The 57,671-nt window shown below is 63.4% G+C and carries 51 protein-coding genes and 1 pseudogene (1 of these 52 running past the window's edge); 37 read left to right on the top strand and 15 right to left on the bottom strand.

Annotated features, from left to right (window positions below; all coding sequences use genetic code 11):
• Positions 1-880: the 3' portion of a pyruvate carboxylase gene (locus tag OCL88_RS11910; protein WP_021473390.1), read on the top strand. 2,516 nt of this gene lie to the left of the window's left edge; the window shows 880 of its 3,396 coding nt (coding positions 2,517-3,396); its start codon lies off the left edge, out of view; the stop codon is at positions 878-880.
• A 115-nt stretch (positions 881-995) separates the two neighbouring features.
• Here OCL88_RS11910 and OCL88_RS11905 read toward each other — a convergent pair whose 3' ends face one another.
• The gene (locus OCL88_RS11905; RefSeq protein ID WP_264962645.1) at positions 996-2,807 is read right to left on the bottom strand and encodes an AMP-dependent synthetase/ligase; all 1,812 of its coding nucleotides are present in this window, start codon (positions 2,805-2,807) and stop codon (positions 996-998) included.
• 197 nt (positions 2,808-3,004) lie between these two features.
• Between OCL88_RS11905 and OCL88_RS11900 the strand changes: the two genes are divergently transcribed.
• Entirely contained in the window at positions 3,005-4,063 is a 1,059-nt protein-coding gene (locus OCL88_RS11900; RefSeq protein ID WP_264962644.1) for an ROK family protein, read from the top strand.
• Between the two features lie 76 nt (positions 4,064-4,139).
• Here OCL88_RS11900 and OCL88_RS11895 read toward each other — a convergent pair whose 3' ends face one another.
• Genes OCL88_RS11895 through OCL88_RS11885 form a run of 3 tightly spaced genes read right to left on the bottom strand, consistent with a single transcriptional unit; the run spans position 4,140 to position 6,269 of the window.
• Positions 4,140-4,694, bottom strand: coding sequence for a hypothetical protein (locus OCL88_RS11895; RefSeq protein WP_264962643.1), 555 nt, complete (start codon positions 4,692-4,694; stop codon positions 4,140-4,142).
• Entirely contained in the window at positions 4,681-5,484 is an 804-nt protein-coding gene (locus OCL88_RS11890; protein ID WP_021473386.1) for an alpha/beta hydrolase, read from the bottom strand. The genes OCL88_RS11895 and OCL88_RS11890 overlap by 14 nt, the downstream gene beginning before the upstream one ends.
• Positions 5,481-6,269: an alpha/beta hydrolase gene (locus OCL88_RS11885; protein ID WP_264962642.1), complete on the bottom strand. Its 789-nt coding sequence runs from the start codon at positions 6,267-6,269 to the stop codon at positions 5,481-5,483. Before OCL88_RS11885 ends, OCL88_RS11890 begins: the two co-directional genes overlap by 4 nt.
• A gap of 111 nt (positions 6,270-6,380) precedes the next feature.
• On the opposite strand from OCL88_RS11885, the gene OCL88_RS11880 reads away from it, so the two are divergent.
• Positions 6,381-7,184: a lysophospholipid acyltransferase family protein gene (locus OCL88_RS11880; protein WP_264962668.1), complete on the top strand. Its 804-nt coding sequence runs from the start codon at positions 6,381-6,383 to the stop codon at positions 7,182-7,184.
• Between the two features lie 66 nt (positions 7,185-7,250).
• Positions 7,251-8,654, top strand: a complete 1,404-nt coding sequence (locus OCL88_RS11875) for a class II 3-deoxy-7-phosphoheptulonate synthase (protein WP_021473383.1) — start codon at positions 7,251-7,253, stop codon at positions 8,652-8,654.
• 68 nt (positions 8,655-8,722) lie between these two features.
• Here OCL88_RS11875 and pknB read toward each other — a convergent pair whose 3' ends face one another.
• Both pknB and OCL88_RS11865 read right to left on the bottom strand, forming a co-directional pair.
• Entirely contained in the window at positions 8,723-10,774 is a 2,052-nt protein-coding gene (gene pknB, locus OCL88_RS11870) for a Stk1 family PASTA domain-containing Ser/Thr kinase (RefSeq protein ID WP_264962641.1), read from the bottom strand.
• 78 nt (positions 10,775-10,852) lie between these two features.
• Positions 10,853-12,202 carry a lytic transglycosylase domain-containing protein gene (locus OCL88_RS11865; protein WP_264962640.1) on the bottom strand — a complete coding sequence of 450 codons (1,350 nt, stop codon included), beginning with the start codon at positions 12,200-12,202 and terminating at the stop codon, positions 10,853-10,855.
• 257 nt (positions 12,203-12,459) lie between these two features.
• Between OCL88_RS11865 and OCL88_RS11860 the strand changes: the two genes are divergently transcribed.
• Positions 12,460-12,813 carry an Rv2175c family DNA-binding protein gene (locus OCL88_RS11860; protein WP_031216816.1) on the top strand — a complete coding sequence of 118 codons (354 nt, stop codon included), beginning with the start codon at positions 12,460-12,462 and terminating at the stop codon, positions 12,811-12,813.
• A 93-nt stretch (positions 12,814-12,906) separates the two neighbouring features.
• Here OCL88_RS11860 and OCL88_RS11855 read toward each other — a convergent pair whose 3' ends face one another.
• A complete protein-coding gene (locus OCL88_RS11855; RefSeq protein ID WP_264962639.1) occupies positions 12,907-14,001 on the bottom strand; it encodes a polyprenyl synthetase family protein in 1,095 nt (364 codons plus the stop codon).
• Entirely contained in the window at positions 13,998-14,564 is a 567-nt protein-coding gene (locus OCL88_RS11850) for a hypothetical protein (RefSeq protein ID WP_031216814.1), read from the bottom strand. Before OCL88_RS11850 ends, OCL88_RS11855 begins: the two co-directional genes overlap by 4 nt.
• A 174-nt stretch (positions 14,565-14,738) precedes the next feature.
• On the opposite strand from OCL88_RS11850, the gene dinB reads away from it, so the two are divergent.
• The 23 genes from dinB to dnaE all read left to right on the top strand — a co-directional run bounded on the left by dinB (position 14,739) and on the right by dnaE (position 42,010).
• Positions 14,739-15,923: a DNA polymerase IV gene (gene dinB, locus OCL88_RS11845; RefSeq protein WP_264962667.1), complete on the top strand. Its 1,185-nt coding sequence runs from the start codon at positions 14,739-14,741 to the stop codon at positions 15,921-15,923.
• A gap of 253 nt (positions 15,924-16,176) precedes the next feature.
• On the top strand, positions 16,177-16,545 hold the full coding sequence (locus OCL88_RS11840; RefSeq protein WP_264962638.1) for a DUF3040 domain-containing protein: 369 nt from the start codon (positions 16,177-16,179) through the stop codon (positions 16,543-16,545).
• A gap of 723 nt (positions 16,546-17,268) precedes the next feature.
• A complete protein-coding gene (gene mraZ, locus OCL88_RS11835; protein ID WP_264962637.1) occupies positions 17,269-17,700 on the top strand; it encodes a division/cell wall cluster transcriptional repressor MraZ in 432 nt (143 codons plus the stop codon).
• A 164-nt stretch (positions 17,701-17,864) separates the two neighbouring features.
• Positions 17,865-18,863, top strand: coding sequence for a 16S rRNA (cytosine(1402)-N(4))-methyltransferase RsmH (rsmH, locus tag OCL88_RS11830; protein ID WP_193591586.1), 999 nt, complete (start codon positions 17,865-17,867; stop codon positions 18,861-18,863).
• Complete coding sequence (locus OCL88_RS11825) at positions 18,860-19,513, top strand: hypothetical protein (RefSeq protein WP_264962636.1); 654 nt, start codon at positions 18,860-18,862, stop codon at positions 19,511-19,513. Before rsmH ends, OCL88_RS11825 begins: the two co-directional genes overlap by 4 nt.
• Before the next feature lie 41 nt (positions 19,514-19,554).
• Positions 19,555-21,351 (top strand): peptidoglycan D,D-transpeptidase FtsI family protein, encoded by a 1,797-nt coding sequence (locus OCL88_RS11820; RefSeq protein WP_062096112.1) that lies wholly within the window; start codon positions 19,555-19,557, stop codon positions 21,349-21,351.
• Between the two features lie 102 nt (positions 21,352-21,453).
• The gene (locus OCL88_RS11815; RefSeq protein ID WP_264962635.1) at positions 21,454-23,091 is read left to right on the top strand and encodes a UDP-N-acetylmuramoyl-L-alanyl-D-glutamate--2,6-diaminopimelate ligase; all 1,638 of its coding nucleotides are present in this window, start codon (positions 21,454-21,456) and stop codon (positions 23,089-23,091) included.
• A 6-nt stretch (positions 23,092-23,097) separates the two neighbouring features.
• Positions 23,098-24,588: a UDP-N-acetylmuramoyl-tripeptide--D-alanyl-D-alanine ligase gene (locus tag OCL88_RS11810; RefSeq protein ID WP_264962634.1), complete on the top strand. Its 1,491-nt coding sequence runs from the start codon at positions 23,098-23,100 to the stop codon at positions 24,586-24,588.
• Positions 24,585-25,694, top strand: a complete 1,110-nt coding sequence (gene mraY / locus OCL88_RS11805) for a phospho-N-acetylmuramoyl-pentapeptide-transferase (RefSeq protein ID WP_069695348.1) — start codon at positions 24,585-24,587, stop codon at positions 25,692-25,694. Before OCL88_RS11810 ends, mraY begins: the two co-directional genes overlap by 4 nt.
• Positions 25,676-27,247, top strand: coding sequence for a UDP-N-acetylmuramoyl-L-alanine--D-glutamate ligase (gene murD / locus OCL88_RS11800; RefSeq protein WP_264962633.1), 1,572 nt, complete (start codon positions 25,676-25,678; stop codon positions 27,245-27,247). The genes mraY and murD overlap by 19 nt, the downstream gene beginning before the upstream one ends.
• 2 nt (positions 27,248-27,249) lie before the next feature.
• A complete protein-coding gene (ftsW, locus tag OCL88_RS11795; protein WP_166184156.1) occupies positions 27,250-28,560 on the top strand; it encodes a putative lipid II flippase FtsW in 1,311 nt (436 codons plus the stop codon).
• Positions 28,557-29,675, top strand: a complete 1,119-nt coding sequence (gene murG, locus OCL88_RS11790; protein ID WP_264962632.1) for an undecaprenyldiphospho-muramoylpentapeptide beta-N-acetylglucosaminyltransferase — start codon at positions 28,557-28,559, stop codon at positions 29,673-29,675. The genes ftsW and murG overlap by 4 nt, the downstream gene beginning before the upstream one ends.
• The gene (gene murC / locus OCL88_RS11785; protein WP_264962631.1) at positions 29,672-31,060 is read left to right on the top strand and encodes a UDP-N-acetylmuramate--L-alanine ligase; all 1,389 of its coding nucleotides are present in this window, start codon (positions 29,672-29,674) and stop codon (positions 31,058-31,060) included. The genes murG and murC overlap by 4 nt, the downstream gene beginning before the upstream one ends.
• Positions 31,053-32,024 (top strand): FtsQ-type POTRA domain-containing protein, encoded by a 972-nt coding sequence (locus OCL88_RS11780; RefSeq protein ID WP_264962630.1) that lies wholly within the window; start codon positions 31,053-31,055, stop codon positions 32,022-32,024. The genes murC and OCL88_RS11780 overlap by 8 nt, the downstream gene beginning before the upstream one ends.
• Before the next feature lie 213 nt (positions 32,025-32,237).
• Positions 32,238-33,458, top strand: coding sequence for a cell division protein FtsZ (gene ftsZ / locus OCL88_RS11775; RefSeq protein ID WP_031216808.1), 1,221 nt, complete (start codon positions 32,238-32,240; stop codon positions 33,456-33,458).
• Between the two features lie 25 nt (positions 33,459-33,483).
• Complete coding sequence (locus tag OCL88_RS11770) at positions 33,484-34,197, top strand: polyphenol oxidase family protein (protein WP_264962629.1); 714 nt, start codon at positions 33,484-33,486, stop codon at positions 34,195-34,197.
• Positions 34,190-34,939: a YggS family pyridoxal phosphate-dependent enzyme gene (locus OCL88_RS11765; RefSeq protein ID WP_264962628.1), complete on the top strand. Its 750-nt coding sequence runs from the start codon at positions 34,190-34,192 to the stop codon at positions 34,937-34,939. Before OCL88_RS11770 ends, OCL88_RS11765 begins: the two co-directional genes overlap by 8 nt.
• Positions 34,940-35,024: 85 nt before the next feature.
• Complete coding sequence (locus OCL88_RS11760) at positions 35,025-35,558, top strand: cell division protein SepF (RefSeq protein ID WP_021473359.1); 534 nt, start codon at positions 35,025-35,027, stop codon at positions 35,556-35,558.
• Between the two features lie 109 nt (positions 35,559-35,667).
• A complete protein-coding gene (locus OCL88_RS11755) occupies positions 35,668-35,955 on the top strand; it encodes a YggT family protein (protein ID WP_021473358.1) in 288 nt (95 codons plus the stop codon).
• Positions 35,956-36,103: 148 nt separating this feature from the next.
• Entirely contained in the window at positions 36,104-36,790 is a 687-nt protein-coding gene (locus tag OCL88_RS11750; RefSeq protein ID WP_021473357.1) for a DivIVA domain-containing protein, read from the top strand.
• 96 nt (positions 36,791-36,886) lie between these two features.
• Positions 36,887-37,477: a signal peptidase II gene (gene lspA / locus OCL88_RS11745; protein ID WP_021473356.1), complete on the top strand. Its 591-nt coding sequence runs from the start codon at positions 36,887-36,889 to the stop codon at positions 37,475-37,477.
• Positions 37,470-38,396: an RluA family pseudouridine synthase gene (locus OCL88_RS11740; protein WP_021473355.1), complete on the top strand. Its 927-nt coding sequence runs from the start codon at positions 37,470-37,472 to the stop codon at positions 38,394-38,396. The genes lspA and OCL88_RS11740 overlap by 8 nt, the downstream gene beginning before the upstream one ends.
• A 56-nt stretch (positions 38,397-38,452) precedes the next feature.
• A complete protein-coding gene (dnaE, locus tag OCL88_RS11735) occupies positions 38,453-42,010 on the top strand; it encodes a DNA polymerase III subunit alpha (protein WP_264962627.1) in 3,558 nt (1,185 codons plus the stop codon).
• A 22-nt stretch (positions 42,011-42,032) separates the two neighbouring features.
• Here the strand turns inward: dnaE and OCL88_RS11730 are convergent, their stop codons facing one another.
• On the bottom strand, positions 42,033-42,491 hold the full coding sequence (locus OCL88_RS11730; protein WP_052474160.1) for a flavin reductase family protein: 459 nt from the start codon (positions 42,489-42,491) through the stop codon (positions 42,033-42,035).
• Between the two features lie 152 nt (positions 42,492-42,643).
• Between OCL88_RS11730 and OCL88_RS11725 the strand changes: the two genes are divergently transcribed.
• From OCL88_RS11725 to nrdR, 3 genes are all read left to right on the top strand, one after another.
• Positions 42,644-43,192, top strand: coding sequence for a hypothetical protein (locus OCL88_RS11725; protein WP_264962626.1), 549 nt, complete (start codon positions 42,644-42,646; stop codon positions 43,190-43,192).
• Between the two features lie 5 nt (positions 43,193-43,197).
• Positions 43,198-44,571 (top strand): histidinol dehydrogenase, encoded by a 1,374-nt coding sequence (gene hisD, locus OCL88_RS11720; RefSeq protein WP_264962625.1) that lies wholly within the window; start codon positions 43,198-43,200, stop codon positions 44,569-44,571.
• A 162-nt stretch (positions 44,572-44,733) separates the two neighbouring features.
• On the top strand, positions 44,734-45,240 hold the full coding sequence (gene nrdR, locus OCL88_RS11715; RefSeq protein ID WP_031216805.1) for a transcriptional regulator NrdR: 507 nt from the start codon (positions 44,734-44,736) through the stop codon (positions 45,238-45,240).
• 54 nt (positions 45,241-45,294) lie between these two features.
• Here nrdR and ppgK read toward each other — a convergent pair whose 3' ends face one another.
• Complete coding sequence (gene ppgK / locus OCL88_RS11710; protein ID WP_410868265.1) at positions 45,295-46,098, bottom strand: polyphosphate--glucose phosphotransferase; 804 nt, start codon at positions 46,096-46,098, stop codon at positions 45,295-45,297.
• A 72-nt stretch (positions 46,099-46,170) separates the two neighbouring features.
• Positions 46,171-47,049 (bottom strand): type I methionyl aminopeptidase, encoded by an 879-nt coding sequence (gene map, locus OCL88_RS11705; RefSeq protein WP_264962623.1) that lies wholly within the window; start codon positions 47,047-47,049, stop codon positions 46,171-46,173.
• 107 nt (positions 47,050-47,156) lie between these two features.
• Between map and OCL88_RS11700 the strand changes: the two genes are divergently transcribed.
• Positions 47,157-47,321: a hypothetical protein gene (locus tag OCL88_RS11700; protein ID WP_021473347.1), complete on the top strand. Its 165-nt coding sequence runs from the start codon at positions 47,157-47,159 to the stop codon at positions 47,319-47,321.
• Here the strand turns inward: OCL88_RS11700 and panB are convergent.
• The gene (panB, locus tag OCL88_RS11695) at positions 47,318-48,220 is read right to left on the bottom strand and encodes a 3-methyl-2-oxobutanoate hydroxymethyltransferase (RefSeq protein ID WP_264962622.1); all 903 of its coding nucleotides are present in this window, start codon (positions 48,218-48,220) and stop codon (positions 47,318-47,320) included. The genes OCL88_RS11700 and panB overlap by 4 nt on opposite strands.
• A gap of 186 nt (positions 48,221-48,406) precedes the next feature.
• Between panB and glnA (OCL88_RS11690) the strand changes: the two genes are divergently transcribed.
• The 4 genes from glnA (OCL88_RS11690) to OCL88_RS11675 all read left to right on the top strand — a co-directional run bounded on the left by glnA (OCL88_RS11690) (position 48,407) and on the right by OCL88_RS11675 (position 54,211).
• On the top strand, positions 48,407-49,747 hold the full coding sequence (gene glnA, locus OCL88_RS11690; RefSeq protein WP_021473345.1) for a type I glutamate--ammonia ligase: 1,341 nt from the start codon (positions 48,407-48,409) through the stop codon (positions 49,745-49,747).
• Positions 49,748-49,756: 9 nt separating this feature from the next.
• Positions 49,757-52,768, top strand: coding sequence for a bifunctional [glutamine synthetase] adenylyltransferase/[glutamine synthetase]-adenylyl-L-tyrosine phosphorylase (locus OCL88_RS11685; protein WP_264962621.1), 3,012 nt, complete (start codon positions 49,757-49,759; stop codon positions 52,766-52,768).
• On the top strand, positions 52,758-53,294 hold the full coding sequence (locus OCL88_RS11680) for a GNAT family N-acetyltransferase (protein ID WP_264962620.1): 537 nt from the start codon (positions 52,758-52,760) through the stop codon (positions 53,292-53,294). The genes OCL88_RS11685 and OCL88_RS11680 overlap by 11 nt, the downstream gene beginning before the upstream one ends.
• Positions 53,295-53,857: 563 nt before the next feature.
• Positions 53,858-54,211, top strand: a complete 354-nt coding sequence (locus tag OCL88_RS11675) for a hypothetical protein (protein WP_264962619.1) — start codon at positions 53,858-53,860, stop codon at positions 54,209-54,211.
• 80 nt (positions 54,212-54,291) lie between these two features.
• On the opposite strand, the gene glnA (OCL88_RS11670) is transcribed toward OCL88_RS11675, so the two are convergent.
• Positions 54,292-55,716 (bottom strand): type I glutamate--ammonia ligase, encoded by a 1,425-nt coding sequence (gene glnA / locus OCL88_RS11670; protein ID WP_021473341.1) that lies wholly within the window; start codon positions 55,714-55,716, stop codon positions 54,292-54,294.
• Between the two features lie 312 nt (positions 55,717-56,028).
• Between glnA (OCL88_RS11670) and OCL88_RS11665 the strand changes: the two genes are divergently transcribed.
• A complete protein-coding gene (locus tag OCL88_RS11665; RefSeq protein ID WP_021473340.1) occupies positions 56,029-56,466 on the top strand; it encodes an RDD family protein in 438 nt (145 codons plus the stop codon).
• A gap of 84 nt (positions 56,467-56,550) precedes the next feature.
• On the opposite strand, the gene OCL88_RS11660 is transcribed toward OCL88_RS11665, so the two are convergent.
• Entirely contained in the window at positions 56,551-57,312 is a 762-nt protein-coding gene (locus OCL88_RS11660; RefSeq protein ID WP_264962618.1) for a DUF4191 domain-containing protein, read from the bottom strand.
• Between the two features lie 138 nt (positions 57,313-57,450).
• Positions 57,451-57,671, bottom strand: a pseudogene (locus OCL88_RS11655) (lipoyl synthase); the annotation flags it as partial.

Here is a 57,671-nt window from a genome sequence, read left to right as displayed (position 1 = left end):
GCAGGCCATTGCCCTGGGGCTTGGGGAACAGTTCGAAGCCATTGAGGACATGTACACCGCCGCCGACCGGATCCTCGGGCGCCTGGTCAAGGTGACCCCGTCATCGAAGGTCGTCGGTGACCTCGCCCTCCACTTGGTGGGCCTGAACGCCGATCCTGCGGACTTCAACGAGAACCCGCAGAACTACGACATCCCCGATTCCGTGATCGGTTTCCTGTCCGGCGAGCTTGGAGATCCTCCCGGAGGCTGGCCTGAGCCGTTCCGCACCAAGGCCCTTCAGGGCAGGAGCGTCAAGGTACGCGATGTAGAGATCAGCGCCGAAGACAGTGCCGCCCTCAAAGCCGACTCGAAGACGCGCCAGCAGACGCTGAACCGCCTGCTTTTCGCCGGGCCCACCAAGGACTACCTCAAGAGCCTTGAAACCTATGGCAACGTCTCCGTCCTTGACACCCGCGACTACCTGTATGGCCTGCAGCGCGGCCAGGAGCACGTCATCGAGTTGGAAAAGGGTGTCCGCCTGATCGCCCAGCTCGAAGCCGTCTCCGACCCGGACGAGAAGGGCATGCGGACGGTGATGTGTACGCTCAACGGCCAGTCGCGTCCCGTGGTTGTCCGCGACCGCTCCGTCGTGAGCAACGTCAAGGCTGCAGAGAAAGCCGACCCCGCCCAGCCGGGCCAGGTTGCCGCACCGTTCGCCGGGGCGGTCACGGTCACGGTGAAGGAGGGTGACGAGGTCAAGGCCGGCGATACTGTAGCCACGATCGAGGCAATGAAGATGGAAGCGTCCATCACGACGCCGGTGGCCGGCAAGGTCTCGCGCTTGGCCATCTCCTCGGTCGAGCAGGTCCAGGGCGGGGACTTGCTCCTCGTAGTGGGCTAGCCCGACCGGACCCGGAAAACCAGGGAGCGCAAAGGAGCCCCGCCGGAACTGTTCAGAACAGTTCCGGCGGGGCTCCCGTGTATGTGCCGCCTTTCAGGGGTTGCGTATTTCTTGCTCAGCCTGCGCGGGGAGCGGAGTACATCTCTTCGATCACGGCGTCGAAATCCTTCATGACCTGGGCCCTCTTGACCTTGAGGGAAGGGGTGAGGTGGCCGGACGCTTCAGTGAAGTCGGAGGCGACAATCCGGAAAGCCTTGATGGCCTCGGCCTGGGACACGGACTGGTTGGCCTTGCTGATGAGGTCCTGCACGGCAGCTTTCACCACGGCGTGGTTGGCGGCTTCGTCCAGTGATGTCGTCGAGGGCAGGCCGTGGCGCTCCAACCATCCGGGCAGGGCTTCCTCGTCCAGGGTCACCAGCGCGCCGATGAACGGGCGGTTGTCGCCGACCACCAGCACCTGGGAGACGAGGGCGTCCGCCCGGATCTGGTCTTCGAGCAATGCCGGCACCACGTTCTTGCCGCCGGCAGTGACAATGATTTCCTTTTTGCGGCCGGTGATCTTCAGGAAGCCGTCGCTATCCAACTGTCCGATGTCGCCGGTACGGAACCACCCGTCGTCGAACGTTTCGGCTGTGAGGTCCTCTCGCCCGTGGTAGCCGCGCATCACGCACACTCCCTTGGCGAGAATCTCGCCGTCGTCGGCAATCTTCACCGAGTTGCCCGGCAGAGGGGCACCTACCGTACCGATCTTGATCCGGGACGGGCGGTTGACGGAGATGGGTGCTGTGGTCTCCGTAAGGCCGTACCCTTCCAGGATCTGCAGGCCGATCCCTTGGAAGAAGTGCCCCAGGCGCTCACCGAGCGGCCCTCCGCCGGAGACGGCATGGGACACCTGGCCGCCCATGGCGGCCCGCAGCTTGCCGTAGACCAGCTTGTCGAACAAGGCATGCTTGAGCTTGAGTCCCAGCCCCACGGATCCGGACTCCCGGGCCTTCGAGTAGGCAATCGCCGTGTCCGCAGCGCGGTGGAAGATGGCGCCCTTGCCGCCGTCTTCGGCTTTGGTGAGTGCGGAGTTGTAGACCTTTTCGAACACCCTGGGAACGGCGAGGATGAACGTTGGCTGGAAGCTTTGCAGGTCGGCCAGCAGGTTCTTGATGTCCGGTGTGTGCGCCACTTTGACTCCACCGGCCACGGCAAGCACGGAGATGAACCGGGCGAACACGTGGGCGAGGGGGAGGAACATGATGGTCTTGGCCGATTCCTTGACCACTTCCGGGATGGCAAGCCTGGCGTTCTCGGACAACTCGACGAAGTTGCCGTGGGTCAGTTCGCACCCCTTGGGGCGGCCGGTGGTGCCGGAGGTGTAGATGATCGTGGCCAGGTCATTGAGACCGGCTGCCGAACGGCGGGCTTCCAGTTGCTCGTCGGAGACTCCCGAACCGGCAGCACGCAGGACGTCGAGTCCTGCTCCGTCCAATTGCCAGACGTGTGCCACGGAACTGATGTCTTCCGCAGCTACGGCCTGGCGGATGACGCTCTCATGGTGGGCGCTTTCACCGAAGGCCGCCACTGCCGCGGAGTCGCCAAGATTCCATGCCACCTGCGAAGGAGACGATGTTTCGTAGATCGGCACCGAAACGGCTCCGGCAAACCAGATCGCGAAATCCACCAGCGACCACTCGTAGCGGGTGCGGGACATGATGCCAACGCGGTCTCCGGGTCCCACGCCGCTGGCGATGAGACCTTTGGCGAGGACCTTCACGTCGGCCAGGAACTCCGTTGCGAGGATGTCCTGCCACTGACCTGCACCGTCCAGCTTGGCGAAAAGCGCCGGATTGGACGCCTTTGCGGCCTCCCGGATAACAAGGTCCGTGATGTTGGTTTCAGGGGAAACATTAATAAGGGGAGGAACACTAAATTCGCGCACGGTAGCTCCTTTGATATCCACGGGCCGCGAGGGGCACTTTTCACTCTAGTATGCCGACTCGAGGAAGTGTGTCCGATTTCACCTACTGGCGAGTAACTTTACGGATTCGCTGCCGTTTTGGGCAACTTCACGCCATAAAGGGCCTTCCGGCGCTATCGGAGCGTTCCTCGCGGAGGCGCGCGGAATAGGATGATGGGATGCCCCAACACCGGTCCAGTTCGCGCCCCGGGCTCCGGCCCTCATTCGGATCCCGCAAAGATGTTCCCTGGGCACCCCGGCGGAACCATCTTGGCCGCAGGGGACTTGCCATCGGCATCGACATCGGCGGAACAAAAGTGGCAGCGGGCGTTGTGGACGCCGACGGCCGCGTCCTGGCCGAAGCCCGCCGGTCAACTCCGGGAGCGGACCCGCGCGCGGTGGAGCGCACCATCGTGGAACTCGTTGATGAGTTGAGCGCCGGGCATCGCATCTCTTCCGTCGGAATCGGTGCAGCCGGTTGGATGGACCTCGACGGCGGCACGGTGCTGTTCAGTCCCCATCTGGCCTGGCGCAACGAGCCACTGAGGGACAGCCTGCAGAACCTGCTGCGGCGCCCGGTTCTGCTGACGAACGACGCCGATGCTGCCGCCTGGGCGGAGTGGCGCTTCGGTGCGGGGCAGGGGGAGAGCCGGCTGGTCTGCATCACCTTGGGTACCGGAATCGGGGGCGCCATGGTGATGGACGGCCGCGTAGAGCGCGGCCGCTATGGCGTCGCCGGCGAATTCGGCCACCAGATCATCTTCCCCGGCGGACACCGCTGTGAATGCGGCAACCGTGGCTGCTGGGAACAGTACGCCTCAGGCAACGCCCTGGGGCGCGAGGCGCGGCAACTGGTGAAGACGAATTCCCCGGAAGGCCGCGCCCTCCTGGAGAAAGCCGGTGGTGACGCGGACAGCATCACCGGGGCAACCATCACGGCGCTGGCGCTGGCCGGCGACGCCACGTCCAGGGAACTCATCGCAGATCAGGGCGAGTGGCTGGGGCTGGGCCTGGCCAACCTCGCTGCCGCGCTGGATCCCGGCATGTTCGTCATCGGCGGCGGGTTGTGCGACGCCGGCGACCTCCTCGCCGATCCAGCCAGGGTGGCTTTTGCCAAAAACCTGACGGGCAGGGGCTTCAGGCCCATGGCCCGGATCGAGCTCGCGGCGCTTGGTCCGCGGGCGGGAATGATCGGCGCAGCGGATCTTTCCCGGGTCAGCGGACGGGCCTACAGCTAACGCCCCGGCCTCGACGTTCAACTCCGATGGTCAAAGCAGCGCCGCGCAGGCACTTGGATGCGGGCGCCGAGGCACTTTAGATACGGGCGCCGTCGTCGTACTCGTCTTTTTCATGCGGCAGCCGCATGATCAGGTACACCACCGAGGCCACGAACGCCGCAACAATCCCCAGGACGGCCGCCAGTGGGGCTGACCGCCAGAACATCGCAGTGAACAGGAGTGCGATGGGACCGCCCACCGCACCGAGCCAGGCCAGCATGGTCAATGGTTCGGTTCCGGCAAGGCTGGGCGGTTCTTCCGGGACGAAATCGCCGTCATCAGCGTCGTCGACCTCGTAATCCCGTGGCCCTCCAGGAGACTCTTCCTGGCCGTTGCGGCGCTCAGGGCGATCCTCGTTGGGGTCTTCTGCCGGCGTCGCAGACGTCGCCAACCCCAGGGGGTCGAACGCGCTGAAAGGCTTCCGCGCCGGCGGTAGACTGCCGGGTGCCCCGGGGTCCGGCCGCCCCTGCTCCTCCGCGGAATCCCCGGAGGAGGACGACGTAGACTCCAGCCGCGCCACCAAATCCAGCCAAACGGCGTCGTCGTCCTTATTGGCGCTCTGGTCGGCAGGGTCCGGATCAGGCCTGGTCATTGGCTTTGTCCCTATCCAGCGAGCGGTCCCCGGACGCGAGGTCGCCAAGCCGTTTGTTCATGAAGTCCACCGTGCCGGCAAAGATGGCCGGGGCGTCGTTGTCCAGCGTGGCCACGTGGTAGCTGTTGTCGAGGTAGCTGATTTCAACAGGAGCCTGGACCCGCGACTGCAGGAACTGCAGGCTGGCATTCGAGACGACCTTGTCCACCGTGGACCGGAACACTCTGACGGGAGCCGTTATGCGGGGGAGGATTCCCGCAGTGTCTTTATACATCTTCTTCAACTGGTGGGCTGCGGCTACGGGGGTCCGGGCGTAGGCGCCCTCGTCCTGGTCCGGCTTGAGGATATCGTTGGCAATCGCCGGAGTGCTTTTGACGACGTACTTCAGGGCCGCAACAACTGCGGCCCGCGGGTCATCGAGCACCATTCCCGGATTGACCACAATGGTTCCTGCCACGGGCCGGGTGGCAGCTATGCGCAAGGCCAGCGTGCCGCCCATCGACAAGCCGGCGGCGAAGACGTAATCGCATTCGGACGCCATTTCCAGGTAAGCATCGTCCACCGCCCTGTGCCATTCCCGCCACGACCGCGTGGCCATGTCCTGCCATGTGGTTCCGTGGCCGGGCAGCAACGGAAGGTTAACCGCAAAACCGGCCGCCGCCAGGTGCTCGGCCCAAGGCCGGACGCTGTGCGGGGAACCCGTGAACCCGTGGGACATGACGACGCCCACCCTTGGGCCGGTACCGGAGAAGGCGCTGCGGAAGGGCGAGAAATCGGGAAGCACTTTCATGATGTCTCCGAGGCTACTCTGTCCTTGGCATGTTGACGCAAAAACCGTGCTGATGCTTCGAAGATGGTCGGTGCATCGACGTCCAGGGTGGCCACATGTCCGCTTCTTGGCAGCGAGACCACCTTCAGCTGTTCCTGATCCATGTGCTTGGTGATGGCTTTGAGGGAGCTTGGCGGAATGACACCGTCCACGGCGGACTTGAAGACCAAAGCCGGCGCCTTCACATCGGGGAGGGCGCGTGTGGCCTGGCCGAAAAGCTTCTTGAGTTCGTGGACGGACGCCAACGGCGTCTTCGAGTAATCGCCGTCCTCAGTGACTGCGGCCGTTGGCGCTTCCTCTTCGATGGGCGTGGTGGTGCGCATGACGTATTTGAGGGCGCCTATGTAGCGGACCCTGCGATCGTAGAAGCTAAGGCCGGGGTTGACCAGGACCACGCCCGGCACCGGGTGCCTGGAAGCTGCACGCAGTGCCACGGCTCCACCCATGGACAGACCGGCAACGAAGCAAGCATCCGTCTTTGCTTCGAGGTCGAGGTAGCTGGATTCGAACGTCCGGTACCAGTCCTGCCATGTGGTGGTGGCCAGGTCACGCCAGTTTGTTCCATGCCCGGGAAGGAGGGGGACTGACACGGCGAAACCCTGCCCGGCGAGGTATTCGGCCCAAGGCAGGATGCTGAGGGGGCTGCCGGTGAATCCATGGCAGATGGCTACGCCCGTCGAAGCATTTTCACCATGCCCCGGGTGATGGAAAGCGAGCGGGGCGCCGGGTTGGTTGCGTTCCGTCATGGCACCATCGTGTCACTGTTCCACGCATTTCTCACTGGAGTAGGGTTGCTGTTGAATCCCGGCCGTGAAGCGGTCGGAAACAGCCAAGCCGGCGGTGGTGAGAGGACGAGCGTGTTCTATTGGGTCATGAAGAGGATCTTCCTGGGTCCCGTCCTGAAACTGTTGTTCAGGCCGTGGGTCAAGGGTTTGGACAACGTCCCCGAGGCAGGTGCCGCGATCCTCGCCTCCAACCACTTGTCCTTTTCGGACTCCATTTTCCTCCCGTTGATGGTTCACCGTCCCGTGATCTTCCTGGCCAAGTCGGAGTACTTCACGGGCAAGGGAATCAAGGGCCGGCTGACGGCGCTGTTCTTCAGGCTCAGCAACCAGCTGCCCATGGACCGCTCCGGGGGCGCTGCCTCCGAGATGTCCCTGCAAGCCGGAAAGGACGTGCTCAACTCCGGGGGCCTGCTGGGCATCTACCCGGAAGGGACCCGCAGTCCCGACGCCCGGTTGTACCGCGGCAAGGTGGGCGTAGCCAGGCTCGCCCTCCAGTCGCGGGTTCCCGTCATACCGGTGGCGATGATCGGCACCGAGAAGGTGCAGCCGATCGGCAAGCGACTGCCCAACATCCGCCGGATCGGGATCATCTTCGGGCAGCCCCTGGACTTCAGCCGCTACTACGGCATGGAAGATGACAGGGTCATCCAACGCGCTGTGACGGACCAGATCATGTACGAACTGATGCGGCTTTCCGGCCAGGAATATGTGGACGAATACGCTGCGGTGGTCAAAGCACGGCTGGCGGGCAAGGGGCCCGAGCCGGTGCACAAGGTTGAAGCCGCAGAGGAGTCGCCGAGTGATATTGCCGAAGACCGCGATGAGCCCGTAGCCGAGCCCGGCGATGACACTGCCGGGGGTTCCGGGAAACTGTGACGCCTTCCGTCGGGTGGGTTACGGCAGCAGTGCCCCAACCCCGGCGAAGGCTACTACTCTTGTAGGGTGACTGAGCTATCCGCGAACCCCGCACCATCAGCAGCAGATCCGCTTGCGAGCACCGCCCAGAGCGGCGCGGCGGACTACCCCGGGCTTGACGCCTGGCGGGACCTGCCCATTTCCCAGCAGCCTTCATGGGCAGACCAGGAAGTCTTCAAGGCCACGGTCAAGGAACTCTCGATCGTGCCGCCGCTGGTTTTTGCCGGCGAGGTGGACGTCCTGCGGGACCGCCTGGCTGCGGCAGCGCAGGGCAAGGCCTTCCTCTTGCAGGGCGGTGACTGCGCGGAGACTTTCGAGGCAGCCACGGCTGACAAAATCAGCGCCCGGGTCAAGACCATCCTGCAGATGGCCGTTGTCCTCACCTACGGTGCCGCCATGCCCGTCATCAAGATGGGCCGCATGGCCGGTCAGTTCGCCAAGCCCAGGTCCTCGAACGACGAGACCCGAAACGGCGTGACCCTCCCGGCTTACCGGGGAGACATCGTCAACGGCTACGACTTCACCCCTGAGTCACGCGCGCACGACGCCGGAAGGATGTTGCAGGCCTACCGCACGTCTGCTTCCACGCTCAACCTCATCCGTGCGTTCACGCAAGGCGGCTTTGCTGACCTTCGCCTGGTGCACCAGTGGAACAAGGGCTTCACCGAGAACCCTGCACACGCACGCTACGAGTCCCTGGCCCGCGACATCGACCGTGCCATCAAATTCATGGATTCCTGCGGGGCTGACTTCGAAGCCCTCAAACGGGTGGAGTTCTTCGCCAGCCACGAGGCCCTCCTGCTCGACTACGAGCGGGCCCTCACCCGCATCGACTCGCGCACCGGCCTGCCCTACGACACGTCGGCGCATTTCCTTTGGATCGGCGAGCGAACCCGCGAACTCGATCACGCCCACGTGGACTTCCTGTCCCGGGTCCGCAACCCCATCGGCGTCAAGCTTGGCCCCGGCACGTCCGGCGACGACGCCCTGCGGTTGATCGACAAGCTGGACCCGAACCGCGAACCCGGCCGCCTGACATTCATCACCCGCATGGGCGCCAAGAACATCCGCGAGAAGCTGCCCGCCGTCGTCGAACGCGTGACTGCCTCGGGCGCCCAGGTGCTCTGGGTGACTGATCCGATGCACGGCAATACCGTCACCTCGCCCAACGGCTACAAGACCCGTAACTTTGACGACGTCATTGATGAAGTCCGCGGCTTCTTCGAAGTGCACCACTCCCTCGGCACGGTCCCCGGCGGCCTGCACGTCGAGATGACCGGTGACGACGTTGCCGAGTGCCTGGGCGGCGCCGATCCGATCGACCAGGACGCTTTCCTGGACCGTTACGAATCCGTTTGCGATCCGCGTTTGAACCACATGCAGTCGCTGGAGATGGCATTCCTGGTGGCAGGGGCCCTCGCCAAGCGGTAGGTCCGCCGGCAGCAAACAGCCAAAGGCGCGGTCCGAATCCTCGGGCCGCGCCTTTCGTTTGTCCTCGGCTAGACCACCGTCAGGGTGACCGTCGACCCTTCGGGGACTTCGTTGTTGACGGGGTTCTGGTCGCGCACCGTCCCGAAGAAGCCTCCGAGAATCTTGTTGACGTCAACCTTGAAGCCCAGCTTCTTCAGTTCCCGCTCGGCGTCGTCGGCTTGCTTCCCGATGAAGTTAGGCACCTTCACCATTTTGGGACCCTTGGAAACCGTCAGCGTCACGGTGTCACCCTTGAAAAGGTTTCCGCTGGCGGGAGCCTGCGAGACGATTGCGCCCTTCGGCACCGTTTTGTCGTTGACCGTCTCCGGCGCGATAACAGCCTTCAGCCCGGCATCCTGAATAGCCTGGACAGCCGCGTCCTGCGGCTGGCCACGGACATCGGGTACCGGGATGGGCTGGGGTCCTTTGGAGACGACCAGCGCCACGGGGGCGCCGTGCCGCACCTCGGTGCCCTTCGCAGGGTCCTGGGAAAGTACGACGCCGGCCGGTACTTTGTCGTCGTAGGCTTCGGTGACGTTGCCCAGTGCCATTTCCGCAGCGTTGAGGGCAGCTTTGGCCTCGTCCATCGTCCCTCCCGTCAGGCCCGGCAACGCGAAGAGCTGGGCCCCCTTGGAGACAAAGAGCGTGATGGGCTGGAATTTCCGGACCTGGGACCCGGGCGGCGGTTCGGTTCCGACCGCCATGCCCGGCGGGATGTCGTCGTCGAAGACGTCCCGTGGTTCCGACTGGAACCCTGCAGTCCGCAGGAGCTGCTGTGCCTCCGCTACGGTCTTGCTCTTCACTTCGGGCACGGTCCCTGGTGAACCCGGGCCCATTCCGAAGAACCATCCGGCCGACGCGGCCAGGACGGCAAGGATCACCACCACAACCGTCCAGATGACTCCCCGCCTGCGCGGGTTGCCCTCGCGCAGCGGACGGACCGGAGTAGCTGCGGCCCGGGCGCGGTCCTTGACCTCTTGCCGTTGCATCCGTTTTAGCTCGCGCTTACCTGGCTGCGGGGTACTCGGATCCACCCCGGAGACTATCCCGCCCGGCCCGGGCCGGTGCGGGGCGGAAGCAGCCATCACAGTGGTGGGATTGCTCTGTTGTGCAATGAACTCGGTCGGGGCGGCGGTGGTGCGGATAGACTCCGTGCGCTGATCCATGGCGTCCCCGCGGCCCGGTACGGCGGGCATCGCGCCGGGTGTGGAGGAAGGCTGGCGGTGGTCGAGCTGTTCGTCGCTCAGCGTGGTTCGAATGTGCCGCAGCTCCGTGAGCAGGGCAGTACCGTCCACCGGCCTGTTCTCGGCATCCACCGCGGTGCACCATTGCACCAGTTCGTCGAGGTCCGGGGCCAGGCCCGGAGCAAGCTGCGAGGGTTTGCCCACGGACGAGTTGACGTGCTGGTAGGCCACCTGGATGGGGGAGTCCCCGGCGTAAGGCTGTTGTCCGGTGAGCATTTCGTAGAGCATGATGCCCGCGGAATAGATGTCACTGCGGGCATCGGCGGCCTGGCCCATCACCAGCTCCGGCGCAAGGTAGGCGACCGTGCCGATCAATGCCCCTGTACTGGTGGTGGCCGTGACAGCCCGGGACAGCCCAAAGTCGCCCACTTTGATGCGTCCGTCGTCGGCGATCAGCACGTTTTCCGGCTTCACGTCCCTGTGGATGAGGCCGGAGTTGTGCGCCGCAGCAAGCCCTTCGATGACAGGATCCAACAGTGCCAGCGCCAGGCGCGGGGGCAGGGCGCCCTGTTGGTTGAGGACGTCCCTGAGGGTGTGGCCTTGGACGTACTCCATCACCAGATAGGCAATGTGGCCGTCCTCCCCTTGGTCCAGGACACCCACCACGTGGGGGTGCGAGAGGCGCGCGGCCGACTTTGCCTCGCGGCTCAACCGTTCCAGGAACACCTGGTCGTTCGCCAGGTGGGGGTGGAGGACCTTGAGGGCGACGTCGCGTTCCAACCGCTGGTCCGTCGCCAAATAGACCGTGGACATTCCGCCGCTGGCCAGGCGTGAGCGTACCTGGTAGCGCCCGTCCACAGTTGTGCCGATCAGGTGGTCCTGCGTAGCTTCTTGCACCCTATGATCCTAATCGAGGCAAGGAAAAGGCCCGAATTCCTGCGGAATCCGGGCCCCGTCCATGATGCATGGCCAGGTCTAGCCAAACGTGCGTTGACGCGCCTTGATCGACTCGACGTAGCGCTTGGTGTCGTCGTACATGCCGTACTTGCTGACGGAGTACTGGCCCTGGTAGTAGCCTGCGATCGCAGTGTCCAGGTCCTTGCTGGTGGCGATGAGTGCACGGATGATGGCAACACCGGCCGTGGCATTGTCGTACGGATCCAGGAGGTTGAGCTTCCGGCCCACCAGGTCGGAAGCCCACTGTCCGGACGACGGAATCACCTGCATGGTGCCGATGGCATTGGCAGGGGAGACGGCGCGCTGGTCGAAGCCGGACTCCTGCTCGGCAAATGCCAGCGCCAAGGACGGGCTGACGCCCATGCGGCGGGCGGTATCGGCAACGATGGTCTTCATCTCGGCCCTGCTGGGCACCGGCGATGCATTCAACAGCGCCTTGTTTTCGTTCGCGGAGCTGACCACGGCCGGCGGGTACGTGAAGCCAAGGAAGGTGCTTGGGACCAGGGGCTTGGTGTCCCCGGCCGGCTGCAAGGCCCCGCTGCCCGGAACCGTCAGCTTCTGCCCGGGGTAGATCACGGTAGTGGCCGTGACGTTGTTCGCGCTCATGAGCGCGGACAGGGAGACTCCCAGGCGTGAGGCAATGGCACTCAGGGTGTCGCCTGCCTTGATCGTGTAGCTGCCGGTGTTGGCGAGGGCCGGCGACGGCGCAGCCGGCGTGGTGGGTGCCGGGGCCGACGGCGCAGAGGCAGTACCGCCCCCGCTGACCTTGATCTTTTGGCCGGGGTAGATGATGGAGCTTCCGCTCAGGTTGTTCCAGCTGAAGATGCTGGACAGGGGGACGCCGTGCTTGGCCGCGATGGCGCTGAGGGTGTCACCGGGAACCACGGTGTAGGTCGCGGCGGCGTTTGTTGCCGGTGCCGGGGCGGGCGGGGCAGGTGCCGGTTGCGCCGGCTTGGGGGCGCTGCCCGTGAGCTTGATGGTCTGCCCGGGGTAAATGATGGTGGTGGCGGTGAGGTTGTTCAGCCGCAGGAGATCGTTCGTATCCAGGTTGAACCGGTGCGCGATGGCACTGATGGTGTCGCCCCTGACGATCTTGTAGGTGTCCGGCGTCGAAGGGGCCATCGGTCGCAGCGCCGAAGGCAGCGTGGAGGCGACGGACTGCGCCGGAATGACGGCGGCCTTTTGTGCCGCTTGGGCCTGCATGGCCGCAGCGAGGGTAGCGGGGATCTTGCGCTGAAGCGGAGCCGGCGCTGCGGTGGCCGGCTGGGCCACGGCGAGCGAGGACAGGACCACGGCAGGAAGCGCAGCCGTGGTAGCCGCGATTACCGGCATGCTCATGGTTCGTTTCGTCGGGCGGGGCGTGGTCATGGATGGTGTCCTCGTCTAGGCAGCGGAGATGGTCAGTGTGACCGCTGTTACCAGTGTTGCCAATGTTACTAATGATGTACGTGATACGAATGTGATCAGTGTGAATCTCTCACACTTATTCCCGTGGCACAAGAAATCCGCTGGATTACGGAAAACAAAAAGTGAAATGCCCTCCCGCGATCCGGCCGCATGCTTTTCCTGCGGGGCCTTTTACTGTCGGCTAGGCGAGCGGCGGGTTGGCGTGGCAACCTTGTTCCGTGAGTAATGTAGAAAGCCTTGTTTCCGACTGGTTGCCTTTGCCTGATGTTGCCGAACTGCTTGATGTCAGCATCACCAAAGTGCACGGACTGCTTGATGAGCGGGCGCTGGTGGCCATCAAACGCGGTGAACGGAAAATTCGTTCCATCCCTGCTCTGTTCATCCAGGACGGGCATGTAGTTGACAGCCTTAAAGGCACAGTGGCCGTCCTGGGCGACGCCGGCTACAGCGACGAAGAACTGATTATCTGGCTGTTCACCCCGGACGAATCCCTGGGTGGCCGTCCCATCGACGCGCTGCGGGAAGGCCGTAAGACCGAAATCCGGCGGCGTGCACAGTCCCTGGCGTGGTAGCTGGCCCGTTCAAGGCCACAACTGAAGATGCACGACGGCGGCAAGCAGCCGCCGTCGTGCATCTTAAGTAAAGCGAAACCCGGGAAAGCTGCTTTAAGCAGCGCGGCTGACCGCGGCTTCCGCCAGGCGGCGGAGCGCCGTCAAGGGCAACTCTGCCAAGGGGAGTTGTTCCAGCGCCGCGAAAGCTGTGTTGCTAAGGTCCGCAATGAGGGACTCCGTGGCTTCCAGTGCACCGCATTCGACAACAATGTGACGGATCCGGTCAACTTCAGCCTGGTCCAGGTCGGGTTTTCCAAGCATTTGGTCTACGTAGGCGGCGTCATCCGCCGAAGCCATGTTGATGGCGAAACCAACCAATACAGTGCGCTTGCCCTCGCGGAGGTCATCCCCGGCTGGCTTTCCGGTGGTCTCCGGATCCCCAAAGACCCCCAGAACGTCGTCACGCATTTGGAAGGCCTCACCCAAGGGCAGCGAGAAGTCCGAGTAGCCCGCGAGCAGTTCCTTTGAGGCTCCCGCCAAGGCCCCGCCCAGCGCGAGTGGATGCTCAGTGGAGTATTTTGCCGATTTGTACCTGATGATCGCCTTGGCGCGCTCTACCGAGCCGGACCGGTCCCGGACGGGTCCGGCCACTTCTTCGAGGATGTCCAGGTATTGGCCTGCCATGACCTCGGCGCGCATCAGGTTGAAGATGCGGCGGGCTTCGGTGCCTGCGGCGGCCCGAAGTCCCACGCGCGTGAAGGCCTCTTCACTGAAGGACAGGCAAAGATCGCCGGTGAGTATTGCTGCCGCATGACCGAAGCGTTCAGCGTCCAGGGCCCAGCCGTTGTCCGAATGCAGCTGACTGAAGCGCTTGTGGACGCTGGGGCCGCCCCGCCGGGTGTCGGAGCGGTCAATGATGTCGTCGTGGATCAACGCGGCGGCCTGGAACAGTTCAAGGGCACAGCCGGCTGTGAGGATTTCGTCATCCCCGGCTGCGCCGCCGGCCCCCCGCCAGCCCCAATAACACATCAGGGCGCGCATCCGCTTGCCTCCGGACACGAGGTTGGAGATCGAGTCCAGCAGCGGGGCAACGTCCGGTGAAATGGGGGCCATAAGGTCCTGCTGGGAGGACAAGAAGGAAGTCAGTTCTCCCGAAACGCCTGCGATGAATGCTGACTGCTCTTCGGCTAGTTGTTCCACGGGACTCACTTAACGGAACCGGCCGCCACGTTGGCGCCAATGGTGAAGGTGGAAACGCCTTCCTTCTGCCGCACGGACAGGTTCACGGTTTCACCATCGCCCCTGATGAAGTCGATCGACGTGACGTTGCCCACCGCTTCAGGACCAGGAACCACCTTGAAGCCCTGGGCCTCCAAGGATGCCTTGTAGAACTCCACCACTCCCTCCGGCGGAGCCTTCACGGTGCCCACCAGTGCCACCGTGGCGGGGGAGGCTGCTTTATCGAAGCTGCTGGACCGGACCGAGGTCTTGGGCATGACGGGGATCAACTGCTGGGGGAAACCCTCAACCAGCGCTCCGACCGTAGCGGTTGCGCTCGGCGCCGGTGCCGGGGCCGTGCTGCTTCCGGAGGGCGTTGCAGTTGCAGAGGCACTGCCCGCAGAAGGTGACGCCGAAACGGGAGCACTGGATGACGTGCCGGAGGAGGGGGCGGCAGAACCGCCGGATGGCTGGGTGCAGGCCGAGGCCGTTATGGCAACGCCAACGGCGAGCAGGGCGAGCCCTCGCGTTCGGGGAGTTCCAGAGAGCTTCACGGGGATGTCCTTCCTTGGGGTGACACCGGGCTTGGCGTGGGCTGACGCCGGGCTGAGCCTCCAGTTTAGTCAGTGGCCGGGCATAGTATTGCCGTTGTGAGGCACGATGTACCGGGACCCGGCCCTGGAGATAGCCGGAAGTCCCACCGCACCCCGGAAGAATTGCTGCAGCAGATGCGCCGGACAAGCATTCTGCACGTGGACATGGATGCCTTCTTCGTATCCGTTGAATTGCGCAGCAGGCCTGACCTGCGGGGCAAGCCCGTGATCGTCGGCTTCCCGGCTGAGCGATCGGTGGTGCTCTCAGCGTCCTACGAAGCCAGGGCGACCGGCGTCAAGTCCGCCATGCCCATGGCCATTGCCATGCGGATGTGTCCGGCCGCCATCATCATCGAACCGAGGCACAAGCTCTACTACCAGGTCTCCGGGCAGATCATGAATATCTTCTCGTCCATCACGGACCTCGTGGAGCCACTGAGCGTGGATGAGGCGTTCCTTGATGTCAAGGGAGCCATCCGACGCCTGGGATCCCCCTTGGACATTGGTCACATGATCCGGGCCCGGGTTCAGTCCGAGCTTGGCATCACGGCCTCAGTGGGCATCGCCGGCACCAAGTTCGTGGCCAAAATAGCTTCCACGCGGTGTAAGCCGGACGGCATCCTGCAGATCGAGGCGGAAGATACCCTGTCCTATCTTCACAGTCTTCCGGTGAATGCCTTGTGGGGCGTGGGCGGCCGAACAGGCGAAGTCCTTGCCCGCCTCGGTATCAGGACCGTTGCCGACGTTGCAGCAACTCCCGTGGCGTCCTTGAAGAAGGTCCTCGGAGCCGCCGGCGAGCACGTGCACAGGCTCTCCCTGGGAATCGATCCCCGTCCCGTGACGCCCACCCGCTTGGAAAAGAGCATCGGAGCGGAGGAGACGTTCAGCACGGACACCACTGATCCCGCACTGCTCAACCGTGAGTTGCTGAGGCTTTCCCACCGCACCGCCACCCGGCTCCGCAGCTCGGACATGTTGGCCCGTACCATCGCCTTGAAGCTGCGGTATGCGGACTTCTCCACCGTTACCAGAAGCCGGACCCTGCACACGCCGGTTGACAGTGCCCAGTTGATCTATGAGGTGGCCGTTGGTTTGCTTGAGTCGCTGGGGCCGAGGGCCCAGAGCGTGCGCTTGGTAGGCGTCAGGGCAGAACAGTTGGAACCGGCCGCACGGACGTCCATGCAATTGAGCCTGGATGGCAGGGACGACAACTGGCGGGCTGCCGAGCAGGCCCTTGACCGGGTAGCTGAGCGTTTTGGTTCAAAGACACTCCTGCCGGCCGCTCTCTTGGAACGGGCGAGGCAGGCGGAAGACCAATGACTCCGGCCCCGGCATTGCCCGCAATGCCCCCGTCTGGTGTGCTCAGGCCGTCTTTCAGAACAGCGCTGGACAAACTATCCTAAGGAGTACAAATATCCAGATCGTCTGGACTGCTGATCGGAAAGTTCGGGTCCCGGGAAATCCGCCACGGCGGCGGTGATAACGGGGAACGAATTTTCAGGCTTGTTCGTTCTGAATCACAGACGCACAAGCCACGGTTTTTCCAGACGCCGGCTGACTTAAGGAGGTCGCGATGCCCCTGTCGGAGCACGAACAGAAGTTGCTCGAACAACTTGAGAAGCAGCTTCATGAGGACGATCCAAAGTTTGCCAACACCATGGGTTCGGATCCCATCCGCAGCTGGTCCACCAGGCACGTCATCATAGGTGTGCTGGGCGCCATTGCAGGCATCCTTCTGTTGCTCGTTGGAGTGTCACTCCAGCAAATCTTTGTGGGAGTTCTGGGTTTCATTGTCATGGGGGCCGGCGTGTACTTCGCCACACTCCGCGGTACGGCATTCGCCCAAGGGCGGAAGGGCAAGCCGGGCAAGGCCAAGTCCAAGAGTTCCTTTATGAGCAGCCTCGAAGAGCGCTGGGACGAACGCCGCCGGGACGACTCCTGACCGTTCGCCTTTTTGCCGACGCGCTGATGGATGCTGCCTGACAGCCTCCTCCAAGCCGACTTGCTTCCGGGCGACTTGTTCAGTCTGCGCGGCCAGCCAGCATTTTCAGTGAGCTTGTTCAGTCAGCCCCTAGGCGACTTCTTGAGTCAGCGACCTGCCGGTCCTTGATTCCTCCTACCTTGTAAGTCCTCGATTGATGCGTGGCGCCCTGGGGTATTGGAGCGCCCAACCTCCTGGAATCACAGCTTTGTTGAATCCGAGCATTCCCGAATCCGATCATTGCCGGGCCCGTTGCGGGGCCCTTTTTCTGTTTAATGGCCCGCTCTGCTTAACGGAACGCCCCGTATAAACGCCGGCTCTGTTGATGGCCCGCTCAGCGGTCCAGGCCCGCAGCCCGGTCCTGTGCCCCGCGGCGCCCTCCACTTTCATCCCCGGGGACGTTCTTACTCCACTTGTCCCCACTACGGTCCCGGCCAGGGCGGCAGGCGCTTGGTTCTGCGCTGCTCCCGCCCCCGGACAACGCGCCCGGGGGCGGGTCTGAGCCTCCACTTCGCCCCACCGCCGGGAATTCCGCGTCACGGCGCCGCTCTGGAAACCCAAAGTGGTGGAGAAACGCGTCCATCTGCGTTGACTGTGGTGCTTTGTGGAGTAAAGTGGAGCGCATAAGAGGGTAATGGCATAGCAGGGTATGAGCGGGCACCTTAATTGAGGGGCGGTGGGCCGGTGTTTCTTGGCACCCATTCGCCGCGTCTCGATGAGAAGGGCCGGATCATACTTCCCGCCAAGTTCCGTGAGGAGCTTGCGGCGGGCCTGGTCCTCACAAGGGGGCAGGAGCGATGCATTTACGTCTTCAGTCAGAAGGAATTCGAACGCATTCACGAATCGATGCGGGAGGCACCGCTGTCCTCCAAGCAGGCTCGTGATTACATTCGGGTCTTTCTGTCCGGGGCCTCTGACGAAGTACCTGACAAGCAGGGGCGCGTGACGATTCCGCCGGCGCTCCGGGCATACGCAGGGCTTGGCCGCGAACTGGCTGTTATTGGAGCCGGTACCCGGGCCGAGATCTGGGACGCCGATGCTTGGAATGAGTACCTCGCCGAGAAGGAAGCTGCCTTCTCAGAAACGGATGACGACCATCTTCCGGGCTTCTTTTAGCCGGTAGGGGGAGTCCTCCTGTTCTTGGATGGGATCTCCAGCCGCCCATCGATCTGCTTTCCTGGCTCAACTTCCCCGGAGCCAGGCCGGCGGGACGGTAGGCGCGGATGGGGATCCGATCCAAGAAAGATGCAAGCAGGGCTAGTGAGGAAAGAGGAGGCAGCGTGGAGGAGCAGGACGCGGCGAAGCCGACATCGGAACGCCACGTGCCCGTCTTGAAGGACCGCTGCATCAATCTCTTGGCTCCCGGTTTTGAAGCCGCACGGAAACGCGGGGAAACGCCGGTAGTCATCGATGCCACGCTTGGCATGGGCGGCCATTCCGAAGCCATGCTGCAGCGCTTCGGGGATCTGCATCTGGTGGGAATCGATCGCGACGAAGAGGCCTTGGCGCTTGCCGGTGCGCGACTTGAGCCCTTCAGCGCACGTACGGACCTGGTTCATGCCGTCTACGACGAGATAGCCGACGTCCTGGAGGATCTCGGCATTCCCGAAGTCCACGGCGTCCTCATGGACCTGGGTGTTTCCTCCCTGCAGCTTGACGAGCGGGAGCGGGGCTTCGCCTACTCCTATGATGCTCCGCTGGACATGCGCATGGACACCAGCCGGGGCCAGACAGCGGCAGACGTAGTCAATACGTACAGCGAAGAAGACCTGGTGCGTATTATCCGTAAGTGGGGCGAAGAGAAGTTCGCCGGAAGGATCGCCAACAGGATCGTTCGAGCCCGCGAACAGAAGCCGTTTGCGACCACCGGTGAGCTGGTCGAAGAGATCCGGGCCGTAGTCCCAGCCGCCGCCGCAAAGAGCGGTGGCCACCCGGCCAAGCGAACCTTCCAGGCCCTGCGCATTGAAGTCAACGAGGAACTGGACGTCCTGGAGCGGGCCGTTCCGGCAGCAGTTGCGGCAACGGCCTTGGGGGGCCGGGTCGTGGTGATGTCCTACCACTCCCTCGAAGACAAGATCGTGAAGTCCGTCTTCCAAGCAGGTTCCAAATCTTCGGCTCCCTTGGGTTTCCCCGTTGAACTGGAAGAGCACAAGCCGGAACTCAAGACCCTTACCAAAGGCACTGAGGTGCCTACCCCAGCGGAAATTGCCGAGAACCCACGCGCGGCGTCTGCCCGGTTGCGGGCCGTGGAGCGCATCAAACCGAGGAGAGTCGTATGAGCACCGCCGCAGCTAAGACAATGCCCTCGGTTGTGGGTAACACGGCGCGCGTCCTTCCCGCGGGCAAGCCGGACACCGCCCGGAAGCCGCGCACGCCGCTTTCCGTGGTGCACAGTGCACCCGGCAAACGCCGCACGCCCGTGGTTGTTTTGTGCGTCCTGGCGTTGGCTGCGGCACTGCTGACGGTACTGGTCCTCAATATCTCCGTGTCCACCGCGCAGTACCGCTTGGTGCAGCTCAAAGCTGAAGCGGCGACCCTCACCAAGGAGAACCAGGACCTGACACAGAAGAAGCAGAACTTCGAAGCTCCCCAGAACCTGGCTGCCAAGGCCGCAGAATTGGGAATGGTCCAGTCCACTGTCAAAGGCCAGATTGATGTGAACACCATGACGGTTACAGGCAAAGCCACTCCCGCGGTCAAGGGAGATAATCCCTCGGCCCTGATCGCACCCCCGGCGATCGCCGGCCAGCTTGATGTGGTTCCCTCCGTGACTACGAAGGAGCCGCTGGAGAACCTGAAACCGTCGGCGCCTGCGGCAAGCGCACCGGCAGCTACCCCGCCGGCCGCCTCAGCGGCTCCGGCCGCGCCGTCTGCTGAACTTCACGGCGGATCCGTGCCGGCTCCGCAGCAGAAGGCGCCCGGCCAGTAACCAACCGTCCACCGATTCAACGCCAGCAGCAAGGAACCAACGTGGCGCATAACTCCGGCAAAACCAAGAAGACGAAAGTGCCGGTGGCCAGGAAGCGCCTCCGGGTTGGTTTGGGGATCATGCTGACATTGCTGCTTGTGGTCGGCGGCAAGCTGTTCATGGTCCAGGGACTGGACATGGGCGGAATGGCAGAAGCTGCCCTGGCCAGCAGGCTCACACCCCAAGTGCTCCCGGCCGAGCGCGGCAAGATCGTCGACGCGAACGGAACAGTCCTGGCGAGCAGCGTGATCCGTTACAACATCGTGGTGGATCAGGTCCTCAATACCGCTACCTCCGACTTCAAGCGGTACAACCAGGACACTGAGACCGTTGAGACAATCACCAGGGACCAGGGCATCTCGGAACTGGCTACCCTTCTGGGTTCCGATGTAGCGAAGGTGCGGGACTCACTGACCGGCGACAAGAAGTACGCCGTAGTGGCCAAAGACATCAAGCCGGAGCTCGAAGACCGCATCACCAAGCTTCGGATCCCGGGAGTCTCGGCAGAGGGCGTGAGCAAGCGGGTCTATCCCAACGGCAGCGTGGCCGGGGGAGTTGTTGGCTTCCTGCAGGATGGAACTACGGGCCAAGCCGGAATCGAGCAAACCCAGGACGAGATCCTGCGTGGCACCGAAGGCAAGCGTGTCTTCGAGATCGGCGCCGATGGCCTGCGGATCCCGGTCGCCACCGACGAGCTGACTCCGGCAGTGGACGGCAGCGACGTTAAGCTGACCCTCAACACCGACATCCAGTATTTTGCCCAGCAGGCCATCCAAAGCCAGGTCAACAAGCTCAACGCCGAATGGGGCGTCATTGTGGTGATGGATGCCAAGACCGGCAACCTGATCGCTTTGGCCGATACGAATGCTCCGGACCCCAACGATCCCGGGAAGGTCGATGCCAAAGACCGCGGCGTGCGCGCAGTGACTGCCGCTTACGAGCCCGGTTCGGTGGAGAAGATGATCACGGCGGCAGCGGTCATCGAAGAAGGCAAGTCCAGCCCCCTGGACCATTTCACTATCCCGTCGTCCTACACGATCGATGGCCAGACCTTCACTGATGCTTTCGAGCACGGGACCGAGGAACGCACGCTGGCCGGCATCCTTGGCTGGTCGATGAACACCGGCACGGTCATGGCCGGCAGCAGGTTGAGTAAGGAACAGCGCTATGACTGGCTGAGGAAGTTCGGCATCGGCGAGAAAACCGAGGTGGGCCTCCCGGCCGAAGCCACGGGCATCCTCGCAAAACCGGAGCAGTGGGACGACCGCCAGCAGTACACGGTGCTGTTTGGGCAAGGTGTTTCGCAGTCGACGCTGCAGACGGTGCGCGCCTACCAAAGCATCGCCAATGACGGTGTCATGCTCCAGCCGAGGCTCATTGACAGTTACATCGATCCCGACGGCGTGGAACAGAAGGTGCCGGCCAAGGATCCCCGGCAGGTGGTCTCCAAGGAAACGGCGCAGCAAGTGCGGGATATCCTCGAAAGCGCCGTGACCGAAGGGCAGATCAAGGACGCTGCGATCGACGGCTACCGGGTAGGAGCGAAGACGGGGACGTCCCAGGCTCCCCGTGAAGACGGGCTCCCCGGTTTTGACGGCTACACGGCATCGATGGTCGGGATGGCACCCATGGACGATCCCAGGTTCATTGTGGAAGTCGTCCTGCAACGCCCGAAGGGAAGCATCTACGGCATCACCAACGGTCCCGTGTTCCGGTCCGTGATGTCCCAAGTGCTGCGGACCTATAACGTCCCGCCGTCCACCGGTACACCCGCGCGCTTGCCGCAGTTCGTCAAGTAAGCTTCTTGGGCGCCTGTTTCGGCCCAGGATCAGATCCCGCACACCGACCGGGCGCCGCTGGCCCCCAGCCGGTCGTTCCACTGAGCACCATTGGAGAACCACGTGTCAGAGCACCATCAGGCAGATTCCAGCGCCACGACGCCCGACGACGGGGAGCCCGGGTTCCGGCCCCGGTCGGTAGCGGCCGTGCCGTTGTCGGAGATCGCCGAAGTGCTCGGCGTCACCGTTCCGGAGCAGGATTCGGGCGGGGGAGTGACGGGTATTTCCCTTAATTCCCGGGCTGTTGAGCCAGGGGACCTCTACATGGCGTTGCCGGGAGCCTCGCGCCACGGGGCCGACTTCGTGCCCCAGGCAGTGGACTCCGGTGCCGTTGCGGTGGTGACGGACGACGCCGGTGCCCGCCAGCTTGCGTTGGCAGGCGAGCAGCCCGTTCCTGTCCTGATTGTCCAGGAGCCGCGTACCGCCGTCGGGCGTTTGTCCGCCCTTATCTACCGGAGCCAGCCCGCAGAAGGTGGCCACCCCACCCTTTTCGGCGTCACCGGAACCAACGGAAAGACAACCACCACCTACTTCATCAATTCCTTGCTGCGTGCGCTCGGCAAGACGCCCGGCCTCATCGGGACGATCGAGATCCTTGCCGGCGGCGATCCCATCCCGAGCCTGCTCACGACGCCCGAATCCACCGATGTCCACGGCCTCTTGGCGCTCATGCGCGAAAGGGGCCTGGAGGCGGCGTCGATGGAGGTCTCATCCCACGCCATTTCCTACCATCGCGTTGACGGAGTGATGTTCGACGTCGCGGGTTTCACCAACCTCACGCAGGATCACCTGGATCTCCACGGTGACATGGAAGAGTATTTCCGGACCAAGGCCGAGTTGTTCACGGCAGCGCGTGCCCGGCAGGCCGTGGTGACGGTCGATGACGGGTGGGGCCGCCAACTGGCACGCATGGCGGATATTCCGGTCACCACGCTGTCCACGACCCCTGATGACGTGGAGGCGGACTGGCACGTTGCCTCGGTTGCTTCCCGCGGACTGGGGACGGAATTTGAGCTCATGCATAAGGACGGCGGGTCGCTGCGCGTGCACACGGGCCTGCCCGGTGATTTCAACGTGGCCAACGCTGCTTTGGCGACTGCCATGGTGGCGGCTTCCGGTGTTGACCTTGAAGTGCTCCAAGCGGCACTTGACCATCACGATCCCTTCACGGTTTCCGTGCCGGGCCGCATGCAGCTGATCTCCACTGCGCCCGCGGCGGTGGTGGATTTTGCCCATAACCCCGATGCCCTTGCCCGCGCGTTGAAGGCTGTCCGCTCAGCCGAAGAGGGTTCACGGGTCATTGTGGTCTTCGGAGCCACCGGGCAGCGGGACCAAGGCAAGCGGCCCACCATGGGAGCGATCGCCGCGCGACTCGCGGACGTAGTCATCATCACTGACGATGACCCCCACGACGAAGACGCGGCCGCCATCCGTGCGGATGTCCTCGCGGGGGCACGTGCCGCCGTTGAAAAAGAAGGACTGGACAGCGAAATTGTCGAGTCCCACCCCCGTGACGAAGCCATCAGGCTTGCTGTGGAACTGGCCACTTCCAAGGACACCATCCTTGTGGCCGGCCGTGGCCACGAAGTGTGGCAGGAGGTCAAGGGCGTCAATCTGGCACTTGACGACAGGGTGGAACTGCGGGCCGCCTTGACATCCAAGGGATTCAGCGTTTCAACGGACCAGCGGATAGAGTCCTAAACCGAGATGATTGCATTTACTGCGGCTGAAATCGCCGACATTACCCATGGCCGCCTGACCGGCAGCGGGGAGCTCGTGCCCGCCTCCGTCGTCACCGATTCGCGGGAAGCGACCCCCGGCGCGCTGTACGTGGCCAAGCCCGGCGAACACGCCGACGGCCACGACTTTGTTGCCGCTGCCTTCGAACGCGGTGCCGTTTTGGCGCTGACCGAACGCGAAGTCGCCGATGCCGGCGGTACGCCGTACGCCGCCGTCGTCGTTGATGACGCAGTCCTGGCCATGGGCGAACTGGCTGCCGAGGCCGTACGCCGGATCCGGGCCAAGCGGGCCGGGCGGGGTGAAGACTTCACGGTGATCGGGATTACCGGTTCCGCGGGAAAGACCACCACCAAGGACCTCCTGGCGGGCATCTTGTCCCAGGCCGGACCCACGGTAGCGCCGCAGGGCTCCTACAACGGAGAGGTTGGCGTCCCGTTGACGGTCTTTGCCGCAACGGAAGACACCCGCTACCTGGTCATCGAGATGGGTGCGACGGGGATCGGCCACATCAAGTACCTCGCGGACATGGTCAAGCCGGACATCGGCGTGGTCCTGGTGGTCGGGACGGCGCATTCCGGTGAATTCGGCGGCGTCGAGAACATTGCCAAGGCCAAGGGCGAAATGGTGGAGGCGCTCAGCGAAGAGGGTACCGCTGTCATCAACCTCGACGACGGCAGGGTGGCCGCGATGCGGACCAGGACCAGGGCCAAGGTCCTTGGGTTTACGGCATCCCCGGCAACGAACGAAGAAGTGGAAGCCCGCAATGTGGTGGTGAACGCCCAGGGCCACCCGGATTTTGACCTGGTATTGCCCGACGGCGGGCCCTCCGTTGCGGTCCACAGCAAGCTCATCGGTGGTCATCACGTGACCAACCTGCTGGCAGCAGCCTCAGCGGCTTTCGCGGCAGGCATTCCCGCACCGGACATCGCGGCCTCGCTGAGCTCCCAATCGGCGGCCAGCCGCTGGCGGATGGAACGGACCGAACGGCCGGACGGCGTCACCATCATCAACGACGCGTACAACGCCAATCCCGAGTCGATGCGGGCCGCTTTGCGGACCCTTGCCGACCTCGGACAGGGACGCCGCACGTGGGCCGTGCTCGGTGCCATGCTGGAGCTCGGCGACGATTCAATCCGCGAGCACACGGCAGTGGGCACGCAGGTGGTCCGGCTCAACATCTCACGCCTCCTGGTGGTGGGCCGTGAAGCCCGTGCCATGTACGTATCCGCCATCCAAGAGGGCTCCTGGGGCGACGAGTGCCTATTCGCCGAGACGGTGGAAGAGGCCTATGAAATCCTGCAAAGCGAACTCCGGCCCGGCGACCTCGTCCTCTTCAAGTCCTCCAACGGTGTTGGGCTGCGGCATTTGGGCGATCGGATAGCATTACCCCCACGGGCCGAGCCCACCGGGGAAAGCGCGGCCAACGGCGCCGCAAGCGAAGGGAACGAGCTGCAGTGATTGCACTTTTGATCGGCGCAGGCGTCGCCCTCCTGGTGGCACTCATCGGGACCCCGTTGTTCATCCGGTTCCTGGTGGCCAAGAGCTACGGGCAATTCATCCGCGATGACGGACCCACCTCGCACCACACCAAACGGGGCACGCCAACCATGGGTGGAACCGTGGTGGTGGCGGCCGTGCTGCTCAGCTACTTCGTGACCCACCTCATCATGTGGCTGATGAATCCGCGGTCGCCCGGGCCATCGGCGTCCGGCCTCCTTTTGTTGTTCCTCATGGTGGGTATGGGCTTTGTAGGCTTCCTCGATGACTACATCAAGATTTCGAACAAACGGAGCCTGGGCCTCAACGCCAAGGCCAAACTGATACTCCAAGCCGCCGTGGGCATCATCTTCGCTGTCCTGGTCCTTCAGTTCCCCAACGAAGACGGACTGCGCCCTGCCTCCACGCAGATATCGCTGGTCCGTGACATCCCTTGGCTGGACCTGGCCTTCGGCGGGACCGTCCTGGGGGCAATCCTCTTTGTGCTGTGGTCCAACCTGATCATCACGGCAGCCACCAACGGCGTGAACCTCACGGACGGGTTGGACGGGCTCGCGGCCGGGGCATCCATCATGGTGTTCGGGGCCTATACGATCATGGGCATCTGGCAGAACAACCAAGCCTGCGGGTCCCCCAGGGAGGCGGGTAGCGGCTGCTACCAAGTGCGCGACCCCATGGACCTCGCGCTCCTCGCCGCAATACTGAGTGCGGCCCTGGTGGGCTTCCTGTGGTGGAACACATCTCCTGCCAAGATCTTCATGGGCGACACCGGTTCCCTGGCCATTGGCGGAGCCGTGGCAGCATTCGCGATCCTCTCCAGGACCGAACTGCTCCTGGCCTTCATCGGCGGCCTGTTCGTCCTCATCACCCTGTCCGTCATCATCCAGGTCGGCTTCTTCAAGCTGAGCGGCGGCAAGCGCGTCTTCAAGATGGCGCCGCTGCAGCATCACTTCGAACTCAAGGGCTGGGCCGAAGTGACTGTCGTTGTCCGGTTCTGGATCCTCGCCGGCCTGTTTGTCGCTGCCGGCCTTGGAATTTTCTACGCTGAATGGGTGGTGCTGCTGTGAACGCAAGCCCGGAAACAGTCTCCGATCGTCTTGAGGGGCTCACCAGTTGGGACTCCGACTGGAGCGGGCTCCGCGTCGTGGTCACCGGGATCGGCGTCTCCGGCTTTGCCGCCGCGGACACGCTCATCGAACTTGGGGCGAAGGTGGTGGTTGTGGACGCATCCACCACAGCCAAGGCACACGCCCAGGCCGACACCCTCAAGATCGTGGGTGCAGTGGATGTCCTCCTTGGGCAGGATGCCGTGAACAGCTTGCCGCTCATCGAAGGCGAAAAGCCCGAACTCGTTGTCACCTCGCCGGGGTGGCGTCCGGACCAGGCCCTGCTCGCGGCCGCCAAACGGAAGCACATCCCCGTGTGGGGCGACGTTGAACTGGCATGGCGGCTAAGAGTGCGCGAAGGCCGTAAGACGGCCGACTGGTTGGCCATCACCGGAACCAACGGCAAGACCACCACCGTGGGCATGACGGAATCCATGCTGCAAGCGGCCGGACTGAAGGCCATTGCCGTGGGCAACGTGGGCACCCCCATCCTGGACGCCCTGCGTGATCCGGTGGATTACGACGCCTTCGCAGTGGAACTCTCCAGCTTCCAGCTTCACTGGAGCCATTCATTGTCTCCAGTGGCCAGCGTGTGCCTCAACGTTGCAGAGGACCACGTGGACTGGCATGGCTCCTATGAGTCCTACTTGGCGGACAAGGCCAAGGTGTACGAGAACACGCAGAAGGCGGCAATCTACAACGCCGAGCAAATCGAGACCGAACGCATGGTGGAAAACGCGGACGTCATCGAAGGCTGCCGCGCGATCGCCTTCACCACCAACACCCCGGCCATCAGCATGGTGGGGATCGTGGACGGTTTGCTCGTGGACCGCGCCTTCATCGCCGAACGCAAGGATTCTGCGGCCGAGCTCGCAGCCCTGTCCGACCTGGGCCCGGTAGCGCCCCGGCACATGGTGGCCAATGCCTTGGCGGCCGCTGCCTTGGTCCGCGCCTACGGTGTGGAACCGGCAGCGGTGAAACAGGGCCTGGTCAACTTCCTTCCCGGTGAACACCGGATCCAGTTGGTTGCCAAGCAGAACGACGTCCTCTGGGTCAACGACTCCAAAGCCACCAATCCGCATGCGGCGTCCGCCGCCCTCTCCGCCTTCTCCAACGTCGTGTGGATCGCCGGCGGCCTCTCCAAGGGCGTCAATTATGACGACCTCGTCAAGGAGCATGCCCACCGGCTTAAGGCGGTTGTCCTGATCGGTGCGGACACCGGCGCCCTGGAAGGTTCGCTGCGGCGACACGCGCCCGATGTCCCCGTGATCCTCCAGCCCAAGGGTGAAACTAAGGAAGTGGAGACCGCAGTTGCCTCACCAATTTTCGGTGAGACCATCATGGCCCAAGCCGTAGCTTCGGCCGCCGATGTGGCAGCCCCGGGCGACACCGTCCTCATGGCACCGGCCGCGGCCTCCATGGATCAGTTCTCTTCCTACGCTCACCGTGGCGACGCTTTCATCCAGGCAGTCCGCGAGCTCGTGGAAGGGCAGGCACAGACCACCGAGGAGTAGCAATGGTCAGCACGCCCACGCGTAGCCGCGGCAAAGAGCCCGACGCCGGTGACTCCGGTTCCCAGCGGACCAAGGCCAAGCAGCCGGTCCGGCTTCGCGGACACGTGAGGAAGTTTTGGGAAGCGCTGGAAGGCCGCAGCAAGGCGCCCAACAGTTCCACCTACTACCTCATCCTCGGGTGTGCCATGGCGCTGACAGCCATCGGCGTCATGATGGTGCTGTCGGCCTCGAGCGTCGAAGCGATCTCCGAGGGCAAGTCACCGTATGCGGACGCCCTCAAGCAGGCAGCCTTCGGCGTCATGGGCCTCATCGCCATGTACGTCATCTCGCGGACCAACGTGAACTGGATGAAACGGCTGTCCTGGTGGGGCTTTGGCATCGTCGTTGTCCTGCTGGTCCTGGTGCAGGTCATCGGCAACAGCGTCAACGGCAACCGGAACTGGGTGGACATAGGCGGCATCACCATCCAGCCCTCCGAAATCGCCAAGCTGGCCTTGTGCGTGTGGATCGCTGCCGTGCTCGCGCGGAAGGAAAAGTACCTCACCAGCTGGTGGCACGTGATTATCCCCGTTATCCCGGGAGCGGGCCTTGTCATTGTGCTGGTCATGCTCGGCAACGACCTCGGAACGGTCATTGTGATTGCGGCGATCATGGTGGCTGCACTGTATTTCGCCGGTGTTCCTGCCCGCATGCTGGCCATCGTCGGCCTCATCGGCGCCGCCGGTGCAACAGCGGGAACCCTCAGCAGTGCCAACCGGATTTGCCGGATCACGTCGTGGCTGGGTAATCCTTCGGCCACCTGCACCGAACAGTTCGACTTCGACTTCCAGTCAACCAACGGCATGTACGGCCTGGCGCAGGGGAGTTGGACGGGTTTGGGGCTCGGGCAAAGCCGGCAGAAATACAACTGGCTGCCGGAAGCACACAACGACTTCATCTTCGCCATCATCGGCGAGGAGCTGGGCCTGGTTGGCACCCTCGTGGTGCTGGTCCTGTTCGCAATCCTCGGTATTGCCATTTTCCGGGTTGTGGTCCGCCAAACGGATCCGTTCCAGCGCACGCTGGCTGGCGGCATCATGGTGTGGTTGCTGGGCCAGGCCAGTATGAACATGGGTGTTGTCACCCAGCTTCTGCCCGTGATCGGCGTCCCGCTGCCCTTCATCTCCTATGGCGGTTCAGCCCTGGTGATGTCACTGTGCGGCGTCGGCGTAGTGTTGTCTCTGGCCCGGGGGCAGCTGCCCCCGCAGCAACGCCCCGGATTCATTCCCGGTCGATCTCCCAAAGCCGCACGAAAGCGTACCCGCACTTCATGACTGCAGATTCACACCAAGCCATCACGCCGTTGTCAGTTGTCCTGGCAGGCGGCGGTACGGCGGGCCATATCAGCCCGCTGCTCGCGATCGCCGACGCGATCCGCTCACAGCGTCCCGACGCCGCCATCCTGGCCGTCGGCACGCCGTCGGGCATGGAAACCAGGCTGATACCGGCGGCCGGCTATGAACTGGCCACCATCGACCGCGTGCCTTTCCCTCGACGTCCCTCCATGGACCTGGTGCGGTTGCCTGGGCGGCTCTCGTCAGCCGTCAAACAGGCCGGGCGTATCCTCGATGATGCCGCAGCAGATGTGCTGGTAGGCGTCGGCGGGTACGTCTGCACGCCCATGTACCTCGCCGCCCGTAAGCGCCGGATCCCCATCGTGATCCATGAGGCAAACCTGAAAGCCGGGCTGGCCAACCGTGTGGGCGCCCGGTTCAGCAGGCACGTCGCCGTAGCCTTCGAGGGAACCAAATTACCCGGTGCCCGCCACGTTGGCATGCCCATGCGCAAAGCCATTTCCGGGCTGGACCGGACGTCTGCGGCGCATGCCGCCAAGACCGCACTGGGCTTGGACACGGACCGCCCTGCGTTGATTGTGACCGGGGGATCCTCCGGCGCTGCCAGCATCAACCGCTCCGTTGCCGCGGCGCTGCCTGCCCTCGCCGCTGCCGGTATCCAGACCCTGCATATCACCGGGACGGGCAAGGCATTACTGAATGACGACGGCGGGCTCCTCGCCGCAGATGGTTACCGGCAGGTGGAGTATGTCGACGGGATGGAGACCGTCTATGCCGCCGCCGACGTGCTGCTCGCACGGGCCGGTGCTGCCACGGTCAGCGAGATTGCAGCCGTGGGCGTGCCCGCGGTCTTCGTTCCCCTGCCGATCGGCAACGGAGAGCAGGCCTTGAACGCCGCAGCCTTGGTCAAGGCTGGGGGTGCAATGCTCGTCGCGGACAAGGACCTGACTCCACAGTGGCTGGAGAGCGAGCTCATTCCGCTCCTGTCCAACCAGCAGCGCCTCAACGCCATGGCCCGGGCAGCTGAAAGCCTTGGTATCCGAAACGCCGATCAGCGGATGGCTGATCTTGTCCTGGAAGCGGTATCCGCATGACCCACACTCCTGTGTCCCTCGAATCGCCCAGGTCCCTTCAGTCCTTGGGCCGCGTGCATTTCATCGGCATTGGCGGCGTTGGCATGTCAGCCGTCGCCCGCATCATGGTCTCGCGGGGTGTCCCTGTCAGCGGAAGCGATGCCAAGGACCTCCCGGTGATGCATGACCTTGCCAAGGCAGGGGCTGGAATCAGCGTCGGATATGACGCCTCGAACCTGGGGGACGCCCAGACCATCGTCGCGGGATCGGCCATCAGGGAGGACAATCCAGAGCTCGCCGCCGCGCGTGCACAAGGCCTTCCCGTACTGCACCGTTCCCAGGCTTTGGCTGCGACCATGGCCGGTCACCGGGTGGTCACCGTGGCAGGCACCCACGGCAAGTCGACCACCACCTCGATGGTTGCCGTGCTGCTCAAGGAGGCGGGCCTTGATCCCACGTACGCCATTGGGGCGAACGTCCCTGCGCTCGGTGTGAATGCAGCGCACGGGTCCTCGGACATCTTCGTGGCGGAAGCTGATGAGTCCGATGGGTCCTTCCTGAACTACCGTCCGTTGATCGCGGTGGTGACCAACGTCGAGGCCGACCACCTGGACCATTACGGGACGGCCGAAGCCGTTTTTGCCTCCTTCGACAGTTTTGCCGCGCTCCTCCCCGCGGACGGCGTTCTTTTGGCGTGTGCCGACGACGCCGGTGCGCGCGCGCTTGCCGGGCGCGCAGCCGCGAAGGAAACCACGAGGGTACTGACGTATGGAACAGCCGACGACGCCGACATCCGGCTCTCCGACGACGGTCCCGGACGCGTTTCGGTCACCGTGGACGGGGCCAATCGTGGCCTGGACCTGCAGGTGCCGGGCCGGCACAACGCGCTGAACGCGGCTGCTGCCTTTGGCGTGGCTCTTGAACTGGGCGTTGATCCGGAGGTGGCCGCTGCAGCCCTGGGCCATTTCACCGGCGCCTCCCGGCGTTTCGAACTCAAGGGCCAGGCCAGGGGAGTGCGGGTCTATGACGATTACGCCCACCATCCCACGGAGGTCAGGGCTGCGCTCTCAGCGGCCAGGTCCGTGGCAGGGCAGAACAAAGTCCATGTCCTGTTCCAGCCGCACCTTTTCTCCAGGACGCGCGAATTCGCAGCTGAGTTTGCCGAGGCACTCGATCTTGCGGACACCGCATTGGTCCTGGATATCTACCCGGCGCGGGAAGATTCCATCCCCGGGGTTACCAGCGCCCTGATCGCTGACAAGCTCTCCAAGGGGCGCCTGGTGAGCCAGGAGGAAGCAGTGGCCGCGGTTGCCGGGGTTGCCGGGGAGGGCGACGTTGTCCTGACTGTTGGGGCCGGAGATGTCACCGCCTACGGGCCGTTGATCGTGGAGCAGTTGGATGGCTAGCACCCGGAAGCCGACATTCAAGCCTGCGAAAGACACTGCGAAGGGCGCCGCGCGGCCTTCAACCGACCCGGACCCGCGGAGCAATGCGGCACCGGGCGATGTCATCAGCGCAGAGCGGATTGTGGAACCCGGGGAAGTTCCTGCCAGGAAAGGGGCCGGTTCCAAGCTTGCTGCTGCAAAGGCAGCAGCAGCCAGGAAGCCCAAAACGGGGCGACCCCCGGCAGGGCAGTCCGCTCCCGACGACAACGTCATTGCTTTTCCGGAGCCGAAGCGTCACAGGACCCGCCGCTACATCCTTTGGACGGCGGCGGTGACCGCTGCCGTGGTGGCGGCCATTATTGCGGGCGCCGTTTTTTCGCCCGCCCTTGCGGTACGGGCCATCACCGTTGACGGGACCAAGCTGCTCACCGTGGATGCGGTGGAGGAGGCCTTGGCGCCTATGGAGGGCAAGCCGCTTCCCCAAGTGACGGAGCAGGACGTCAATGACCTGCTCAAGCCCCTCGTGCAGGTGCGGTCGGCCACCATCGAGGCCCGTCCGCCGTCGGAACTCCTGGTCCACGTGGAGGAGCGCGTGCCGGTAGCGCTGCTTAAGCAGGGCGATTCTTTTGTCATGGTGGACGTCGATGGTGTGCAGCTCGGAGCCACCGCGGATCAGTCGGCGGTGGCTCTGCCGCTCATCGATGCGGGAGCCGGTGCGGGCAACACGCAGCTCTTCAAGGCCATCGCTGCCGTGCTGGACACGTTGCCGGCTGATGTCCTGGCAAGAATGTCCGCTGCCTCGGCTGCTTCGCCGGACGCGGTGGAGCTAAAATTGGTGGACGGAAAGACGGTAGTGTGGGGCAATGCCGAGGACCGGGAACTGAAGGCGAAAGCACTTGAGGCGTTGCTGAAAATGCCCGCTGATCCGAAGGTTCCCGTGAACGTCTACGACGTGAGCGTTCCACGGCATCCATTCACCAAATAGCTGTTTCATAAGTAACCTGCCGCTGACGGGGCCGTGGTTGAAACTCATTCAGGCGACACGCGCAAGCGGTCATTGCATGAGGGAACCAGAGGAAATACCGTCGCAGTAGAGTTACTTGACATAACTATAACCTTCAACTAGAGGGTTAAGGTCCAAGGATTCAAGTTGGACTCGATCGGTTTCGCAATAGGACACAAGCAAGGGGCACGAAACGTGGCAGCACCGCAGAATTACTTGGCCGTCATCAAGGTCGTCGGCATCGGCGGCGGTGGCGTGAACGCAGTCAACCGGATGATTGAAGTCGGCCTCCGCGGAGTCGAGTTCATTGCCATCAACACTGACGCGCAGGCGCTGCTCATGAGCGATGCCGACGTCAAGCTCGACGTCGGACGTGAGCTCACCAGGGGACTCGGCGCCGGCGCCAACCCCGAGGTAGGCAAGCAGGCCGCCGAAGACCATGCCGATGAGATCGAGGAAGTGCTCCGCGGCGCCGACATGGTGTTCGTCACCGCCGGTGAGGGTGGTGGTACCGGTACAGGCGGTGCGCCCGTCGTTGCACGCATCGCCCGCTCCCTCGGCGCCCTGACCATCGGTGTCGTCACCCGCCCCTTCACGTTCGAAGGCCGTCGCCGTGCAGGTTCGGCTGAAGCCGGAATCGACGCCCTGCGCGACGAAGTCGACACACTGATCGTCATTCCCAACGACCGGCTGCTGTCCATCAGCGATCGCAACGTCTCTGTCCTTGACGCCTTCCGTTCCGCTGACCAGGTGCTTCTCTCCGGTGTCCAGGGAATCACCGACCTGATTACCACCCCCGGCTTGATCAACCTCGACTTCGCCGACGTCAAGTCGGTCATGCAGGGTGCGGGCTCGGCGCTGATGGGCATCGGCTCCGCCCGTGGCGAGGACCGCGCCGTCAAAGCCGCAGAGCTCGCCATTGCGTCGCCGCTGCTGGAGGCATCCATCGATGGTGCACACGGCGTCCTCCTGTCCATCCAGGGCGGTTCGGACCTCGGCCTGTTCGAGATCAACGAGGCCGCCCGCCTCGTCCAGGAAGTCGCCCACCCCGAAGCCAACATCATCTTCGGTGCCGTGATCGATGACGCCCTGGGCGACGAAGCCCGCGTCACCGTGATCGCTGCCGGCTTCGACGACGTCAAGGCCACCTCGCCGTCCATGGACCAGTCACGTCCGGCCCAGAACCCGGTCCCGGCCGAGCGTCCCGCGGCACCCGCATCCGCCCCCGCCAGCGCACCTGCACCGCAGCACGCCACGGCAGGAATCGGTGCAGCCGGGCTGAGCAACTGGGGCCAGCAGCGTCCCGCTGCCCTGCCGGCCGACTCGGGTTTCGACGTTGACCTGCCGGCCGTCGTGGAACCGGACCTTTCGGGAAACCGTTCGGACGACCTTGACGTTCCTGATTTCCTGAAATAAGCCGAGGCGAAGGACCCAGTAGCCGGTGTTTTCATGGCGCAGTGAAGTGCGGCCAGGCATCTCCGTAGCGTTCACTGATATGCGCGCCGGTAATCTGGCGCTGCATGTCCGGGACGACCCCCGGCAGGTGGATGAACGGCGCCGGGGCGTCGAAGCCACCGTTGGTTTGGGGGATGCCCGGTTCCAGTACATGAACCAGGTGCATGGCAACCACGTTGCCGTCATCTCCCGTTACGGGCCCGGGCCGACGGCGGATGCCATGGTCTCGACCTCGACCTCGGGCGCGGGATCGGCGCAGCCCCTCGCTGTCATGGTGGCCGACTGCGTTCCCATTGTCCTGGTTGGCGACACCGCGGCAGGGCAGCCCGTTCTTGCGGTGGCGCATGCCGGACGTCCCGGTGTGGCATCGGGAGTCGTTCCCGCAACGGTGGCTGGTATGCGCAGGCTCGGGGCGCTCACCATCAGCGCGTGGCTTGGCCCGTCGATCTGCGGGCGCTGTTATGAGGTGCCCGCTGAGATGCGGGCGGGCGTTGCCGCCGTCGTGCCGGCCACGGCATCGGAGACCTCGTGGGGGAGCCCTGCGCTGGATCTTCCAGCCGGCGTCCGCTCGCAGCTCGCGGATGGCGGCGTGAAGGTGGAGTATTCGGGCGGATGCACGCTGGAGGACGATGGACTGTTTTCCTACCGGCGCGATCCGGGGACCGGTCGATTCGCAGGATTGGTGTGGACCCATGACTAACCAGGAGCACGGCGTTCCGGCGGACCCTGCGGACCCCCGTTCCGCCCAGCTCGCGGCCCGCTTGGCGGAAGTGGACCGGCGCATAGCCGACGCAACCACGGCTGCGGGTCGTTCAAGCAAGCCGAACTTGATCGTTGTCACCAAGTTTCACCCTGCGGCAGATGTCGTCAGGCTGGCTGCCCTCGGTGTGCGGGACGTCGGCGAGAACCGCGACCAAGAGGCTGCCGCGAAGGCGGCCGAGGTTGGCGATCCGCGGGTCCGCTGGCACTTCATCGGGCAGCTCCAGAGCAATAAGGCAAAGTCCGTGGTCAAGTACGCATCGTCGGTGCAGTCGGTTGACCGGATCCAGTTGGTGGATGCACTTGGCAAAGCCGTGGCCCGCCACATGGATACCTCCGGGCGCGCGGAGCTTGACTGCTTCATTCAGGTGAGCCTGGAAGACGACGCCGGTGACCACCGTGGCGGAGCCCGCCCGGCCGATGTGATGAGCCTTGCGGACCGGATCGAGGGGCAGGCCGGCTTGCGGCTGGCCGGCCTCATGGCGGTTGCCCCACTGGGCGGCGACCCCGGGTCGGCCTTCGAAAAACTGGCAGGGATCTCGGAGGAACTCAGGGTGGTGCACCCCGGAGCAACCGCGGTTTCCGCAGGAATGAGCCAGGACCTTGAAGCAGCGATTAAGTTCGGGGCGACACACCTGAGAATCGGCTCCGATATTCTCGGTTCACGTCCGGCCGTGGGGTAGCGTCAAAGTATTGGAATGACGGGCCGGGGTTCCAACACGTCAAGTCATGGCGGCCCGCCTACTGCAGAAACGATAGGAGTGCACCATGGCTGGCGCTCTGCGCAAGACAATGATCTATCTTGGGCTCGCCGACGGCGATGAACACTACGAATCTGAGCAGGCTGTCGCGCCCCACGAAGAAGAACGCCCCCAGTCGCAGGAACGGGAAGAGCGGCGCGCTCCTGCACCCGTCCGGGAAGTTGTCCGTGAAATGCCCACTGTTGACGCCGAAGAGGAATACCGCGCACCCGTGACCCCCATCAAGCGTGCGGCCTCGAGCCGCGAAGACGCCTCTGGCCTGAGGCAAATTACCACCGTCCACCCACGGTCCTACAATGACGCCAAGCTCATCGGCGAAAGTTTCCGGGACGGTATTCCGGTCATCATGAACGTCACGGATATGGGCGAAGCTGATGCCAAACGCCTCGTGGATTTTTCTGCCGGGCTGGTCTTCGGCCTGCACGGCAGCATTGAGCGCGTGACCAACAAGGTCTTCCTGCTGTCGCCGTCGTACGTAGAGGTCATCGGGGACGACAAAAAAGCCAGCGAATCGCAGGCCAGCTTCTTCAACCAAAGCTGAGCACTTCCCTTTTTTTCGGATGCCAGGCGGGCCGACCCGCCTGGCATCTGTGTTGCAATAGTAGGGACCGATCGGTATTCCGAAACAAGTGGGAGATCTGAGCTAACTCGTGGGCATTGTTTTCGGCCTTATTTATATAGTGTTGTTGCTGTTCTTCGTGGCTCTGATCATCAGGTTGGTCTACGAATGGGTGCAGATGTTCGCCCGCCAGTGGCGGCCCCGGGGTGTGGCGTTGGTAACAGCCCACGTGGTGTACTCGCTTACCGATCCGCCCCTCAAGGCTTTGCGGAGGCTGATCCCGCCTCTGCGGCTGGGCGGCATTTCGCTGGATTTGGGTTTCATAATCCTTTTCATCGCTGTCTACATAGGCATGTCGGTGACTGGCGGCTTGGCATAGCTTCCTGCGGTGCTGCTCCGGATGGGCAGCCGCAAATTCTCCAAATCAACACGATGGTGTTGAATTAGAGGAACCAGACGATATTTAGGTACCGTAGTTTTGGACGGCCGGAAGGCCTACTGACTAACTAGACCAACGAGGTGACCAGATGGCTTTGACGCCAGAAGACGTTGTCAACAAGCGCTTTCAGCCGACCAAGTTCCGCGAAGGCTACGACCAGGACGAGGTGGATGACTTCCTCGACGAGATCGTGGTGGAACTGCGCCGTCTGAACCAGGAGAATGACGAACTTCGCAAGAAGCTCGGCGAGGCCGGTTCCGCCGTGCCTGCGGCAACTGCTGCTGCTCCTGTGGTCGAAAAGGTCCCCGCGCCGGTCAAGGTGGACAAGGAAGCTGAAGCCAAGGCAGAAGCCGAGGCCAAGGCTGCTGAAGCTGCCAAGAAGAAGGAAGCCGAGCAGGCAGCTGCCGCGAAGGCGCCTGCTGCAAGCAACACCTTGCCGCCGTCCGCCGAGTCCGCAGCAGGCCTGCTGGCCATGGCCCAGCAGATGCACGACAAGCACGTTGCTGATGGTGCACAGCAGAAGGAAAAGATCATCGCGGAAGCGCAGATCGAGGCCTCCAGCCTGGTCAACGACGCGCAGGAGAAGTCCCGGAAGATCCTCGGGGCCCTCGAGCAGCAGCGCTCCGTCCTCGAGCGCAAGGTGGAGCAGCTCCGCGGCTTCGAGCGTGACTACCGTTCACGCCTCAAGGCGTACATCGAAGGCCAGCTCCGCGACCTCGACGCCCGCGGCTCCGTTGCCGCTCCTGAGGTTGGCGAAGCAACAGCTGACGTTTAGCAAGTATTCTGAAAGCCGGTGGCTGAGGACTCCTCGGCCGCCGGCTTTTGCTGTTAAAGCTCTCCCGCTCCATCACGGTTCACGAATGAAAGCCTTATGACCGACGACCTCACCGACGGCGCATCGCAGCCGGCCCGCACTGCCCAACGCAAGTGGCGTCCCGCCATGATCTGGCTCTTCGCGGGTTTCGCGGTATTTGCCTACGTCTTCGACCAACTGACCAAACTCTGGGTGACCAGCACCATGGTTGAGGGTGAAAGGATTCCGGTCCTCCCTCCTTTGCTGCACTGGTACTACATCCGCAACTCCGGCGCGGCTTTTTCCATTGGTGAGAATGTGACATGGATTTTCACCATCGTCATGGCCGCCGTATCGGTGGCGATCCTGTTCCAACTGCGGAAACTTGGCTCAGCGTGGTGGGCGTTGTCCCTGGGCCTGTTGCTCGGCGGTGCCCTGGGCAACCTGACGGACAGGCTGTTCCGTGAACCGTCGTTTGCCATGGGACACGTGGTGGATTTCATTCAGCTGCCGAACTTCGCCATCTTCAATATTGCCGATTCCGCAGTGGTGTCGGGGGTCGTCATCATCTGCCTGCTGACGTTGCGGGGCATCGGCATGGACGGGAAGCGCCACGTCCCCGCTTCGAAGCACCCCAAGGAATCAACAGAGGGGCAGCCCGGTGAGTGAGTCCGTTGTAGTCCCCGAGGATTTGGCGGGTGCGCGGGCCGACGCCGGACTTGCCAAGCTGCTGGATATCTCCAGGTCCGCCGCGGCCCTGCTGCTGGCCGAGGGAAATGTGACCAGCAGCGGAGCGGTACTGGGCAAATCAGCGAAACTCGTGGCGGGCGCCGTTTTGAGCGTGACGGTTCCGGAGCGCCCGGACCCCTTGGAAGTGGTGGAGGAAGTTGTGGAAGGCCTGAAGATCCTGTTGGATGATGAGGATTTCGTCGTCATCGACAAGCCGGTCGGCGTGGCTGCACACCCTTCGCCGGGTTGGGTGGGTCCTACGGTTGTGGGCGGCCTTGCGGGCGCCGGGTACCGTATCTCGACCTCCGGCGCGCCTGAACGTGCCGGCATAGTCCACAGGCTCGACGTCGGAACCTCCGGAGTGATGGTGGTGGCGAAGACGGAGCATGCCTACACGGTCTTGAAGAAGGCCTTCAAGGAGCGCACGGTGGACAAGGTCTACCATGCCGTGGTCCAAGGCCTTCCGGATCCCTTGGAGGGAACGATCGATGCCCCGATCGGACGCCACCCCGGCCATGACTGGCGGTTCGCCGTGATCGAAGACGGCCGCCCTTCGGTGACCCATTACGAAGTCCTTGAGGCGTTTGGCAAGGCAACGCTGGTGGAGGTCCACCTGGAGACAGGGCGCACCCATCAGATCCGTGTGCACTTCTCGGCATTGCGCCACCCGTGTGCTGGAGATCTCACCTACGGCGCGGACCCCCGCCTGGCAGCGGATCTTGGATTGACCCGGCAGTGGCTGCACGCCCGTCAGCTCGGGTTCAACCACCCGCGCACAGGGGAGTGGGTAGAGGTCACCAGTGAATACCCGGCAGACCTGCAGTACGCCCTTGATTTGCTGGCCAGTGGAGAAGCGTAGTCGTTGACGCGGCCTGCCGTCCGGGTTCTGTCCGACCCGGACGGTAGACTATCGGGGTGAGTTCCAGCAATGATTCGTTCGTCCATCTGCACACCCACACCGAGTACTCCATGCTGGATGGAGCTGCGCGCCTCGGCGAGCTCTTCGACGAGACAGAGCGCCTGGGCATGCCTGCACTGGCCACGACGGACCACGGTTATCTCTTCGGTTCCTTCGACTTCTGGCGGAAAGCCACGGACAAGGGCATCAAACCCATCATCGGCGTTGAAGCCTATGTGACTCCCGGAACCGCCCGCGGTGACAAGGAACGCGTACGTTGGGGTGACGAGAGCCAGCGCAAGGATGACGTTTCCGGTGGTGGTTCGTACACGCACATGACGTTATTGAGCTACAACAACGTGGGCATGCGCAACCTGTTCCGGGCCTCCTCCATCGCCTCGCTGGATTCGGTCTTCGGCAAATGGCCCCGCCTCGATCGGGAGTTGCTCAACACCTACTCGGAGGGTTTGATCGCCACCACAGGGTGCCCCTCCGGCGAAGTCCAGACGCGTTTGCGGCTGGGCCAGTACAGGGAGGCCCTGGAAGCGGCTGCGGAATTCCGCGATATTTTTGGCGCCGAAAACTATTTCTGCGAGCTGATGGACCACGGGCTGGACATCGAACGCCGTGTTACCGGCGACCTCCTGCGCCTGGCCAAGGAACTGAACCTCCCGCTCGTGGCGACCAACGACCTCCACTACACGCACGAGCACGATGCCAAGGCCCACGAAGCACTCCTGGCGATCCAGTCCGGCTCCACGCTCCTGGAACCCACGTATGACAACGGCGGCTCGCGGTTCGCTTTTTCCGGCAGCGGCTACTACCTCAAGTCCCCCCAGGAGATGCGGGAACTCTTCCGCGACCATCCCGAGGCCTGTGACAACACCCTCCTCATCGCTGAGCGTTGCGAGGTTTCGTTCAACACCAACGCGAACTACATGCCGCGGTTCCCCTGCCCGCCGGGCGAGGACGAGACGTCCTGGCTGGTCAAGGAAGTGGACAAAGGACTGGCCTACCGCTACCCCCAAGGCGTGCCGGACAAGGTCCGGAAGCAGGCGGATTACGAGCTCGAGGTCATTACCTCCATGGGCTTCCCGGGCTACTTCCTGGTGGTGGCCGACTTCATCAACTGGGCCAAGAACAACGGCATCCGGGTCGGCCCGGGCCGTGGTTCCGGCGCAGGCTCCATGGTGGCCTATGCCATGCGTATCACCGACCTTGATCCGCTGCAGCACGGCTTGATCTTTGAACGGTTCCTGAACCCGGACCGCGTCTCCATGCCCGACTTTGACGTCGACTTCGACGATCGCCGCCGCTCAGAAGTCATCGATTACGTCACCCGGAAGTACGGGGATGAGCGTGTAGCGATGATCGTTACTTACGGCACCATCAAGACCAAGCAGGCGTTGAAGGACTCCTCGCGCGTCCTTGGCTACCCGTTCAGCATGGGTGAACAGCTGACCAAGGCACTTCCGCCGGCCGTCATGGCCAAGGACATCCCGCTGGCAGACATCCAGAACCCCGAGGCCAAGCGCTACAGCGAGGCCGGCGATTTCCGCCAGCTCATTGCCACCGACCCCGAAGCTGCCAAGGTTTTCGAAACTGCACTGGGCATCGAAGGGTTGAAGAGGCAGTGGGGCGTCCACGCCGCGGGCGTCATCATGTCCTCGGACCCGATCATCGACGTCATCCCGATCATGCGCCGTTTCCAGGACGGCCAGGTCATCACGCAGTTCGACTATCCCACGTCCGAAGGCCTCGGCCTGATCAAGATGGACTTCCTGGGCCTGCGGAACCTGACGATCATTTCCGATGCCCTCGAGAACATCAAGATGAACCGGGGCGTCGACCTCGACCTTGAAAACCTGGCACTGGATGACGCGGCTTCCTATGAGCTGCTGGCGCGCGGCGACACCCTGGGCGTTTTCCAGCTCGACGGCGGACCCATGCGGTCGCTGCTCAAGCTCATGAAGCCTGACAACTTCGAAGACATTTCCGCCGTCCTGGCGCTGTACCGTCCCGGTCCGATGGGTGCGAACGCCCACACGGACTATGCCCTGCGCAAAAACGGGATTCAGGAAGTTATTCCGATCCACCCTGAACTTGCCGAGCCGCTGGAAGATATCCTCGGTGGAACCTTCGGCCTGATTGTGTATCAGGAACAGGTGATGGCCGTGGCTCAGAAACTTGCGGGATACTCGTTGGGCCAAGCCGACATCCTGCGCCGCGCCATGGGTAAGAAGAAGAAGTCGGAACTGGACAAGCAGTTCGCAGGCTTCTCCCAGGGCATGCAGGACAACGGGTACTCCATGGACGCGGTCAAGACGCTGTGGGACATCCTGCTGCCGTTCTCCGACTACGCCTTCAACAAGGCCCACTCAGCCGCGTATGGCGTGATTTCCTATTGGACTGCCTACCTCAAGGCCCACTACGCCCCCGAGTACATGGCTGCCCTCCTCACGTCGGTGGGTGATGACAAGGACAAATCAGCCATCTACCTCAATGAGTGCCGGCGCATGGGCATCACCGTGCTGCCGCCGGACGTCAACGAGTCGTCGCTGAACTTCACCCCTGTGGGGAATGACATCCGCTTCGGCATGGGCGCCATCCGCAACGTTGGCGTGAACGTCGTTGAGGCGATGGTTTCCGCCCGTGCAACGGAAGGGGCCTACACCTCCTTCAAGGACTTCCTCATGAAGGTTCCGGCCATCGTGTGCAACAAGCGCACGATTGAGTCGCTGATCAAGGCCGGCGCGTTCGACTCGCTCGGTCACCATCGCCGGGCCTTGGCGATGATCCACGAAGAAGCCATCGACTCCGTCATTACCTTGAAGCGCAATGAAGCGATCGGCCAGTTCGATCTTTTCGCCGGGTTCGAGGACCAGGAGCCGGAAGCCTCGCTGACCACTGAGATTCCCGACCTTCCGGAATGGGAAAAGAAGGACAAGCTCTCCTTCGAGAGGGACATGCTGGGGCTCTATGTCTCAGACCATCCACTGCAGGGCCTCGAAGGTGTGCTCAGCCAGCACGCAGAACAGTCCATCACGTCGATCATCGCCGAGGACGGACCGCACGACGGCGCGATCGTCACTATCGCGGGCATGATCACCTCCTTGAGCCGCCGTATCGCCAAAGCAAGCGGCAACGCCTACGCCCGCGCCGAGATCGAGGACCTTGGCGGTTCAATGGAAGTCATGTTCTTCGGACAGGTCTATGGTCCGATCGCATCGGTACTGGCCGAGGACTTGATCGTTGTGGTCAAGGGCAGGCTGCAGCGCCGCGATGACGGAGCGGTGACGCTCAATTGCATGGAACTGTCTGTCCCGGATCTCAGTGAGAGCGTCAATGGTCCAGTGGTGATCACGATTCCCACGTTCAAGGCAACCGAGGCGGTGGTGACGGACCTGCGCGACGTCCTGCGCACGCACCGCGGCAATTCCGAGGTGCGGCTCAAACTGATGGGTGACACCAAGGTGGAAGTCATGGGCTTACCGGTGCATATGAGGGTGAACCCCAGCCCGTCGTTGTTCGGGGATCTCAAGGTGTTGCTGGGACCGGCCTGCCTGGACAATTGAGTCCTGCAGCGCCGGACCAGCGCTAAATCTCGTAGTCCAGAGGCGCAGGCTTGCTGTAACTGCCGCTGTGGTAGAGCAGGGGAGTGCCGCCGTCGCCTACCTGGCCGTCGACGACTTCCACCACTACCACTGCGTTGTTCTCGAAGGACAGCCGCATCTGGATCTTTCCGACGAGCCAGCCTGTGACGTCCTTCAGAATGGGAACCTCGTAGGGGCCGGGTTCCCAGTGGTCGCCCTCAAAGCGGTCACGGGTACGGGCAAAGCGATCGGCGAGGGCCTGGTTCTCGAGACCCAGCATATGGACCCCGATGTAGTTGGCGTTTGCCACCGCGGGCCATGAGCTGGAGCTTCGGGCCATGTTGAAAGTGAACCGCGGAGGTTCAGCTGACAGGGAGGCCACCGACGTCGCGGTGAAGCCGAACGGCTTTCCGTTCAAGTTGGCGGTGATGATCGCCACCCCGGCCGCATGGCGCCGGAACATTTCCCTGAAGGTCTGCTCGAAGCCGGGTACTGCATTTGCCACGGTGGTCTGTCTCCTGGGTCAGCGGGGTCTCTCCCTTCAGGGTATGCCTGGCAGCGCCGTCCATCCGCATTTGTGTTGAGCGGGGGTGAACGTTTGTTAATGTGAAGTCCATGACCGAGCCCACTCCGCACCTCATTGCCGCAACCCGGGACACCGGCCCCTCCGCCCCAACGGTGCGCACGGACCGTTTCCGCAAGGACATCGCATGGGTGGCCGCTCCATTGGCGGCCGGAGTGATTACCGGTTTCCTGTGGTGGGTGCTGGCCCCGGGAGGAGGAAACGTGCTGTCCGGAAATCCCGGGCTGGCCAATCCTTCAAATCCTGACTCGTGGTTACCGCGGGATCTGACCCTGGCTGCCCTCATGGTGCTGGACGGTTGCATTATCGGCCTGACCTTGGACGGCAGGCTTGACGGACCGGGAGCCGGGAGGCGGTTCGGATTCGCCTTGGCCGGAGGAGCAGCAGGCGCCTTGGCCGCGTGGGGAGTCGGGCTCCTGGCCGGGCTGCTATGGGGTCCCGCGCCGGAGCCTGGATTGGGGCCGGAATACGGCTTCACGCTGCGATCCTATGCTGCGATCTTGCTGTGGCCGGCCGCCACGGCCTTCGTGACGTTCGCCTTGGCGCTGTTCGGGGTTCTTTCCCGGAAGCCCGTAAAATAGCTCAGGTGAGCTCTCCTTCTGATTCCAATGCAACTGTCACCGCGTCTTTGGACTTCCGCAGCATCGATTTCCGTGGCCGCCGGCTTTCGCTGGCGGAGCTGAAGTCCGCCTTGCCCCGTGCCAAGCATCAGACCATGGCGGACGCGGAACAGAAGGTGCTGGACATCATCGCCGATGTTCGCAGCCGCGGCTTCGGCGCCCTGGCGGACCTGGCAGCAAAGTTCGACGGCGTTGAGCAGTCCCACCCGCGCGTCCCGGCTGAAGAGATCGCCAACGCCTTGCGGCAGCTGGATCCCGGCGTGAGGGCTGCGCTGGAAGAATCCATCACCCGCGCCAAGCAGTTCGCCGAGCGGCAGAAGCCGGCAAATGTCGATGTGCAGCTGGCAGATGGTGCCGTTGTGAGCCAGAACTGGATTCCCGTGGGGCGGGTGGGTCTTTATGTGCCCGGCGGCCTCGCGCCGCTGGCGTCCTCGGTCATCATGAACGTCGTGCCCGCCGTGGCGGCCGGGGTTGAATCAATTGCTTTGGCTTCACCGCCCCAGAAGGATTTCGGCGGCCTCCCGCACCCCACCATCCTTGCTGCTGCTGCGCTCCTCGGCATCGACGAGGTCTATGCCATCGGGGGTGCGCAGGCCATCGTGTCCTTCGCCTACGGAGTTCCGGGCAACGGCACCGAACTGCCGATTGAACCGGTGGATGTGGTGACAGGACCGGGCAACATCTTCGTCGCAACGGCCAAACGCCTGGTCAAGGGCGTCGTTGGCATCGACTCCGAAGCCGGCACCACCGAGATCGCGATCCTGGCGGACGCCACTGCCAAGCCCGCCCTGGTAGCTGCCGACCTGATCAGCCAGGCCGAACACGACCCCAAGGCCGCATCGGTCCTGGTGACCGAATCCGCGGAACTGGCCGGCGCCGTCGTGGATGAACTGAACCGGCAGGCCGCGGCCACCAAACACAGCGCTCGTGTCCGTGAGGCCCTTTCCGGCCCGCAGTCCGGTGTTGTCCTGGTGGATGACCTGGAACAGGGGATCGCGGTGTGCAATGCCTATGCGGCTGAGCACTTGGAAATCATGACCGCCAATGCGCCGGCCGTGGCGGGACGGATCCGGAACGCCGGCGCGATCTTCGTGGGCGATTACAGCCCGGTCAGCCTGGGCGATTACTGCGCAGGATCCAACCACGTCCTTCCGACCAGCGGTACGGCTGCCTTCTCCTCCGGACTGAACGTCACTACCTTCCTCAGGGCAGTCCAAGTGATCAATTATGATCGTGCGGCCCTTGAGCAGGTCAGCGGGCACATCGTGAATCTGGCCGGCGCGGAGGACCTTCCAGGGCACGGAGAGGCTGTGCAAATTCGGTTCGCCGAACGGTCCTGACCACTATATATACGGGCGGCCACCACTACATATAGTAATTACAAGCTTGTCATTAGCCTGTGGGCGACCCTAAAATGGTGCCGGAAGCGAAACTTCCGGCACCATTTTTTATCCGGCGGCTCTGCCGGAACAGCCAAGCCGGAACCATCAGGGAGGCCCAGCGTGTACTGTCCGTTCTGCCGGAATCCTGATTCGCGCGTCGTTGACAGCCGCATGGCCGATGACGGTTCGTCCATACGCCGTCGGCGCCAGTGCCCTGAGTGCGGCCGTCGCTTCACCACTGTGGAAACCACGAGCCTGTCGGTCATCAAACGCTCAGGGGTTGGGGAGCCGTTCAGCCGCATCAAGGTGATCAACGGCGTCCGCAAGGCTTGCCAGGGGCGCCCTGTGACGGAGGACGACCTCGCCATGCTCGCTCAGGAGGTCGAAGAGAACATCCGCTCCTCGGGTGCAGCCGAAATTGATGCCCACGAGGTCGGTCTCGCCATTCTGGGCCCGTTGCGCAACCTCGATGAAGTGGCCTACCTGCGGTTCGCCAGTGTCTATCAGGCGTTCGAGTCGCTGGAAGACTTCGAATCAGCCATCGCGTTGCTGCGCCACGACGGCGGCGCGCACGCCAAGGCCGCAGGCCTCAAGGATGCCAAGAGCGCGGAGAAGAGCCAGCTATAAAAGCTTGATGGCGGCTGCGGAGGGGAAGCCGCAGCCGCCATCTTCATACCCGCACTATGTGGCGAGCTTGTGGTGCAGTGCGACTTCCAGCGCGGCACCCACGATGCCCGCGTCATTCTTCAGCTTTGCCGTGACGATCCTCGTGCGCAGGTCCAGGTGGGGGAAGTATTCGTCCGACCGCTTGGAGATTCCACCGCCGATGATGAACAGCTCGGGCGAGAAGAGGAACTCCACGTGCTGGAGGTAGCGGTTGAGCAGTACTCCGTATTCGTCCCAGCTCAGCCCGTCCCGTTCCCGGGCAACAGCTGAGGCCTTGGTTTCGGCGTCGAAGCCGTCCACCTCAAGGTGGCCCAACTCGGCGTTAGGCACCAACTGGCCGTTGAAGATGAACGCCGATCCGATACCCGTGCCCAACGTGATGACCAGGACCGTCCCGCCGACTCCTTCGCCCGCCCCGTAGCGGGCTTCCGCCAGGCCGGCAGCGTCGGCGTCATTGATGACCTCCACAGGGCGGCCCAGACGCTCTGTGAGCTGCTTGTCGATGTCGGTGTTGAGCCATGACTTGTCGACGTTAGCCGCGGAATGGACTACACCGTGCTGGATAATGCCGGGGAAGGTCACGCCCACCGGCGAATCCGGAGCGGGAGCATCAGGACGCTTTGAGAGTTCCTCGACGATTTCGGCAACTACCTCGGCGACCGCCTCCGGCGTAGCAGGCTGCGGGGTCGGCACGCGGAACCGGTCGCCGATCAGCTTGCCCTTCTTGAGGTCGACAAGGCCGCCTTTGATTCCCGTTCCACCGATGTCGATTCCGATCAGCGGTGCGTGCTTGTAGGTCTTCTCATCCTTTTTGGACAATTCAATTCCGATCATGGCAGGAGGGTTGGACATGCCGCAGCCACGAAAGCTGCGTGGACCTTCCGGAAGTTCTCAGGGAAGGGTAAGGATTTCCGCGCCGGTCTCTGTGACCAGCAGGGTGTGCTCGAACTGGGCTGTGCGTTTGCGGTCCTTGGTGACGACTGTCCAGTCGTCGGCCCACATGTCCCATTCGATGGTGCCGAGGGTCAGCATGGGTTCAATGGTGAAGACCATGCCGGGTTCGATCACGGTGTTGTAAGCGGGGGCTGCGTCATAGTGGGGGATGATGAGGCCCGTGTGGAATGCCTCGCCGACTCCGTGCCCCGTGAAGTCCCTCACCACGCCGTAGCCGAAACGCTTTGCGTACGACTGGATGGCGCGGCCTATGACGTTGATTTCGCGGCCCGGAGCCACGGCCTTGATGGCCCGGTTGAGCGACTCCTGCGTACGCTCAACCAGGAGACGGGACTCTTCATCCACGTCGCCCACCAGGAAAGTGTAATTGGTGTCCCCATGGACGCCATTGATGAATGCGGTGATGTCTATGTTAACGATGTCGCCGTCCTGGACCACTGTGGAGTCCGGGATCCCATGGCAGATGACCTCGTTCAGCGAGGAACACAATGACTTGGGAAATCCGCGGTACCCCAGCGTTGAGGGGTAGGCCTTGTGGTCCAGGAGGAATTCATGCCCTACCCGGTCCAGTTGGTCCGTGGTGACGCCGGGCTTGATGTGTTTCCCCACTTCGACAATAGCCTGCGCCGCGATCCTGGCTGCGACCCTGATTTTTTCGATGGTTTCCGCGGACTTGACCTCGGAGCCCGTGAATTTGGCCGGTGCCTTCTTGCCGACGTACTCGGGACGCGGAATCGACGCCGGTACGGGCAGTTCGGGGCTGACGGTTCCGGGAGTGAGCGTGCCGATGGGTGCGGTCAAAGCGGGAGAAGGCATAGATTGATCATATAAGGCACGCAGGAGACGCAGGTAACAGAGGCCGGGGTCCTCGGCCAAGCCTGCCAAACGTTACGTGCCGCCGGTCCGCAAATGGAGGAGGAAACGTGACGGAGTACTGGTACAACGTCAAGACGCACCAGATCGAAGAGGACGCGATGTCCGACTGGACCCAGTTGATCGGACCGTACAAGACGCGCGAAGAGGCCGAACACGCTTTGGAGAAGGTCCGGGAACGCAACGAAGCCTGGGACGCCCAGGACGACGACTAGAACGAGTGCTCAGGCCCGGGGAATTGCCCGGACCTGACGTCCTCTCCGTAGGCGGCGGCTGCGTCCGTGAGCGTTGACCGCAGGTCCGCGTACTGCTTGACGAATTTGGCCATCTTGCCGCCACGCAGCCCGGCCATGTCCTGCCAGACCAGAACCTGGCCCGTGGTCCTGTTGCCTGCGCCGATGCCTACGGTGGGTACGCGGAGGGCGGCGTCAACAGCGGCCGCGGTTTCGGCAGGGACCATTTCCATCAGGACGCTGAAGGCCCCGGCGTCCTGCAGGGCCACCGCATCATCGATCAGCCGTTGGGCGTCGTCGCCACGGCCCTGGACGCGGTAGCCGCCCAACGCGTGCTCGCTCTGGGGCGTGAATCCGATATGGGCCATCACCGGGACGCCCGCCTGGACCATCGCGCGGACGGTTTCGGCGTAGTAGGCGCTCCCTTCTATCTTGACCGCGTGGGCGAGGCCCTCCTTGAGGAACCGGACGCCTGATGCCACCGCTTGGGCCGGTGAGACCTCGTAGCTGCCGAAGGGCAGATCGGCCACTACCAAGGCACGCTTGGCTGAGCGGCTGACGGCCCTGCACAACGGCAACAGTTCATCAATCGTCACGGGCAGGCTCGTTTCGTTGCCGAAGACATTGTTGGACGCCGAATCGCCCACCAGCAGGACTTCGATTCCGGCCTGGTCAAAGATCTCGGCGCTGTATTGCTCATACGCGGTGAGCATCGCGAAGCGCCGGCCTTCTTCCTTGGCCTGCTGCAAGTGGTGGATACGGACTCTGGCCGCCGGTTTCTTTCCCGTGGGCGGCAGGTGCGCGGCATCGGCAGGCCCCGAACCATAGGGTGCGGGAACTTCGGCGGGCATGCTGGACTCGGGATGGTTGCTTGGGGCCATGGTTAGAGCCTAAGCCGTGCCGACAGCGGCTGCCAGCAGTGTGCCAAGCGTCACCATTTGTAAACGCTGTGTTACGCGGCGCTGCAGCATCGGCATTCGCACGGATTGCTTAGTAGAGTGAAGGCTGAACGCCGCGGCTCCTTCCTGTGGAAGGCGCTGCGTGGATACCGACCGGAAAGAGGCCCCATGGACCGCCAGCAAGAGTTCGTTCTGCGGACAATCGAAGAGCGTGACGTGCGCTTCGTACGCTTGTGGTTCACCGACGTCGTTGGTTCCCTGAAGTCTGTTGCGCTGGCACCTGCCGAGGTTGAAGGAGCCTTCGAAGAAGGCCTCGGGTTTGACGGTTCGGCGATTGAGGGCCTGGCCCGTGTCTTCGAGTCGGACATGCTGCTGCAGCCGGATCCCTCCACGTTCCAGATCCTGCCCTGGCGCGGAGAGACGGAACAGACCTCCCGGATGTTCTGCGACATCCTGACTCCTGACGGTGAACCGTCCGCAGCCGATCCGCGCAACGTCCTCAAGCGCACCCTTGCCAAAGCAGCCGACATGGGCTTCACCTGCTACACGCACCCCGAGATCGAGTTCTATCTCCTCAAGTCCCAGGAACTGGGTGCCAACGGGGCCCCGGTACCCGTTGACGAGGGCGGGTACTTCGACCACGTTCCCGGCGGCGTTGCCCAGGACTTCCGCCGGACCGCCGTGACGATGCTCGAGTCCGTGGGAATTTCCGTGGAATTCAGCCATCACGAGGGCGGCCCGGGCCAAAACGAAATCGACCTCCGTTATGCCGATGCCCTGCAAACCGCGGACAACATCATGACGTTCCGCACCGTGATCAAGGAAGTTGCCCTGCAGCAGGGAACGTACGCGACCTTCATGCCCAAGCCCTTCACGGACCACCCGGGCTCGGGCATGCACACCCACTTCTCGCTCTTCGAGGGCGATACCAACGCGTTCTTCGAAGCGGGCACCGAGTTCCAGCTTTCCAAGACGGCCCGGCAATTCATTGCCGGCATCCTGAAGCACGCTCCGGAATTCACGGCAGTGACCAACCAGTTCGTGAACTCCTACAAGCGGCTCTGGGGCGGCGGCGAGGCGCCCAGCTACCTGAGCTGGGGCCACAACAACCGCTCTGCCCTGGTGCGTGTTCCGTTGTACAAGCCGGGCAAAGGCCAATCGGCGCGGATCGAATACCGCGGCATCGACTCCGCCACCAACCCATACCTTGCCTACGCCGTGCTGCTTGGCGCGGGACTCAAGGGCATCGAGGAGGGCTACGATCTTCCCGCAGCCGCTGAGGATGATGTGTGGTCGTTGACGACGGCCGAACGCAAGGCCATGGGCCACGCTCCGTTGCCGGCCAGCCTGCATGACGCCATCCGCGCGATGGAGGAGTCCGAACTCGTGGCCCAGATCCTGGGCGAGCAGGTCTTTGAGCATTTCCTGCGGAACAAGCGTGCCGAGTGGCAGGACTACCGCCTCCAAGTCACTCCGTACGAGTTGCAGCGCAACCTCGGCATTCTCTAGGGAGGCGCTGTGAGCCTGGCGCGCCGGCTCATCTCGGCTGGCTTCAGTGACCTGGAAAAGGGCGAGAGGTTCCTTTCTGCCCCGGAGCTGGACGGCATCGAACAGGAAGCACTGTTTGCGGGACTGTCGATGGCGGCGAGCCCGGATACTGCCCTGCAATCGTTGGTCCGCCTGATTGAGAAGAATCCCGGGCTCAAGGAACTGGCGGCTGCGGATCCGGACACCAGCGAGCCGCTCTACCGGTTGCTGGGTGCCTCCGAAGCGCTGGGGGAATTCCTCCTGCGACGGCCCGAGCACTTGGACGTCTTCCAAGGGAAAGTCAGCCCGGAACCCCTCCAGGCTTCCAGCGAGCAACTGCGCGCAACACTGCTGCGTTCGGTCAAGGCGGAGCCCGGAGCACATCGTCCTGTTGCAGGGCTGACGGGAGTTCCGGCGTACACGGCGCTGCGCACGGCCTACCGCCGGGGATTGGCTGAGCTGGCTATCAAGGATCTGTGTGCCGCCTCGCCGGAGGACTTCATGCCCATGGCCGGGGCTGAACTGGCGGACCTCGCCGGGGCGGCCGTTGAGGCCGCTTTGGCCGTGTCCCGGGCAGAGGCGGCCAGCCAGTTCGATGCCGCGCAAGTAGCCGACGTCGGGTTGTCAGTTATTGGCATGGGCAAGTGTGGCGCCCGGGAGCTCAACTACATTTCCGACGTCGACGTCATCTACGTGATCGAGTCGCAGGACCTTGACGACGCCCGCGCCTCGACCATCGGCACAGCGCTGGCATCAGGCATTTCCAGGGCGATCTCATCTCCGGCTCCCGAGCCCGGCCTGTGGGAGGTGGATGCGAACCTCCGCCCGGAAGGCAAGTCCGGTCCACTCGTGCGGACGTTGGAATCACACCTGAGCTATTACGCCCGCTGGGCAGAAAGCTGGGAATTCCAGGCGCTGTTGAAGGCGAGGACCATCGCTGGGGACACGGACCTGGGCCAGCGCTATGAAAAAGCCGTCGAACCGCTGGTGTGGGCTTCGGCCGGCCGGGACGGTTTCGTGGAGTCAGTGCAGGCCATGCGGCGCCGGGTGACCGAGCACATCCCCGCCGCCGAGGAACACCGCCAGATCAAGCTTGGCCGGGGCGGACTCCGGGACGTTGAGTTCACTGTCCAGCTCCTGCAGCTGGTCCACGGCAGGTCCGACGAATCCTTGAGGTGCCGGGACACGACGTCGGCCATCGCGGCACTCTCCGCCGGCGGCTACATTGGCCGCGCCGACGCCGCAGCGTTCGATAGCGCCTACCGCTACTTGCGCGTGCTTGAGCATCGCATCCAGCTTTTCCAACTCAGGCGCACCCACTTGATGCCGGAAACCGAGGACGCGCAGCGGTTCCTGGCCAAAGCCGTCCTCGGGCCGTTCTCGCATGGGCGCCCCCACCCCGACCAGTTGATCGCCGCATGGCAGAAGACCAAGCGCTCGGTCCGTGAACTTCATGAGCGCATCTTCTACCGGCCACTGCTCAACACCGCGGCGAAGCTCAGCACCGAGGACGCAAAGCTCAGCCCGGAAGCAGCCGAGGGCCGGCTTGCCGCGCTCGGGTATCTCGATCCCAAGGGTGCCATGCGGCACATCGAGGCGCTCACCGCCGGGGTCAGTCGGCGGGCAGCCCTGCAGCGCCAACTGCTGCCCATCCTGTTGGGGTGGCTTGCCGATGGCGTGGATCCCGATGCCGGCCTGCTTGCGTTCCGCAGGGTCAGCGAAGCGTTGGGCACCACCCACTGGTATTTGGGCCTTCTGCGGGATTCGCAGGCTGCTGCGGAGAGGCTGTGCCACGTCCTTGCCAACTCGCGCCTGATTTCGGATTTGCTGGAGGTGTCACCGGAATCCGTAGCGTGGTTGGGCAGCGACAAGGATCTGGCACCCGTGCCGTTCTCCGCGCAGTGGCAGGAGATCAAGTCCAAGCTGTCCCGCCACCCTGATGCGGGAAGTGCCATGCGGCTGATCCGCCTCATCCGGCGCAGGGAGATCCTTCGAACCGCCATTGCGGACAGTTCGGGACTGCTGGACCAGGACGCCGTCGGGCTGGCGCTGTCAGAGGCGGACCGTGCGGCGGTGCTGGGGGCCCTGCATGTGGCCGAAAACGCCATCGCGGAAGACGGCCCGTTGAAGACCGACGTTCTGGTGGTGGCCATGGGGCGACAAGGGGGTCGCGAAATCGGCTACGGATCGGACGCGGACGTCATCTACGTGCACCGGGCCCGCCCCGGATTCAGCGACGCCGAGGCACAGGAACAGGCGGCCGCGATTGTCGCAAGGATATCCAGCCTCCTGACGCAGCCGCTGAAGCCGGCAATCATGGCCGAGCGTGTTCTCCAAGTGGATGCCGACCTGCGTCCCGAGGGCAAGAACGGCGCCATGGTGCGCTCCTTGGACTCCTATGCCGAGTACTATCGCCGTTGGTCCTTGATCTGGGAGGCCCAGGCGTTGCTGCGCGCACGTCCCATGGCAGGCTCGGATGAATTGGCTGCCGACTTCATGAGCTTGATCGATTCCATCCGGTACCCGGAGGAGTTATCGGACGCGGACGTGCGCGAAATCCGGCGTATCAAGGCCCGTGTGGAGTCCGAGCGCCTTCCCCGCGGCGCAGACCCGGCCCGGCACGTGAAGCTTGGCCGTGGCGGGTTGAGCGATGTGGAATGGCTGGTTCAGCTGCTCCAGTTGCAGCACGCCGGGAAGCATCCGGAACTGCGGACCACGTCCACGCTGGAAGCACTCGCCGCCGCTGAACAGCTGGGTTTCATTGACAAGAACGACGCCGGACTGTTGCGTCAGGCATGGCGGCTCGCCAGCCGGATCCGGTCGGCCAACGTCATTGTCACCGGACGCGCCTCCGACCTGCTGCCCTCCTCGCGGCGGGACCTTGAGGCTGTGGCCCGGTGGTGCCGTTACGAGCCGGGAGCGGCCGGCCGGTTCGAGGAGGACTACCTTCGCCTGAGCCGCAGGGCGCGCGGCGTTTTCGAGAAAAAGTTCTATGGCAACTAGCTCTGTATGGCTCATTCCCCTCAAACTCCTGGATGAGGACGCACGGGCCATCCAGTTGGCGGAAGTAGCGGGCCTGCGCATCCTCCCGGAGCAACAGGACTTCGTGGGGGATCCCCTGCGGATGATGCTCGTCGCCCTGGATGAGGGTTCGCGGTTCCCCTATGTCATCGAGTCTGCCGGCAAAGCTGTTGGGGTTCTGACCCTCCAAGCCGGAGCGGCCACTCTTGCCGGGTGGGAAGATGACGATTCGGTCTGGCTGCTCAGGGGATTCCTCATAGACTCCCGGTGCCAGGGCAAGGGTCTTGGCCGCCAAGCGGCGGCAGCGGCCCTGCTGGAGGCGCGCAGGCTGACGCTGCGGCACCGTGGCGGGCAAACCGGCGTCGTACTTTCCGTCAACGAACGGAACCCGGCAGCGCAGGCGGCGTATGCCAGGGCCGGCTTTATTGACTCCGGCCGCTATCTCGGGGGAGATGCCGGACCCCAGAGGATCATGCACGCAACTTTCCTGAACGAGGGCAGGACATAGAACGACGCCGGAAGCAGCTGTTCGGCGGCCCCGTTTTGCCCTATGCTTCATCCCGTGACGGTCAGAAGAGACCCGGACGGAGCATGGTACTCCGACGCCCTGTGCTTCCGCTGCGCGCAGGCGGGGCCGCATTGGAAATCACGTCACGCCCTTGCCGGGGAGTATTCCTGCCGGCGTTGTTTTGCTACCTTCGCGGACGTGGAACCGGCGGGCAGCAAACACACGGTCCTTGGACAGGGACTCGCAGTCCCGGAACCCGTACAAGTCTTCGAAACCAAGTAGCGGCACCACCGATCCGCTGAAAAAACGAGTACACGCTACTCGTGCCACTGCTGGTGGCCGTTGGGCAGCATTAGGGCTATGACAGCCTACGTGATCGAATCATCAGCCCTGGTGCACCGCTGCCAATGCTGCGGCGAGGAAACGGACAAGGTGTTCTGCAGTGACTGTGCGGCCCCTGACGAGCCGGGAAAGTCGCCAACCATCAAACACTGAAGTGCGGCAAATTCATAAGTCCCCTTATAGACTCATCGGGTAGATGTTCTCAAGGAAAGGGGAAGTACATGGATTACAACGCAAGCCCTTCAGAGCGGGCCGTGCGGGCGGGCGACCTCGATCGGCGCCACGTCGGTCAATCGGTGAGCTTCCAGCCGAATGACTTCACTGTGGTGTTCGGTACCATTGCCGGCATTGCACGGACCGAGGCCTTGGTGTACTTGTCCCTGGCAGGGGTGTCCGGCGGCACCCATTTGAAGGATGAGTACGATCTGACGGTCGATCACGAGGTCTACCTGCAACTGGATCCGCTGAGCAGCGCCGAGAAAGGCTTTGCGGAGGCCGCGAAAGCCGTCAAGGAGAAGCTGGACGAGTTCGGCCGGAACATCCGTGACCGGGACCAGAGCAGGGAATCCGAGTAGGTTCCGTTCGGATTCTTCCTGAAACAAACACAAAGGCCGCCCCCGGTGATCCGGGAGCGGCCTTTGTGTTTGCGTAGAGATTAGACGCCGTAGTAGAGCTCGAACTCGTACGGGTTCGGGCGCAGGGACAGCGGGCGGATCTCGTTCTCGTACTTGTACTCGATCCAGGTGTCGATCAGGTCCTGGGTGAAGACGCCGCCGGCCTGGAGGAACTCGTTGTCCTCGCGGAGGGCTTCGAGTGCTTCTTCCAGGGAACCCGGAGCCTTGGGGATGTCCTTGGCTTCCTCGGCGGGGAGCTCGTAGAGGTCCTTGTCGATCGGAGCCGGGGGCTCGATGCGGTTGCGGATGCCGTCAATACCGGCCATCAGCTGGGCTGCGAACGCCAGGTACGGGTTGGAGGAGGGGTCCGGCGCGCGGAACTCGATGCGCTTTGCCTTCGGGTTGGATCCGGTGATCGGGATACGGATACCGGCGGAGCGGTTGCCCTGCGAGTAGACCATGTTGACCGGAGCTTCGAAGCCCTTGACCAGGCGGCGGTAGGAGTTGACGGTCGGGTTGGTGAAGGCAAGGACAGCCGAAGCGTGCTTCAGCAGGCCGCCGATGTACCAGCGGGCGGTGTCGGAGAGGCCTGCGTAGCCCTTCTCGTCGTAGAACAGCGGCTCGCCGTTGCTCCACAGGGACTGGTGGCAGTGCATGCCCGAACCGTTGTCACCGAAGACCGGCTTCGGCATGAAGGTTACCGACTTGCCCCAGGCATCGGCCGTGTTCTTGATGACGTACTTGAACTTCTGCAGGTCATCAGCAGCAGCAGTCAGCGTGGTGAACTTGTAGTTGATTTCAGCCTGGCCCGCCGAACCTACTTCGTGGTGCGAACGCTCAACTTCGAGGCCTGCCTTGTCCAGCTCAACGCACATGGCGTCACGGAGGTCAGCCTGCTTGTCGGTGGGGGAGACCGGGAAGTAGCCACCCTTGACGGGGGTCTTGTAACCGAGGTTGCCGCCCTCTTCCTTGCGGCCGGTGTTCCAGTGTGCTTCTTCGGAGTCGATCTTGTAGAAGCTGCCCTGCGGTGAGGATTCGTACTGGATGTTGTCGAAAACGAAGAACTCAGCCTCGGGTGCGAAGAACGCGGTGTCGGCGATGCCGGTGGAAGCCAGGTAGGCCTCAGCCTTCTCCGCCACGCCGCGGGGGTCGCGGTGGTAGGGGTCACCCGTACGGGGGTTGACGATGGAGAAGTTCAAAGCCAGGGTCTTCTCGATCCGGAACGTGTCAACGAAGGCCGAGGTCACGTCCGGGATGAGCTGCATGTCGGATTCGGCGATGCCCTGGAAGCCGCGGATGGAGGAACCGTCGAAGAGCTGACCGTTCACGAAGAAGTCGAGGTCGACGCTCTTGGCCGGCACGTTGAAGTGCTGCTGGACACCGGGGAGGTCGGTGAAGCGGATATCGACGAACTTGACGTCTTCTTCTTTGATGAACTTGAGGACTTCGTCCGCAGTCTTGAACATCTATGCTCCTTATGCATATCAAGTAACAGGCCGGGAAGGCCGCGTGGTGCAGCACGGGCCGGGGATCTGGAGACGCAGAAACTCCCCTTGCCTCGGTGGCTGGCAACTCCTATCACCTTAGGGAGACGGGATTTCCCGGGAATGTCAGTATTGTTTCCGGGAGGTTACAGAATCATCTGTTGTGTAAACGGTAGTCGGCTTGCGGGTGTCAGGTCCACCAGGTCCGCTGGCTAAACACGGCCAACGGATTCCACAGCTCCGTGCAGATGCCGGCCGGCACCCCTGCGACGTTCGAACAGTTAAGCTTATGGGGTGGTTGATCGCAAAGACATAGGCTCCTGGCTCAGTGGACCGGACACATCCGGCATCTCCAAATATCCCGGTGAACGATTGGGACTTCCTGAATCCGGGCCAGGCTCCATCGCCCGGGCCGGACGGCGCATCCTGGGCATCGTGATCGACTGGACCATAGCGTTGGTCATCAGTAACTTCGCGTTCGGTGGCAACCAATGGGCCACCTTGGCCGTTTTCGCGGCAGAGCAGATACTCCTCATCGGCACGCTCGGATACAGCATTGGCCACAGGGTGGCCGGAATCCATGTTGTACGCCTCGGTGGGAAACCGGCCGGCCCTTTGGCCGCACTGGTCCGCACCGTGCTGTTGTGCCTGGTTATTCCCGCGGTGGTCTTCGATCCGGACCAGCGAGGTCTCCATGACAAAGCCATGAATACCATCCTGATCCGGATGTAGCCAAACCCTGCCCAACAAAAAGCCGCCCCGGCGCTTCGCGTGATGTGTCACTCGGAGCCGGGGCGGCTTTTTTGTTTCGGATCTTTAGCGGCCGCGTGCAGCCTTGCGGTCCGGACGGGCCTTGTAGGGATCGATGCCCTTGGGGATCGGAAGGCGGTTGCCCAGGGAGTTGATCCGCTTGGACACGGCGTTCACTTCCACCTTGGTCAGTTCCTTCTTCATCTTGCCCATGGTCTTGGCAATCTGGTTCAGCGGCACCTGGCCTTCGCCGCGGCCGGACTCGATCACGTGGATGCTGACGTTGGGGAGAATACGGGTCAGGCGCTTGCGCTCTCCGTCCACCAGGGTCTTGACGCGATGGCTGGGACCCTCGCTGACCAGGACAACTCCGGGACGTCCGATGGCCATAAAGACGGCGTCCTGGGTCCGCGGGTTCACGGCAACAGGCTGGTCCTGCGTGATCCACCCGCGGCGAAGCGTACCCAATGCGGCACCCGAGGCGCCCGGCTGGTTCTCGATCTGGGCGAAAGCTGCGCGCTCAGCCCTACGGGAAAGGATGAAGACCGCGGCCAGCAGCCCCAGCGGAATGCCGATAATGAGGCCGGTAACCCAGTTTTCCAGAAGGAAGCCGATAAGGAAGGCAACGGCTACCACGGCAAGGAACGCCAACACCATGATCCATACAACCTGTGGATCATTGCGCCGGGTCATCTTGAAGACTTCGGCGATCTGCTTCAGCTGGCTGGGCTTTTTGGCCTTGGCTTCTTTGGGCTTGCGCTGGAACAGGCCACGCTTGGGAGCGTCGGCCGAAGGGGTCGAGTTGCTGGAGTCAGGGGATTTCGCCATAGTGCCTTAATTCTACGTGATGCATGCACCAGCACCGGAACCTCCGGCACCGGTAAGTGTTCTTACAGGCGCCGGAGGCTCCGATGGTTTGGTTCGTCTTCTGTTTTGGATGCTGTGTTTGGTTAGCCGCAGGCCGGTTTAGCCGTGGGCGGCGAGGATGGTGGAGGCTTCCTGGCGGGTAGTGCCGGAGGATTCGATGTGGGCCAGGGCTTCGGGGATGGCCCAGCCTTTCTTGCGCATCGCGGTGGCCCAGAGGCGCCCGGCGCGGTAGGAGGAACGCACCAAGGGCCCGGACATGACGCCGAGGAAGCCGATCTCTTCGGCCTCGTGCTGGAGGTCCACGAATTCCTGGGGCTTGA

It is taken from the genome of Paenarthrobacter sp. PAE-2, from assembly GCF_026013155.1.
Taxonomy (GTDB): Bacteria; Actinomycetota; Actinomycetes; order Actinomycetales; family Micrococcaceae; genus Arthrobacter; species Arthrobacter ureafaciens.
Note: the sequence above shows the minus strand (reverse complement) of the source record. Positions and strands in the feature narration are given on the sequence as shown.

Bases quoted from the DNA above. Each gene is read 5' to 3' on its own strand.
- OCL88_RS11900 (WP_264962644.1), top strand. From the start codon at position 3,005: ATGCCCCAACACCGGTCCAGTTCGCGCCCCGGGCTCCGGCCCTCATTC.
- OCL88_RS11895 (WP_264962643.1), bottom strand. From the start codon at position 4,694: ATGACCAGGCCTGATCCGGACCCTGCCGACCAGAGCGCCAATAAGGAC.
- OCL88_RS11890 (WP_021473386.1), bottom strand. From the start codon at position 5,484: ATGAAAGTGCTTCCCGATTTCTCGCCCTTCCGCAGCGCCTTCTCCGGT.
- OCL88_RS11885 (WP_264962642.1), bottom strand. From the start codon at position 6,269: ATGACGGAACGCAACCAACCCGGCGCCCCGCTCGCTTTCCATCACCCG.
- OCL88_RS11865 (WP_264962640.1), bottom strand. From the start codon at position 12,202: ATGACCACGCCCCGCCCGACGAAACGAACCATGAGCATGCCGGTAATC.
- dinB (WP_264962667.1), top strand. From the start codon at position 14,739: ATGCGCCGGACAAGCATTCTGCACGTGGACATGGATGCCTTCTTCGTA.
- OCL88_RS11840 (WP_264962638.1), top strand. From the start codon at position 16,177: ATGCCCCTGTCGGAGCACGAACAGAAGTTGCTCGAACAACTTGAGAAG.
- OCL88_RS11825 (WP_264962636.1), top strand. From the start codon at position 18,860: ATGAGCACCGCCGCAGCTAAGACAATGCCCTCGGTTGTGGGTAACACG.
- OCL88_RS11810 (WP_264962634.1), top strand. From the start codon at position 23,098: ATGATTGCATTTACTGCGGCTGAAATCGCCGACATTACCCATGGCCGC.
- murD (WP_264962633.1), top strand. From the start codon at position 25,676: ATGGGTGGTGCTGCTGTGAACGCAAGCCCGGAAACAGTCTCCGATCGT.
- ftsW (WP_166184156.1), top strand. From the start codon at position 27,250: ATGGTCAGCACGCCCACGCGTAGCCGCGGCAAAGAGCCCGACGCCGGT.
- murG (WP_264962632.1), top strand. From the start codon at position 28,557: ATGACTGCAGATTCACACCAAGCCATCACGCCGTTGTCAGTTGTCCTG.
- murC (WP_264962631.1), top strand. From the start codon at position 29,672: ATGACCCACACTCCTGTGTCCCTCGAATCGCCCAGGTCCCTTCAGTCC.
- OCL88_RS11780 (WP_264962630.1), top strand. From the start codon at position 31,053: ATGGCTAGCACCCGGAAGCCGACATTCAAGCCTGCGAAAGACACTGCG.
- OCL88_RS11765 (WP_264962628.1), top strand. From the start codon at position 34,190: ATGACTAACCAGGAGCACGGCGTTCCGGCGGACCCTGCGGACCCCCGT.
- OCL88_RS11760 (WP_021473359.1), top strand. From the start codon at position 35,025: ATGGCTGGCGCTCTGCGCAAGACAATGATCTATCTTGGGCTCGCCGAC.
- OCL88_RS11750 (WP_021473357.1), top strand. From the start codon at position 36,104: ATGGCTTTGACGCCAGAAGACGTTGTCAACAAGCGCTTTCAGCCGACC.
- lspA (WP_021473356.1), top strand. From the start codon at position 36,887: ATGACCGACGACCTCACCGACGGCGCATCGCAGCCGGCCCGCACTGCC.
- OCL88_RS11730 (WP_052474160.1), bottom strand. From the start codon at position 42,491: ATGTTCCGGCGCCATGCGGCCGGGGTGGCGATCATCACCGCCAACTTG.
- OCL88_RS11725 (WP_264962626.1), top strand. From the start codon at position 42,644: ATGACCGAGCCCACTCCGCACCTCATTGCCGCAACCCGGGACACCGGC.
- map (WP_264962623.1), bottom strand. From the start codon at position 47,049: ATGCCTTCTCCCGCTTTGACCGCACCCATCGGCACGCTCACTCCCGGA.
- panB (WP_264962622.1), bottom strand. From the start codon at position 48,220: ATGGCCCCAAGCAACCATCCCGAGTCCAGCATGCCCGCCGAAGTTCCC.
- glnA (WP_021473345.1), top strand. From the start codon at position 48,407: ATGGACCGCCAGCAAGAGTTCGTTCTGCGGACAATCGAAGAGCGTGAC.
- OCL88_RS11680 (WP_264962620.1), top strand. From the start codon at position 52,758: ATGGCAACTAGCTCTGTATGGCTCATTCCCCTCAAACTCCTGGATGAG.
- OCL88_RS11675 (WP_264962619.1), top strand. From the start codon at position 53,858: ATGGATTACAACGCAAGCCCTTCAGAGCGGGCCGTGCGGGCGGGCGAC.
- glnA (WP_021473341.1), bottom strand. From the start codon at position 55,716: ATGTTCAAGACTGCGGACGAAGTCCTCAAGTTCATCAAAGAAGAAGAC.
- OCL88_RS11660 (WP_264962618.1), bottom strand. From the start codon at position 57,312: ATGGCGAAATCCCCTGACTCCAGCAACTCGACCCCTTCGGCCGACGCT.